This is a genomic window from Pseudomonas sp. B13(2017), assembly GCF_002113245.1.
Taxonomy (GTDB): Bacteria; Pseudomonadota; Gammaproteobacteria; order Pseudomonadales; family Pseudomonadaceae; genus Aquipseudomonas; species Aquipseudomonas putida_Z.
On the sequence record NZ_NEJX01000008.1, the window covers coordinates 171,117 to 228,076 of the forward strand.

Below are 56,960 nucleotides of genomic sequence, written 5' to 3' on the forward strand. Positions count from 1 at the left end.
TGGATGATCTGCGGGCCGGAATCGTCCTGCGGAGTAGGCCCAGGCACGCCGTCACCCTCGCATTGCTTGACGAACTGGCCAAAGATCTGCGAATCCCCACCTGAGTTGTCGGCAGGCTGCACCACATAGAAGCAACCGAAACCAAGGACCGGAATCGATGATGCCCCCGAGTTCTTGCCCGAGCAGTCGCCTACCACGATCTTCAGCATCCGTCGCTCGAAAACTCCACTCGACTGGCAACCCGTACCGCCTGCGACACATGCGGCGGTCTGCGCGGCATAGTCGTTGTAGTCGAACAGCGGCGTGCCGCCAGCAGACAGGTTGCCATTGCTCGAAGTGACGACTTGGCCCTGCTGCTCCACTTGGTTAGGCGTGATTGCGTCGTTGTACTTCATTACCGGATTGCTATAGGTCGTCACCAGGTCTGGCGGATAGTCCGAACTATTGAGCGACCCGGCATACTGGCCGAAGCGAGTATTCAGGCCTTTCACAGCAGGACCAACCGTGTTGCCAGGCTTGGTAGCGGCGTTGTCACCGACATTTCGGCAAACCGAGGCGCCGCCAGCCATGAGTTCGCCAACCTCCTTGCCGCCCGAGCCAAAATCGAGCAGCTGAAAATTGCCCGGGCCAATCGGGTCGCTGTCCTTGGAAGCTGATTTCAAGACCTCCAGGTCACCAAAGCGATACCCCCAGAACATGCCGGTGTCCGGGTTGTATTTGGTCGGGTCCCCACACACCAGCAGCGGCGCAAGATCACATGGACTGGTGGGGCTCGGCCCGGCGGTTGCAATCGCCGTCACACTTTTGGTCCCCACGGTTCCTGTACCGATTGACTGGGCGAAGCTCCAGAAAAAGCCCGCCAGTGAGTAGTTCGATACCGAGACCCGCACATAGGTGGCATTGGCCGGCCCGGGGAAGGAGAAAGGCCCATAGACATTGTCTGCCAACTCCACCACGGCAAATCCGCCAGGGTTGCCGCCGATTGCCGTCAACAGCTCCATGTTGCCAGCGGCCTTGGCATTTTCGTTGAGGGTGAAGAGCGCGGCTGCTCGCGTGGTACTGGCAGAATTGCCAGTGCCCATCACCTGGCTCAGGGTCTTGGCGCCACTGAGGGCGGCGGCGTCCACGGCATTCTGCAGTCGAGTCTTGTTCAACAACATGTGACCGCCATCGAGCACCAACGCTGCCATCATCAGTATCGCCAACAAGGCGATCACGATGATGACAGTCACTGCCCCCCGCTGTTGGCCTCGCGGCGCGGTGAACATCCGTTGAGCTCGAGGAGTCATGATTACGCCCTCAATCAGCGAGTTGAATCAGTGACTTGGATCTGGATCGGCTGACCGATCTGCTGCGCATCGCCAGTCGCCCCCCGATAACCATTCATCACCTTCTCCAGCAACGGCCCATCGGCGCCGACGGCAGGCAGTTCGGTGCCTGGATTGGCGGCCACCTGCTTGTCGGCAATCTGCTGGTAGGTTGTCTGGTAGACGCTGTAACCCAGCGGGCCGACGCGCCCCTCGTCGTACGACATGCAACCGGACACCCCCGACAGCAGCGCGCAACACACGATCATGGTTCTCATGCTGGTTCTCTCCGATCAGTTCAGATCATGGCCAAAGTTGCCACCGCTGACACCGAGGCTGACGGGCACCGCGCGCCCCGGCTCACTGCCCTTGGTCTTGCCGAGCAGGTAGAAGTCCAGGTCACTGGGCTCGACGAACTTCTCAGTGGGCAGGCGCACCGCCTTGGCATCCACGGGCTTGGCGAGGTGCGGCGTCACCAGGATCACCAGTTCGGTTTCACCGTTGATGAACGATTGGCTGCGGAACAGGTGCCCGAGTATCGGCAGGTCCCCCAGACCCGGGAAACGGCTGACGAAATCGCGAGTGTTTTCGCTGATCAAGCCGGCGATGGCAATGGTCTGGCCATTGCCCAGTTCGACCGTGGACTCTGCGCTGCGCTTGGTCAGCGACGGAATAACCTGGGAAACTCCATCGCCCAGGATGCTGCTGAGGCCCGTGTCGAGTACCAGCGAGTTGGCGTTGGAAAGCTCGCTCACCGAGACATTCAGGTTGAGGTTGATACGCCCGGAGTCGAGCACCACCGGCAGGAACTTCACGCCGACACCGAATTCCTTGTATTCGATGGTGATGCCATCATCCTCGGTGATCGGCACAGGGAACTCGCCACCGGAAATGAACTCCGCCTGCTGGCCGGTCAGTGTGGTGAGGGTGGGTTCTGCCAGCACCTTGGCCGAACCATTGTCCTTGGACGCTTCCAGCACCACATTGAAGAGGAAATCGTCGGACAGGAACTGGGCGAACAAGCCTTTGCCGCCACCAATCAGCGAACCTGGCGAAAGGATCGACCCGCCGCCTGGAGTCAGGCCCAGTCCTTGACCATTGTTGAACCCGCCACCGCTCCAGTTGCCGGATGATCCAAGGGCATTGAAGCGCACGTTAAGGTTCTTGATCAGGCTGCGCTGCATCTCTGCCACTTTGACTTCCAGCATTACCTGCTGGCTGCCACCGACGCTGAGCAGGTTGATCACCTCCAGCGACTGGGCCGGGGCCGCCTCGGCGGCTTCACCCTTGCCTTGCACCACACTCGAGGTTTGTGCGGCATAGGTCTTGGCCACTTTCATCGCTGTGTCCATGGCCGCGGCGCTGCGCACCTGACCACGCAGTACCAACGCGCCCTGGGCGCTGAACACCTCGATGTTCTCTTCGGGCAGCAGCTGGTGCAGTTTGGTCTTGAGCCCGGTGAGGTCATGCACGACCTCCACATCTAGGGTGTCGATCAAGCGGTTATTGCTGTCCCACAGCAGTACGTTGGTAGTGCCCAGGGAACGGCCGAGCAAGTAGAGCTGGGTCGGGCTGGTGATCAGGATATCGGCGATATCCGGGTTGCCGACCGAGATTTTCCTCACTGGCGTACGAGCACTGATCGTCCGCGACTTGTAGATGGGCACCTGGACCATGTTGGTGTTGGCCGCCGGCATGGCGCTGTATCCCGATCCTGGTTCTGCAGCCTGCGTCACACCGACGAACAGCAGCTGCGTACCCAGCCCGCACAACAGGTACATCCCTAGTCTCTGCAAAGTATTCATGCACAACTCCTTGCGAGGTATTCTTGTTCCTGCCGAAGGTTAACCATTCGGACGCCAGCTGCTTTAGAACCGTGCTTTCGCTACTTCAACTTCAGTCCCACGGATGATGGTGACCGCGCCACCGTCACTACTGCGATTTACCACCGGTCTTGTTTGGGGTTTGAATGCTGGCGTTGCAGCCTTCACCGGCTCGACAGCGGCAACGGCTGGCGCCTGCTTCTGAGCGTCCAGCGGGTTGCGCAGAGCCAGTTGCAACTTCCCTTCGGATTGCGCCCTGACCAGCACCTCGGCCTCTTTGGCCGACATTTCCAGGGTCACGGCACGTACCACCACCGGCTGGGTCTTGTCCGTCCCCGCTGTCTGGTCCACAGCCAATACCCGGAGGTCCTGGAGGATGGTTCTGGATTCGGCGTCATTACTACCGCCATTGCTTTGCTTGGTTGCCAGAACATCGACCCGGTTGCCCGGCAACAGGAACCCGCCCACCCCGACCACATCATCCACACGCACCGAAATGGCGCGCTTGTCTGGAGCAATCAACGAAGCCAGGGTACTGCCACCCAGGTGCTCGGCCAGGCGAGCGCTACGCAGCACATCGCCGCGCAACAATGCAAAAGTGGCAATCTTGCCAACCACCTTTTCATTGCTGTCAAAGGCATCGTCAGGTACCGCATCCTTGGGCATGCGCACGATGGCGACTTGCTGCGCCTCGATCATCTGCCCGAACGGGATCTCCACCGTGGCGACCACCACGTTCTTCATGTTGTCATCCGGGGCGGCGTTGAGCCGACCATTGAGCCAGTTGTTCGCCATCAAGGCGGCGCCAAGCCCCAGGGTCAGGGACACGGCAACCAAGGTCAGCGTACGGGCACTCATGTCTGCATCTCCTTATCCAAGGAAGTCGATCTGCACGAAGTAGCTTTGCCAGGCCCATTTCAGCTCCTGCTCCGACAACGGCCCCTCGCCCCCCATGTAACGCTGGCGGTCAAGTGCCATGTTCAGCAGATCGCGAGGGTGGCAGGGCACCAGCGGCACGCCTTCTGCCTCGTACAGGGCCTGTAGCGCGTAACGCAACAGCAGCGGGTCGTAAGCCAGGCCCAGGCGTTCGCATTCCTGACGCCAGATGCGTTCGTACTCATCGACTTTCAGGTAGCTGAACTGCAGCTTGTAGCCAATCCGCCGCAAGAAGGCTTCGTCAGCCAACTCCAGCGGGTTGAGGTTGGTGGAGAACACCAGCACCAGATCGAACGGCAGCTCGCAATGGCGCCCGCCACCCAGGTTGAGGAAGTCGCGCTTCTCTTCCATCGGCACGATCCAGCGGTTGAACAGTTCGGCCGGGGCCATGCGCTGGCGCCCCATGTCGTCGATGATGAACAGGCCGTTGCTGGCCTTGAGTTGCAAGGAGGCCTGGTACTGACGGGTACCGGGATCGAAGCGGACGTCCAGTTGCTCCATGCCCAACTCACCGCCAGTGATCACAACCGGGCGTTTGCAGCGCACCAGCCGACGATCGATTCCTTCGTTGAGCAACAGGCTGGTAGATTGACTTTCTTCCTCCAGGCGCTGATGCACCTGGGGGTCGTATACCTCGATGACCGACTCGTTGATCTCGATGGCATGGGGTACCCAGATGGCTTCGGCGAACAGGCGGATCAGGCGGCTGCTGACGTAGGTCTTGCCGGTGCCTGCGGGGCCATAAATCATGATGGCGCGTCCGGAGTTCAGCGCTACCCCTAGCTGGTCGAGCATGCTCTCCGACAGCACTACGCCCGCAAAGGCCTTGTGCATGTCCTGCGTACTGATGCGGCCATGGTGGATGGTCTGCAGCTTGAGCAGGTCACGATAGGCACTTACCGGGAAGGGCGCCGCGCCGATGTAGCCGCTGCGCGCCAGTGCATCACGGGCGGTACCGCGGCCGCGTTCGGTCAAGCCGTAACGCAGCACCTGCCCCCCCGTTTGCACACCGACCTGGCCCAGTACTTCAACGCGGCCATCCTTGCGTAGAAAAGCCAGTATCTCCTCCACCACCGCACCGGTCAGCGCCAGGCGCTCGACCAGGCGCGACAGATCCAGCGTACCGGCGTCGTACAGGTGCTTGCACAGCAAATCACCGAGAAAGCTTTCCGCCAGTCCAGTCTCACGGACTGTGCGAGGTTGTGGTGCCAGGCTCTGCACTGCGTCCTTGTCACAGGCACCGCTGTCTCTGAGTGCGTACATTTTCAGCCTCCTAGGCTAAAGGCCAGCGGTTGCCAGAAAAGGCTGACAAGGGTTCCGAGAAGAATTGCCACGGCGTATGGGAAGGGCTTTCCGGCCACCTCATCAGCCTCCGGCGCGAAATACGCCTGTGCTCTCAACATCAACCAGTAACGCGATAAGGTCATCGGTAATTGGCCACGCACTAGAATTAGAAGAAGACCACATAGACATCCGGCAATCAGACTCAGGAGTGCCGCGTTGAGCGCGCCGTTCAAAGGAAGAAAAGCGCCGACCATAGCCATCAGCTTGACATCGCCGGCAGCCATCCCACCCAAGGCGTACATTGGGAGAAAAATGGCGAAGGCAATCAGCCCCCCCAGCAACCCATAACCGAAACCACTGACTCCGATGGAGTAAGCCTGACCAGCCAAGCCCAACCCCAGCCCCACCAGAATCAGGAGGTTGGGAATGCGGTGGCGACGAATGTCGCTCGCCACCGCGATAGCCAGCAGCCCCATCAGCAAAACAGTCATAACCAACGGCTCTCTGGTCATCACCGCCTCTCCCTGCTGGATGATTATTTCTATTAGCACGCCGACCCTTTGATGGCAGTGCAAAGAGTCTGCATCTTTGTCTGCACTGCAGTTCCGAGACTAGTGAATATCCCAACAACAAGTGCCGTCACCAACCCACCAGCCACCGCATATTCCACAACGGTCAGGCCATCTTCATCTTTGACGAACTTCACGACCGAAGCCTTGATTGTTTGCAGAGTCATTTCGCTCACCTCGCTAAGGACATTGTTTTTCTTCGCGGGCAGTGGCGGTTGCACTACCTGTTGGGAATCCTAGTCAGGGGGAGGCGACAGTCGTTAGGAGATTTTTGCGAATCGCTAGGACTTTTTTGCGGCCATTGGCCAGCATCCAAAAATTCACAATGCCACCAGGAAAACAGGTAGCAAGTGTCAATATGAGAAGCACTTTCGTACGCATTTGCAGCCGGCTCAGGGAAAGGTTCTGGCACGTTTGTTCAAAGCCGACGAGCGGTCGCCATGATCAAAGACCAGCCTGGCTGCGGAACCTGTCTAACATCAGGGTTTTACAAAACGCATACAACCCCTTAAGCAAAAACGATCTAAGTTAATAACCAAATTGCTCGTCGAACTAATAGTGTTTTGACAATACTGCTGCTCGTAGGGAAACTCCCAGCACTAAGGTTAAGTCACGATGTCTAACCCGGGCACAAAGCCGCTGTTGTTGTGGTTCGATCTGACACGCGATCATTCCACCGAAGCGCTGATGGCACAGTTCAGTCATGTCTGCGATTGCAAACTGGCGAAGGCCGTCGCGCATTCCGAACGCCAGCAGGCAGACATGATCTGCATGCATTTCGATCGCCCCGACACCCTCAACCTCAACCTGCTGCTGGAAGTGAAACGCAACTCACCATCCATCCCGGTCACCATGTTCACCGTGCAGCACTCCGAAGAGTTGGCTGTCTGGGCCATGCGTTCGCGGGTCTGGGAGTATCTGGTATTGCCGCTGACAAGCGGTGAGAAAAGTCGCTACATCGATGTCCTCAAGCAGCTTTGCGACATACGCCGCGCCAGCAAGGCCTCAGGCAATGCGCAGCGCATCGATCACCTTCCCTCCCTGCCGGACAGCATTCGCCTGACCGGCGAACACCACAAGCACCAGGCGCTCAGCAAGGTCATGCCGTACATCGACCAGCACTTTCGCGAATGTGTCGATCAAAAGGACCTCGCGCAGCGTTGCGGCATGACCACGGCCCGCTTCAGCCGCCTGTTCAAGGAAGTCAACGGCGTTGGGTTTCTGGATTACATCCTGAGCAAGCGCATGAACCTGGCCATGGACCTGCTCGTCAACAGCCAGATGCCGATTACCAGCATCGGCTATGAGGCCGGCTTCAAGGACCCGTCCTACTTCGCCCGCACCTTCAAGCAGGTCAGCAACTGCACGCCCAGCGAATACCGCCAGGCCCGTCAGCTGGCAGCGACGGCCAGCGAAACCGAGCCCCTGAAAGATACGAATGCGCCACTTCTGGATAACGTGTTACCGAGTGCGGCGTTTCACAAGAGCCGCTGAAGGATCACACGCCAGGCAGCAACCCGTCCCCTCGCAACAACGTCTCCAGGCAATGCTCCTGCACCCCATAGAACGCCTTGAGCTGCCCGATCTTCTCCAGCAACGCGCCGTTGTCCCCTGCCTGGCGCCGCTTCACCGCAAGAATCATCTTGTTCTTGTTGGTGTGCTCCAGCGAGATGAACTCGAACACCTTGGTCTCGTACCCGCAGGCTTCCAGGTACAGCGCGCGCAGGCTGTCGGTCAGCATCTCGGCCTGCTGGCCCAGGTGCAGGCCGTACTGCAGCATCGGTTGCAACAACCCTGGGCTGTGCAGTTGCGGGCGGATCTGCTTGTGACAGCACGGCGAGCACATGATGATCGCGGCGTTGCAGCGGATGCCGGTGTGGATGGCGTAGTCGGTGGCGATGTCGCAGGCATGCAGGGCGATCATCACTTCGATGGCCTCGGGCACCACGCTACGCACGTCACCACACTGGAACTCCAGGCCCGGATGCTCCAGGCGCAAGGCGGCGGCGTTGCACAAGTCGACCATGTCCTGGCGCAGCTCGACGCCGGTTACCTGCGCTTTGCGGCCCAGGCTGTTGCGCAGGTAGTCGTGCATGGCAAAGGTCAGGTAGCCCTTGCCAGAGCCGAAGTCGGCCACCCGCAGCGCCTGCTGCGCTGGCACCGGGGCGCTGGCCAGGGCGTGGTCGAAGACTTCGATGAACTTGTTGATCTGCTTCCACTTGCGCGACATGGACGGGATCAGCGCGCCTTGTGCGTCAGTCACGCCGAGGTCACGCAGGAAGGGCCGCGACAGCTCCAGATAGCGCTTCTTCTCGCGGTCATGGCCGCTGCTGCTGGCAGCTTCGCGCGGTGCCTGTGCGCCGTGGCGCTGGAGCATGGGCTTGCCCTTCTTGCTGAAGGTCAACTGCACTTCACCGTCGGCGTCGAACAGGTGCGCATTGCGGAAGCTGTCCGGCAGCAACTCGGCGACCAGCGCCTGGGCCTGATCCAGCGCCAGGTTGCGGGTGATGTCGCGGGTCTGGTGGCGATAGACCAGCGACAGGCACGGCTGGCCCTTGACCTGCAGCGGCTTGGCAATGATCCGTTGCAAGGTCTGGTCGGCACCGACATGGCGCGCCAATACCAGTTTGACCAGGGTATTGCCATGCAGGGCGGCGTTCAGCAGGTCGAGAAACTGGGTGCGCGCATCCGGCGCGGATGGGGCAGAAGAACTGGCGGACATGGAAAAACGGTGCCTCGGATAGCGGGGAGCGCATGGCGCAATGCGCGCATTCTACAGGGTGCTCAACTTCCTGTGGGAGCGGGCTTGCCCTAATGCCAGTCAGTTAAGGTTTGCCTGTTTAGTTGGGGCTGCTTTGCAGCCCTTCGCGGGCTTGCCCGCTCCCACAGGGGTCGCGCAAATCATGGGCTCAGCGACACACCTGTGGGAGCGGGCAAGCCCGCGAAGGGCCGCAAAGCGGCCCCCATTTGCTTAACTGACTGGCATTAGGGCTCAATCGAGAATCACCAACCGGTTGGGCAACTCGTTACGTGCATGGGTAGGCGGCACATGCTCGCTGAGCAGTTCGCCGCACGCCTCGATGCACTCGACAAAACCCTGCAAGGTGCGGCCCTGGCGTACCTGTTCGGCAAAGCGGGCGACGATGGCCGCGCGGGCGGTGGCATCCAGGTGGTGCTCGATGCCGCGGTCAACCAGGATCTCCACATGCCGCTCCGCCTCGCTGACGAAGATCAGTACGCCCGTGGCACCAGCAGTGCGCTGCAGGTTCTGTTCGCGAAACTGCTGGCGGGCCAGGCGCGAGGCGCGCCAGCGGCGCAGGGCCCGGGGGATCAGCCAGCCGGCCAGGCGTGGGCTGCGCAGCAGCAGGCACAAGCCGACGAACAGCAGCACATTGGCCACCAGCAAGCCACGCACTCCGGGCCAACCCAGCAGCCAGTGCAACAGGGCCGGCACGGCCAGCGCCAGCACGGCGGCCCAGAACAACGGCCAGTAGGCGTAGTCATCGGCCCGGCGGGCCAGCACCGTAACCAGTTCGGCATCGGTGCGCCGTTCGGCACGGGCAATGGCTTCGGCGATCTGGCGCTGATGGTATTCGTCGAGGGGGGTCATGCCGTCGGTCTCTTGAGCGTTCTTATAGTTGTTGTCCCGGCATTCGGGGCTTCATCCGCAGGCGACATATTCAGGCATAATCCGCCGCTGGAAGAAATGCCTGCAAATCGTACAACAATAGCCGCCTGAAAACTTCGGCCGCGCGCGTATCACCGTGGATACAGCAGAGGCCCCACAACGGAATTGATGATGAAACTGTCTTTGCTGGGCCTGGCCATGGGCCTTGCCAGTCAGGCGGCCCTCGCCGCCCCCTCCGCCCCGCCCCTGCAGGACAAGCAGGCGTTCATCGACCATCTGATCAGCCAGATGACCGAAGCCGAGAAGATCGGCCAGCTGCGCCTGATCAGCATCGGCCCGGAAATGCCCCGCGACAAGATTCGCGAGGAGATCGCCGCCGGCCGCATCGGTGGCACCTTCAACTCGCGTACCGCGCCCGAGAACCGGCCGATGCAGGACGCGGCCATGCGCAGCCGCCTGAAGATCCCGATGTTCTTCGCCTACGATACCGTCCACGGCGAGCGCACCATTTTCCCGATCGGCCTGGGCATGGCCGCGACCTGGGACATGGACGCCGTCGCCAAGGTCGGCCGCACCGCCGCCATCGAAGCCGCGGCCGACGCCCTGGACATGACCTTCGCACCGATGGTCGACATTGCCCGCGACCCGCGCTGGGGCCGCACCAGTGAAGGCTTTGGCGAAGACACCTACCTGACCTCGAAAATCGGCCAGGTGATGGTCCGCTCGTTCCAGGGCAGCAGCCCGGCCAATCCCGACAGCATCATGGCCATCGTCAAGCACTTCGCCCTGTATGGCGCGGTGGAAGGCGGGCGCGACTACAACACGGTCGATATGAGCCTGCCGAAAATGTACAACGACTACCTGCCGCCCTACCGCGCCGCGCTTGACGCTGGTGCCGGCGGGGTGATGGTGGCGCTGAACTCGATCAACGGCGTGCCGGCCACCTCCAACACCTGGCTGATGAACGACCTGCTGCGCAAGGAGTGGGGCTTCAAGGGCGTGACCATCAGCGACCACGGTGCCATCCAGGAACTGATCCGCCATGGCGTCGCCCGCGACGGGCGCGAAGCCGCCAAGCTGGCGATCAAGGCCGGCATCGACATGAGCATGAACGACACCCTGTACGGCGAAGAGCTGCCAGGCCTGCTGAAGTCCGGCGAAGTGACCCAGGCCGAACTGGACCAGGCGGTGCGCGAAGTGCTGGGCGCCAAGTACGACATGGGCCTGTTCAAGGACCCGTACGTGCGCATCGGCAAGGCCGAAACCGACCTGAAGGACTACTACGGCAACGACCGCCTGCACCGCGATGCCGCGCGTGACGTGGCGCGCCGCAGCCTGGTGCTGCTGGAAAACCGCAACCAGACCCTGCCGCTGAAAAAGGCCGGCACCATCGCCCTGGTCGGCCCGCTGGCCGATGCCCCGATCGACATGATGGGCAGCTGGGCTGCCGACGGCAAACCAGTGCACTCGGTGACCGTGCGCGAAGGCTTGCGCCGCGCCGTGGAGGGCAAGGCCAAGCTGGTCTACGCCAAAGGTTCCAACGTCACCGGCGACAAGGCGATGTTCGATTACCTGAACTTCCTCAACTTCGATGCCCCGGAAATCGTCGACGACCCGCGCCCGCCCGCGGTACTGATCGACGAGGCGGTGAAAGCGGCGAAGCAGTCCGATGTGGTGGTGGCAGTGGTGGGTGAATCCCGCGGCATGTCCCACGAGTCGTCGAGCCGTACCACCCTGGAAATCCCGGCCAGCCAGCGGGAGCTGATCAAGGCCCTGAAGGCCACCGGCAAGCCACTGGTGCTGGTGCTGATGAACGGCCGCCCACTGTCGATTGCCTGGGAACGCGAGCAGGCCGACGCCATTCTGGAAACCTGGTTCGCCGGTACCGAAGGCGGCAACGCGATCGCCGACGTGCTGTTCGGCGATTACAACCCGTCCGGCAAGCTGGCCATCACCTTCCCGCGTTCGGTCGGGCAGATCCCGATGTACTACAACCACACCCGTATTGGCCGGCCTTTCACGCCGGGCAAACCGGGCAACTACACCTCGCAGTACTTCGAGGAGCCCAATGGTCCGCTGTACCCGTTCGGCTATGGCCTGAGCTACAGCAGCTTCGAACTGTCGGGGCTGAAGCTGTCGAACAAGGACCTCAAGCGTGGCGACACGCTGGAAGCCAAGGTGACGGTGAAGAACACCGGCAAGGTGGCAGGCGAGACCGTGGTGCAGCTGTACCTGCAGGATGTATCGGCATCGATGAGCCGCCCAGTGAAGGAACTGAAGAACTTCCAGAAGCTGATGCTCAAGCCTGGCGATTCGCGCACGTTGAGCTTCCGCATCAGCGAAGAAGACCTGAAGTTCTACAATGGCCAACTGCAGCGGGTTGCCGAGCCAGGGGAATTCAATGTCCAGGTCGGGCTGGATTCCCAGGCGGTGCAGCAGCAGAGCTTTGAACTGCTGTAACTGACAGGTTTTGCCTGTACCGGCCTCTTCGCGGGCTTGCCCGCTCCCACAGGTACTGCACAAGTCCATCGGGCTGTGAATCTCCTGTGGGAGCGGGCAAGCCCGCGAAGAGGCCGGCCCTGATATCCCATTCATCCGGATCCGCCCCATGCCCTTTTCCGTTCGCGCCCTGCGTCTGGGGCTGATCACCCTGCTGATCGTGCTGGGCACCGCCTTCAGCGCCGGCTGGGCCATGCACCAGGCCAAGCGCCAGGCCATGGAAGCCGACGCCCAGCGTGCCAGCCAGCAGTTGGGCTTGTATGCCAATGCCCTGCACACGCTGATCGACCGCTACCGCGCCCTGCCCGCCGTGCTGGCGCTGGACCCGGAACTGATCGCCGCCCTGCGCGGCCCGGTCAGCGAACCGGTGCAGGACGCCCTGAACCGCAAGCTCGAACGCATCAATGGCGCCGCCAACTCCTCCACCCTCGAACTGCTCGACCGCACCGGCCTGGCCATCGCCGCCAGCAACTGGCGGTTGCCCAGCAGCTACGTGGGCTCCAACTACGGTTTCCGCCCCTACTTCAAGCAGACCCGCAGCCAAGGCAGTGGCCGCTTCTACGCCGTGGGCGTGACCAGTGGCGTGCCGGGCTACTTCCTCGCCAGCGCGGTGAACGACGAGCATGGCCGCTTCCTCGGCGCCATGGTGGTGAAGCTGGAGTTTCCCGAGCTGGAACGCGAGTGGCGCCAGGGCAGCGACATCCTGCTGGTCAGCGATGCCCGCGGCATCACCTTCATCGCCAACCAGGACGGCTGGCGCTACCGCGAACTGCAGCCGCTCAGTGGTGCCGACCGTGCCGAACTGGCCGAAACCCGTCAGTACGACAAGCAACCGCTGGTGCCACTGCAGCACCAGGTGCTGACCCGCTTTGCCGACAACAGCACCCTCAGCCGCGTGCAAGGCCCGGAGGGCAGCGCCGAATACCTGTGGGAAAGCCTGCCGCTGGAAGGTGAAAACTGGACCTTGCACCTGCTGCGCAAGCCGCAGGTAGCCGCCGACGGTCGCAATGCCGCCCTCGGCGCCGCCGCCGTTTGGCTGAGCCTGGTGTTCGCTGCGCTGTTCGTCAGCCAGCGCCTGCGCCTGGCCCGCTTGCGCCAGCGCAGCCGGGAGGAGCTCAAGCGCCAGGTCGAGGAGCGCACCCGTGAGCTGCGCACCGCCCAGGAGGGGCTGGTGCAATCGGCCAAGCTGGCGGCGCTGGGGCAGATGTCGGCAGCCATGGCCCATGAAATCAACCAGCCGCTGACCACCCAGCGCATGCAGCTGGAAACCCTGCGCCTGCTGCTCGACCATGGCCGACATGACGAAGCACGCCAGGCACTGGAGCCGCTGGAGCAGATGCTCACACGCATGGCCGCGCTCACCAGCCACCTGAAAACCTTCGCCCGCAACAGCCCGGTCGGCCTGCGCGAGCGCCTCGACCTGGCCACGGTGGTCGACCAGGCCCTGCACCTGCTGGAAGCGCGCATTCGCAGCGAAGAAGTGGAAGTAGCCCTGTACCTGGCGCGCCCGGCCTGGGTGCGCGGCGATGCCATTCGCCTGGAGCAGGTGCTGATCAACCTGCTGCGCAATGCCCTCGACGCCATGGCCGACAAGCGCTACAAACGCCTGGAGATCCGCATCGAGCCCGACGGCGAGCTGTGGCGCCTGAGCGTGCTGGATTCGGGTGGCGGCATTGCCGAGGCCGACCTGGCCAAGGTCTTCGACCCGTTCTTTACCACCAAGCCGGTAGGCGAAGGCCTGGGGCTGGGCCTGGCCATTTCCTACGGCATCGTCCACGAGGCCGGCGGCCAGCTGCAGGCCGAAAACCTGCCTGGCGGCGCGCGCCTGAGCCTTACCCTGCCCCGTGACCTGGAGCCTGTATGTTGAATTCAGTGATCGTCGTCGATGATGAAGCCAGTATCCGCACCGCGGTCGAGCAATGGCTGAGCCTGTCCGGCTTCAGCGTGCAACTGTTCGCCCGCGCCGAAGAATGCGTGGCACACCTGCCACGGCACTTTCCCGGGGTGATCATCAGCGATGTACGCATGCCGGGCATGGATGGCCTGCAATTGCTCGAACGCCTGCAGACGGACGACCCCGACTTGCCGGTGATCCTGCTGACCGGCCACGGCGATGTGCCCATGGCAGTGGAAGCCATGCGCAGCGGGGCCTACGACTTCCTGGAAAAACCCTTTACCCCGCAGCACCTGCTGGGCAGCCTGCGCCGGGCCCTGGAAAAGCGCCAGCTGGTCCTGGAAAACCGCCGGCTGCACGAACAGGCCGACCTCAAGTCACGCCTGGAAGGCACGCTGCTTGGCATGTCCCAAGGCCTGCAACAGCTGCGCCGGCAAGTGCTGGACCTGGCCAGCCTGCCGGTCAATGTGCTGATCCGCGGCGAAACCGGCAGTGGCAAGGAGCGCGTGGCCCGCTGCCTGCACGATTTTGGCCCGCGCGCCGGCAAGCCGTTCGTCGCCCTCAACTGTGCAGCCATCCCCGAGTCGCTGTTCGAGGCCGAGCTGTTCGGCCATGAAAGCGGCGCTTTTACCGGTGCCCAAGGCAAGCGCATCGGCAAGCTGGAGTACGCCAACGGCGGAACGGTGTTCCTCGACGAAATCGAAAGCATGCCACTGGCCCAACAGGCCAAGCTGCTGCGGGTCATCCAGGAACAGAAGCTGGAGCGCCTGGGGGCCAACCAGAGCATCAGCGTCGACCTGCGCATCATTGCCGCGACCAAGCCCGACCTGCTCGAAGAAGCCCGCGCCGGGCGCTTCCGCGAAGACCTTGCCTATCGCCTGAACGTTGCCGAGCTGCGCCTGGCGCCATTGCGTGAACGGCGTGAGGACATTCCACTGCTGTTCGAGCACTTTGCCCGTGCCGCCGGCGAAAAGCTTGGCCGCGCAACCCCGCCACTGTCGGGTGCGCAACTGGCGCAGCTGCTGTCACACGACTGGCCGGGCAACGTGCGTGAACTGGCCAACGCGGCGGAACGCCATGCATTGGGGCTGGGCTCACCGAACATCGAGGTGGCGCCTGCCGGGCAGTCGCTGAGCGAGCAGATGGAAGCGTTCGAGGCGCAATGCCTGCGCGCGGCGCTGCGCCAGCATGGGGGCGCGATCAATGCAGTGATGGAAACGTTGCAGCTGCCGCGGCGCACACTGAACGAGAAAATGCAGCGGCATGGGTTGGTGCGCGAGGATTTTGTTGGGCGGGAATGAGCGGAAATCCGCCTATCGCGCTCGGCCGGCAAGCAAAAAACCGCTCATTAGCAGGATTTTTTTGGGGCTGCCTTGCAGCCCTTCGCGGGCACGCCCGCTCCCACAAGGAAACGCGAAGAGTCAGACGTCACGCGGTCCCTGTGGGAGCGGGCGTGCCCGCGAAGGGGTGCGCAGCGCCCCCATTTGAAGCCCAATGCACCCATTTGGCACACCTTCTGCAATTGCCTTGGCAAGCTGCGCCACGGCGCGCTCCACAAAAACAACGAGAAGGTATCCCTGATGGATAATGCCACCTCCCTGCCAGCCGGGGCGGCCACCGCGCCCGCCACAGAAAAAACCACCGCCAGCCGCCTGAAGTCGATCTTCAGCGGGTCCATCGGCAACATGGTCGAATGGTACGACTGGTACGTCTACGCCGCATTCTCGCTGTACTTCGCCAAGGCCTTCTTCCCGGCCGGCGATTCCACCGCACAATTGCTCAATACCGCCGCGATCTTCGCCGTGGGCTTCCTCATGCGCCCGATCGGTGGCTGGCTGATGGGCCTGTACGCCGACCGCAAAGGCCGCAAGGCCGCATTGATGGCCTCGGTGCTGCTGATGTGCGCCGGCTCGCTGGTCATCGCCCTGACCCCGGGCTACGAAACCATCGGCGTCGCCGCGCCAATCCTGCTGGTCATCGCACGCCTGCTGCAGGGCTTGTCGGTGGGCGGTGAATATGGCACCTCGGCCACCTACCTCAGCGAAATGGCCAGCAAGGACCGCCGTGGCTTCTTCTCCAGCTTCCAGTACGTGACCCTGATCTCCGGCCAGCTCATCGCCCTGGCGGTATTGATCGTCCTGCAACAGACCCTGACCACCGAGCAGCTGTATGCCTGGGGCTGGCGCGTACCGTTCGTGATCGGTGCGCTGTGCGCCGTGGTGGCCCTCTACCTGCGTCGCGGCATGGAAGAAACCGCCTCCTTCACCAAGAAGGAAAAGGCCAAGGAAAGCCTGATGCGCACCCTGCTGCGCCACCCCAAGGAGCTGATGACCGTGGTCGGCCTGACCATGGGCGGCACCCTGGCCTTCTACACCTACACCACCTACATGCAGAAATACCTGGTCAACACCGTGGGCATGAGCATCAGCGACTCGACCACCATCTCGGCCGCGACGCTGTTCCTGTTCATGTGCCTGCAGCCGGTGATCGGCGGCCTGTCCGACAAGATCGGTCGACGCCCGATCCTGATCGCCTTCGGCGTGCTCGGCACCCTGTTCACCGTACCGATCCTCAGCACCCTGCACACCATCCAGACCTGGTGGGGCGCGTTCTTCCTGATCATGGCGGCGCTGATCATCGTCAGCGGCTACACCTCGATCAACGCCGTGGTCAAAGCCGAGCTGTTCCCAACCGAAATCCGCGCCCTGGGCGTGGGCCTGCCGTACGCCCTGACCGTGTCGATCTTCGGCGGCACCGCCGAGTACGTGGCCCTGTGGTTCAAGAGCGCCGGCATGGAAAGTGGCTTCTACTGGTACGTCACCGCCTGCATCGCCTGCTCGCTGCTGGTTTACGCGACCATGAAGGACACCAAGCAGCACTCGCGGATTACCACTGAGTGATGCTGGCCTGGCAGTACTGAAAAGGGGCGCTCCAGTGCATGGGGCGCCCCTTTTTTGTGATACGCGGCAGCCTGTGAGCCGTTTGACGGCCTTATTCGGCTCACAGAATGAGCCGAATAGCGCTATTATTCGGCTCACAAGATGAGCCGAATAGCCGGCTTATTCGGCTCATGGGACGGATCATGAATAGCCCCTTATGGATCTGGCAGCAACCTGCCTGGCCACGCTTCACCTGGCAAAACGAAGCCATCGCGCCAACGCTACGCAATTGCATCGACATGCAAGGACGCCTGCTGGGCAAGATCGGCAGCGTAGATGCACTCAGCGAGTGCCAGAACATCCTCGATACGCTGCTGCAAAACATCGTCACCTCTTCGGCAATCGAAGGTGAGCAGTTGAACGTGGGTTCTGTCCGCTCTTCCCTCGCTCGCCGGCTGGGCATCGAGGAGCAAGGACCTACCAATGCCCGCAGTGAAGGGCTGGCGGAGCTGATGCTGGATGCAACGCAAGGGTATGACCGACCGCTGACCCTGCAGCGCCTGTACACCTGGCACCAGTGGCTGTTCCCACTGGCACAAGGCGCCTTGAGCAAAGCGATACTGGTCGGCCAGTTGCGTGATGAAATGCCCATGCAGGTGATCTCCGGCCGGCTCGACAAGCCTACTGTGCATTTCGAAGCGCCACCGCGCGATGGCCTGGAAGCCCGACTCAACGAGTTTCTCGACTGGTTTGCCAACAGTCGCGATTCCACCAGCCTGGACCCACTGCTACGTGCCGGCATCGCCCACTTCTGGTTCGTCACCCTGCATCCGTTCGACGATGGCAATGGCCGTCTGACTCGGGCAATCACCGACCTGGCGCTGGCGCAAGGTGAGCGACAGGCCATTCGTTTCTATGCCATGTCTGCCAGCATCCTCGAAGACAGGGCCGGCTATTACCAAGTGTTGGAGAACAGCCAGAAAGGCGACCTGGATATCACCCGCTGGCTATCTTGGTTTCTTTCTACCCTGCTGCGCAGCCTGGAACAGGCCCTGGCCAATATCGACCGGATACTGGCCAAGGCCAGGTTCTGGCAAGCACATCGCTCAGATGGTTTGCTGCCCGAACAGGTAAAGGTGCTCAACAGGTTGCTCGATGGCGGCCCCCGAGGATTCGAGGAAGGCATCAACGCAGCGCAATACCAGGCGGTGGCGAAGGTATCAAAGGCCACTGCGACCCGCCACCTGTCCGATCTGCTCGACAAGGCCTGCCTGGTTCGCCTGCCTGGCGGGGGCCGCAGTACCCGCTACCGCATCAACACTCAGGACATCTCCAACGCCTGACGCGGCTCACGGCGCTGGTACCAGGTGGCCATCAGCACCAGTACCAGCAACACCCCGCCCAGCACCGCCGAAGAGCCGACCGTGCCGAAGTCCAGGCCGCCCTTCTCGTGGGGCTTGGTGAGGAAGTCGCCCAAGGTGGCGCCGAACGGGCGGGTAAGCACGAACGCAACCCAGAACAACACCACGCCAGGAATGCGTGTCCAGTAGCGGGCCACCATTACCAAGGCGATGGCACTGCCGATCAAGAGTGCACCACCGGCAAAACCGAGCCCCGAGTCATCTGCCAGGTAATCGCCCAGCGCCGTGCCGAGGGTGTTGGAAAACAGGATCGCCACCCAGTAGAACAATTCGCCCGTGCGGTTCTTGATGCGGGTGACATCCAGCGGGTTGCCGCTCAGGCGCCATACCAGGAAGGTCAGCAGCAGGATGCCGATGAGGATGGCCGAACCCGCGGCGTAGCCCAGGCCCAAGGTGCGGTCCATGAAGTCGGACATGGTAGTGCCGGCGGTGCTGGTGGAGAGGATCACCAGCCAGTACAGCATCGGGTGGTAGCGGCGCGAGTACAGCTGGCCGAGCAAGGTCAGCAGGAACACGCTGATCAGCAGCAGCGAGCTGAGGGCATAGCCGATGTTCAGGGTCATCGACAGCAAATCACCCGCCGTTTCGCCAAGGGTGGTAGCGCAGATCTTCATGACCCAGAAGGCCAAGGTGATTTGCGGAAGTTTGTTCATTGTTGTGCCGCTCCGGTTTGAGGTGCGGCGATGGTGCTGAGCAGCATTTGAAAAATCGGTTGGTGATGTATGAAAAATGCGTTGAGAAGCCTTCAATGACAGATTTTTCATCCTTAACGCCCCATTAATTCCACCCCTTCAAGCTGCAATGGCTGGCAGAACGTCGGCGCATGGGCAGACATATCCTGAGCCAGAACCGCTGCCAGAGCCCAAGATGCGCGCCAATATATATCTAATTATTCGATTTTTAAGCGCTATTATTTGCGCTTTTTAATCAAGTTAATCGGCGTAGGATTAAACCCATAGAAACAAAACAACCTCAAGAACCCCTGGAGCAACGACCATGAAAAACAAACTGATCCTCACCCTGGCCCTCTCGGTTTTCGCTGCTGGCGCCTTCGCCGAAGATGGCTTCAACCGCACCAACGCCCACACCTTCGCAGCGACCCAGAGCCAATCCGCTGCCTACGCTGAAGATGGCTTCGACCGCACTGGCGGCCAGCGTTTCGCCGAAGACGGCTTCGACCGCACCGGTGGCCAGCGCTTCGCCGAAGACGGCTTCGACCGCACCGGTGGCCAGCGCTTCGCCGAAGACGGCTTCGACCGCACCGGTGGCCAGCGCTTCGCCGAAGACGGCTTCGACCGCACCGGTGGCCAGCGCTTCGCCGAAGACGGCTTCGACCGCACCGGTGGCCAGCGCTTCGCCGAAGACGGCTTCGACCGCACCGGTGGCCAGCGCTTCGCCGAAGACGGCTTCGACCGCACTGGCGGCCAACGTTTCGCCGAAGATGGCTTCGATCGCACCAACGCCCACCGCATCAGCTGATCCCTGATGCGAGCACCCAGCCCGGCTTCGGCCGGGCTTGATCATTTGCAGGCGGGCACAGGCTTGGCACACTAGGCACCTTGTCCACCAGGAGGTAGGGCCAGCAAGCCCAGCACAGATGTATTACTACGAACCCGCCAAAGGCCACGGCCTGCCCCACGACCCGTTCAACGCCATCGTCGGCCCCCGCCCTATCGGCTGGATCTCCTCACAGGACCGCGAAGGCCGCCTGAACCTGGCGCCCTACAGCTTCTTCAATGCCTTCAACTACATCCCGCCGATCATCGGTTTCTGCAGCGTCGGGCGCAAAGACAGCCTGAACAACATCGAGCAGACCGGCGAATTCGTCTGGAACCTCGCAACCCGCCCGTTGGCCGAGCAGATGAACCAGAGCTGCGCACCGGTTGCCGCCGAGATAAACGAATTTGAATTGAGCGGCCTCACCGCCAAGCCGTCGAGCATCGTCAACGTGCCGCGTGTCGGCGAAACCCCGGTGGCCTTCGAGTGCAAGGTCAGCCAGATCGTCCAGCTCAAGCGGGCCGACCAGGAACTGGTGCCCAGCTGGCTGATCCTGGGTGAAGTGGTGGCGGTGCACATTGCCGAGCACCTGTTGAAGAACGGTATCTACGATACCGCTGCCGCCGAGCCGATCCTGCGTGGCGGTGGCCCGGCAGACTATTTCGAGCTGGGCAACCTGTTCAAGATGGCCCGCCCGCCGGCCTGATCACCAGATCAGCTCACCCTCTTCGCTGACGCCCTGCAGGCGTTGCAGCTCGGCGGTGGCCGCTTCGTCAGCGGCCACGGCGCCCTTGAACACCTGGCCGTCGAGAATCTTGTGAAAGCGCGGCGCGCCGCCCATGCCCAGGGCCTTGACCGCGATGGCCGCGTTGTAGCCGCCACCTTCCACCGGGACCATCGCCGAAACCGCTTCGAAATGCGGGAATTCTCTACGTGCCATGTTGCTATCTACCTGGTTGATCAAGGGCAGCATCTTACCCTATTCACCTGTACCGGCCCTATCGCCGGCAAGCCAGCTCCCACAAGTACTGCACCGCCCTCAAGACCTGTGATGCCCCCTGTGGGAGCTGGCTTGCCGGCGATGAGGCCAGAACAGGCAATACCTCAATCAAAGGTATGCAGATCCAGGCTGCTGACCACCTGTTCCTGCACCAACTCACCAAACACTTCCAGCGTTGGCGAAGCAAAGTAGCCAGTCATCGCCTGCTGGTCTTGCCAGCTGCCACTGAGCAACCATAAATCGGCATCAGCCTGCGAACGCTGCACCGTGAAACTCAGGCAGCCCGGTGTCCGCAACGAGGGCTCAAGCAGGTCACGCAGGCGCGCGCCCAGCTCCGCCGAGCGCCCGCTGCTGGCACGGATGAAAGCAAGGTGGGTGACCGGTTGTGTCGGGGTCATTGCACAATCTCCTTGAAGCAGGCGGACGGAAAAGCCAGGCTGCCAAGGTTAGGGCCTCACCCGCGCGACGCGTTAGGCCATTACTGCTCGCCGATTGCCTGATCCTGCAGCGCGGCAGGATCAGGCAATCGGCGTGCAGCTTTTGACTAGCGCCCGCCATTGCCCAAACCTATGCTGCGTCGGTCAGCAGAGGAAAGCCATCATGACCATCGCCACGTCCATCGACCCGAGCCTGGAACTGCAACGCCAGGAGCTGGCCGAGCTGATCCGCCGCCACGCCGGGGAGCCCCACGGCCCGGCATCGGCCATCGATGACCTGTACCTGGTGCGCTACACCGAAAACGTGCGCTCGGTACCGACCCTGGCGCAACCCGCGCTGTGCATCCTCGCCCAGGGCAGCAAAAGCCTGTTCCTGGGTGACGAGCAGTACGCCTACGACCCGCTGCACTACATGGTGGTCTCGGTAACCTTGCCGCTTAGCGGCGTAAAGCTCGACGCCAGCCCCGAGCACCCGAGCCTTGGCCTGCGCATGGACCTGGACCCGGCCGAAATCAGCCAGCTGATCGCCGAAAGCGGGCCGATGCTGGTGCCCAACCGGCCTTCCGGTCGTGGCTTGTATGTGGAAAGAACCGATGCCGCGTTGCTCGACGCCTTGCTGCGGCTGATACGCCTGCTGGACACCCCTCGCGACATCGCGATGCTCGCGCCGCTGTTCCGTCGGGAGATTCTGTACCGCCTGCTGCGCGGGCCGCAGGGCTATCGGTTGTACGAAATCGCCTTGGCCAACAGCCAGACCCACCGGGTTTGCCAGGCCATCACCTGGCTCAACCAGAACTACCAGCTGCCTTTGCGCATCGAGGACCTGGCGCGGGAGGTCAACCTCAGCACCTCGACCTTGCACCACCGGTTCAAGGCCGTGACGTCGATGAGCCCGTTGCAGTATCAGAAGCAACTGCGCCTGCAGGAAGCGCGGCGCTTGATGCTGAATGACGGGCTCGAGGCAGCGGTGGCTGCCTACCGGGTGGGGTATGAAAGCCCGTCACAGTTCAGCCGTGAATACAGCCGGCTGTATGGCGCGCCGCCGATTCGTGATGTGGCGAGGTTGCGGGCGACTGCTGGCTGAAATTTTGGCTGGCAGTACCGGCCTCTTCGCGGGCTTGCCCGCTCCCACAGGTACAGCACAACGTTCAGAGCCTGTGCAAAATCCTGTGGGAGCGGGCAAGCCCGCGAAAGGGCCGGTACAGGCAATAGCTTCACTTCAACCCAACACAGCCCCCTGCCACTGATTCTGGTCAACCTGGATCAAGGTCGGCCCCTTGCGCTCCACTGCCTGACCCAACGCCACCTGCAGCTGCGCCACATCTGCCACCTGCTCCGCCGCCGCGCCCAGGGCCCGCGCCACACCGATGAAGTCTGGCGTATGGATATCCACCCCGACCGGCTCGATGGCCCGGTTGACCATGTACTTCTTGATTTCCTCGTACCCCTGGTTGTTCCACAGCAGCACGATCAGCGGCACCTGCGCTTCCACCGCGCTGGCCAGCTCCGGCAAGGTGAACTGCAAACCGCCATCACCAATCAGGCACACCGCAGGCGCACGCTCACCGACCTGCTCCGCGCTGCCCAGCCAGGCGCCCATGGCCGCCGGCAATGCATAACCCAAGGTGCCGTAGCCGGTCGAGGCATTGAACCAACGGCGTGGCTGGTCCATGTCCAGGGTCAGGTTGCCGGTGTACACCGGTTGGGTCGAATCGCCCACCAGAATGGCATTGGGCAGGCGCTCGAGAATTGCGTTCAGCAAGCGCGTCTGGCTCAGGGTCGGCTGGTCCCAACCCGCCGCCAGTGCCTGGCGCAGCTTGGCCACCCGGGCGGCCCCCCACGTGCTTTCACGCACGGGTTGCGGCAGCGCCTGCAAGGCACCGAGCAGCGCCTCGGCGGCCAGTTCGGCATCGGCCACCAGCGACAGTGTCGGCAGGTAATTGCGCACGGTCTGGTCCGGGTCGATGTCGATGCGCAACAGGCTGCCCGGGATCTCGAAACCACCTTTGAAGGTGACGTCATAGTCGGTTTCGGCCAGTTCGGTGCCGATCGCCAGCACCACATCGGCCTCGGCCACCAGCGCCCGCGTGGCTGGCAGTGACTGGGTCGAGCCAATCTGCAGCGGGTGGCTGGCCGGCAGCAGCCCCTTGGCATTGATGGTCAGCGCCACCGGCGCCTGCAGGTGTTCGGCCAGGCGCGCCAGCGCAGCGCCCGCGGCCAATGCGCCGCCCCCGGCCAGGATCAATGGTCGCCGTGCATTGGCCAGGCGCTCGGCCATCTGCGCCACTGCCTGCGGCGCTGCCCCCGCCCGGCTGCTGCGCACCACGCGCCCCGGCAGCAGGTGATCGGCCGGTTCGACCAGCACGTCGAGCGGGATCTCGATATGCACCGGGCGCGGCCGGGCGCCTTCGAACACGGCGAATGCCCGGGCCAGCACCTGCGGCAGGTCATCGGCACTCATCAGGGTGTGGGAAAACGCCGCCACACCCGACACCAGCGCTGCCTGGTTGGGCAACTCGTGCAGCTTGCCGCGGCCACCGCCCAGCTGGTCGCGGGCCTGCACGCTGGAAATCACCAGCATCGGGATCGAGTCGGCATAGGCCTGGCCCATGGCGGTGGTGATGTTGGTCATGCCCGGGCCGGTGATGATGAAGCACACCCCGGGCTTGCCGCGGGTCCGCGCATAGCCGTCGGCCATGAACCCGGCACCCTGCTCGTGGCGCGGGGTGACATGGCGGATGGACGAGCCCGCCAGGCCGCGGTAGAGCTCCACGGTATGTACGCCAGGAATGCCGAAGACATGGTCAACGCCATAGCCTTCAAGGAGTTTTACCAGTACTTCGCCGCAGGTTGCCATCGGGTTTCACCATGAATCTTGGTTGGGTTATGCCCTTATTGGACCCAGCCACGGCTATCGCCACAATGCAAAAAAACACATACTAGCCATGTCCTGCAATCATGGCTCAGCACAATGAAACGCCTCCCGCCCCTGCCCGCCCTGCATACCTTCCTGGTAACCGCCCAGCACTGCAATTTCACCCGTGCCGGGCAGCAGTTGCATATCACCCAGGGCGCCGTCAGCCGGCAGATCGCGGCCCTCGAGGAGCATCTGGGTTATGCCTTGTTCCAGCGCCAGGCCCGTGGGCTGAGCCTGACCCGTGAAGGCCAGGACTGGCTGCCAAGGGTGCAGCAGGTGTTCGCGCTGATCGAACAAGGGGTGCGCGAGGTGGGTGGGCGCAGCACTACCTTGCAGCTCAAGGCACCGACCTGCGTGATGCGCTGGCTGCTGCCACGCCTGATGGAATGGCAGGCGCTACGCCCGGATGTGCCTGTAGAGCTGACCACCACGGTGCAACATGGAGTGGACTTTCGCCGCGAGGGTTTCGATGCGGCGGTGGTCTATGGTGAGGCGCCGAACCATGGGCTGCGCGTGCGCAAGCTGTTCGATGAGCAGCTGACACCGGTGTGCGCGCCGTCATTGCGCCAAGGGCCGGTACCGTTGCAGCAGGTCGAGGACCTGGCGCTACACATGCTGCTGCACCCGTCGCGGGATGAGCATGACTGGCGGTTATGGCTGCAGGCAGCCGGGGTGACGCTGGGCACTCAAGGGCCGAAGCAGCATTTCGAGACGCTGGACATGGCGATGGCCATGGCCTCGCAGGGGACCGGCGTGGCCATCGGCGACTGGTCGCTGATCGGCGATGACTTGCGCGGGGGACGGCTGTGCATGCCGTTTGCGCTGAAGGTGATGACCGGCAAGGGGTATTACCTGGTGAGCCAGGCCAAGAGCTTGCCGGCGGGGCTTGTGGAGTTGCTGGATTGGCTGGAACACCAGGCCAGCCAGTGAGGGCCTCTTCGCGGGCACGCCCGCTCCCACAGGTACAGCACAGATTCCAAGACCTGTGCTTCACCTGTGGGAGCGGGCGTGCCCGCGAAGCAGGCGACTCAATACCCGACCGTGAACCGCTGCCGCGAATGTTGCGGCTTTTCCAGTTCCTCGAGCATGGCAATCGCGTAATCGGCAAAGGTGATCCAGCTCTTGCCATCCGCGCCGATCAACAGATGATCCTTGCCCAGCTTGTAATGCCCGCTGCGCTCACCTTCAACGAACTCCGCCGACGGCGACAGGAAGGTCCAGTCCAGGTTCGGCTCCCGTTGCAACGCTTCCAGAAAACGCACCCCGGCAGTGGCCTCGGCCTTGTATGCCTCGGGGAAGTCCGGGCTGTCGATCACCCGATGCCCAGACGGCAGCAACAGGCTGCCGGCCCCACCCACCACCAGCAGGCGCCTGACCCCGGCCCGCTTGACCGGTTCGATGATGGCGTGTGGCTCGATGGTCGAGAAATGCGCCGCACTCAGCACCGCATCCACACCCGCGACCGCCGCTTGCAGGGCCGCGCTGTCCTTGGCATCCAGCGCCTTGACCGTCACCCCGTCCCGCCCCTGCAACCGGGACGGGTCGCGGGCGATGGCCAGCACACTGTGGCCACGGCGCAGGGCCTCTTCCAGCAACTGGCTGCCAGCGCGGCCAGTGGCACCGATGATTGCAATCTTGCTCATGGGATACTCTCCATCAGTTGAACGGAATTACCACTTCATCTCGCCCTTGGCGACCTTGGCCCCCAGCTCCAGCGAGCTTTCATCGGCCAGCCCCAGGTAACGTTGCTTCATCGCCGCGATCAACGCACCGGCGTCTTTCGCCTTGGCGGTCTCGGCATCGAAATCACGAATGTAGTTCGCCGTGAAACGCACGGCCTCCAGCGATCGGCTGCTGTCCCCCAGGTAATGCCCGGGGATGACCGTGCGCGGCGCCAGCGCTTCGATGTGCGCCAGGGTGCCGAGCCAGTCGGCGTGGGACTTGGCCGTTTGCGTGTCGGCCATCCATACATGAATGTTCTCCGACACCACCACGCCACCGACCACCGCCTTGATCGACGGGATCCACACAAAACTGCGGTCAGGTTGCGGGCCGTCCAGGCCGACCACCTCGAGGGCCTGCCCTTCCAGCGTCAGGCGGTTGCCTTCGAGCACCTGCGGCAGCACCAGTCGCGCCGGCTTGTCCGTGCCCATCTGCGGGCCCCAGTAGGCCAGCTTGGCATCCATGGTCTGGCGGATATGGGCAACCGTGGCGGCCGACGCCAGGACCTTGGCCTCCGGGAAGGCCTGGGTCAGGGTATCCAGGCCGAAGTAGAAGTCCGGGTCGCCATGGCTGATGTAGATACTGGTCAGCCGCTTGCCGCCCGCCCGCAGGCGCTGCACCAGCTGCTCGGCCTGGGTCTTGCCGAACTGGGCATCGACGAGGATGGCGTCGTGCTCGCCACTGACGATCACCGAACTGACCGGGAAGATCGCCTCATGCCCGGGGTTGTAAACCTCCAACCGCAAGGGGTCGGCAGCCAGCGCCGGGCCGGCCAGGGTCACACAGGCCAACAGCAGGCCACGCAAGGGAGTGAAAAGAGACATCGCAAACGCCCGTCAGATGAACAATGCCCAACAGCTTAGTTGCCCAATCCGTGACAAAAAATGCGATGCTCGAACATAGTTTGTTTCTGAAACCGGGCAAATCATGGACCGTCTCAACGCCATGCGCGTATTCGTCACCGTCGTCGACCTGGGCAGCCAGTCGGCGGCGGCGGATCATCTGCAACTGTCGCGGCCGGTGGTGTCGCGCTACCTGGCAGAGCTGGAAGACTGGGTTGGCGCACGGCTGATGCAGCGCACCACACGCAAGCTCAGCCTCACCGCCGCCGGCCAGGAAACCCTGCCTCGCTGCCGGCAACTGCTGGAACTGGCCGGCGACCTGCAGGCCGCGGTGCAGCAGCCGGATGACGCGCCCAAGGGCGCATTGCGCATCAGCGTCAGCACCTCGTTCGGCCAGGCCCAGCTGGTGGATGCAGTGGCCGCCTACGTCCGGCGCTACCCCGGGGTGAAGGTGGAACTGCAGATGCTCGATCGCACGGTCAACCTGGTGGACGAGCGCATCGACCTGGCCATCCGCACCAGCAATGACCTGGACCCCAACCTGATCGCCCGGCGCCTGAGTGTGTGCCGCTCGGCAGTGTGTGCGGCACCGGCCTACCTGCGCGAGCACGGCACGCCGCAACGGGTCGAGGAGCTGAGCCGGCACAACTGCCTGACCCATGCCTACTTCGGCCACAGCCTGTGGCATTTCGAGGTGGCCGGCCAGCAAGTCGCCGTGCCGGTGGCGGGGAACATCAGTGCCAACGAGGCGATGACACTGCAGAAGGCGGCGCTGGCCGGCGCAGGTATCGCCATGCTGCCGACCTACCAGGCCGCGGAGGCCCTGCGCCGGGGTGAACTGGTGCGCCTGCTGCCCGAAGCCAGGCCACGCGAGCTGAACCTGAATGCGGTGTACACCTCACGCAAGCACATGCCGGCGACCTTGCGCAGCATGCTGGATTTTCTGGTGCAGCGGTTCAAGGACGAACCGGAGTGGGATCGGGACTTGTAAGGCCCATGTGGGAGCGGCCTTGCGTCGCGAAAGGACCGCGCAGCGGTCCCGGGATCTTGGCCACATCAAATATTGTCGGGGCTGCTACGCAGCCCTTTCGCGACACAAGGCCGCTCCTACAGGGGTGGCGTTGTCACTCCTCGACGCTCATGTATTCCTTGGCCCAGCGGATGTAGTCCTCGGGCTGGGTGTAGGTGTGCGAGAGTTCGGTGGCACTGAGGTTTTCCGACTTGTTCTGCTGGCCGCGCTGCAGCCGCAGGCAATCGTAGGTGGCCTTGATCGCGGCAAAGTAGGCGGCGTGACCATCGACCACGATGCGCACGCCCAGGCGTGCCAGGCGCTCGTCGTCGCGCAGGCTCGGGTTGCCGTAGGTCACCAGCATCAGCGGCACCGTCAGGTGCTCGGCAATCTGCTCGAGTTGCTCGAAGTCCTTCACCCCAACCATGCAGATACCGTCGGCTCCGGCCTTCTGGTAGCTCTGGGTACGTACGATGATTTCTTCGGTGGTGAGCACGCCAGCGTTGGTCCTGGCAATGATCGACAACGACGAATCGACCCGTGCCTCCAGCGCCGCACGGATCTTGCCGACGCCCTCTTCAACCGGGATCAGGTCGGTGGACTTGCGCCCGAACTGGGCAGGCAGCAGGGTGTCCTCGATGGTCAGCGCAGCCACGCCGGCGCGCTCCAGTTCGATGACCGTGCGCATGACATTCAGCGCGTTGCCATAGCCGTGGTCGGCGTCAGCCAGCACCGGCAGTTGCGCCACGCGACCAATACGGGTGGCCTGCTCGACGAACTCGCTGAGGGTGATCAGGGCGAAGTCCGGTGCAGCCAGTACCTGCAACGAAGCGACCGAACCACCGAGGATGCCGACCTCGAAGCCCAGGTCTGCGGCAATGCGTGCCGACATCGGGTCGAACACCGATGCGGTGTGATAACAGGAACCTGAAGCGAGCAGCTCGCGGAAGGCAAAACGCAGATCTTGATGGGAAGCCTTGGGCATGATCACTCCGCAAAATAAGTTGAAATTCGAACGGTAACTACCGACCCCTGTAATCGGGTCTACCTGGCCTGTTCCAACCGTCGCCATCTGGGCGGTCATGCTCGACATGCAGGCAGAGGAATAAAAGGTGTGGGAGACAGCGGCGCGAAAACCTGCGGCATAATGTTGCACCAAGCTGGTGCAAGCCCGCGGTTTTCAGCCTCTGTGGCATACCAACGATATCACGCAGCCATGCAGCACTGGATGAATGCGCCAATGCCGATCTTGCATAGGGGATGCAGATAGTACATAGGAAGCTACCTAACTCAGGTTACAATTTCGGGGCTCCTTCGCGGGCACGCCCGCTCCCACAGGTACATCACAGTCTTCAAGCCCTGAGTTGTACCTGTGGGAGCGGGCGTGCCCGCGAAGAGGTCTCAACCGATAAACAAGGTATCCCCGTGACCGCCGCCCTGCCCCCCACCACCCTGCGCAATGTGCTCACCGCCCTGATGCTGGCGATCTTCCTCGGCGCCCTGGACCAGACCATCGTTGCCGTCTCGCTGCCGGCAATCTCGGCGCAGTTCAACGATGTCGGCCTGCTGGCCTGGGTCATCTCCGGCTACATGGTGGCGATGACCGTGGCCGTGCCGATCTACGGCAAGCTGGGCGACCTGTACGGGCGGCGCAGGATGATCCTCACCGGCATCAGCCTATTCACCCTGGCCTCGATCGCCTGCGCCCTGGCCCAGGACATGCAGCAACTGGTGCTGGCCCGGGTACTGCAGGGCATTGGTGCCGGCGGCATGGTCTCGGTGAGCCAGGCGATCATCGGCGACTTCGTGCCCCCGCGAGAGCGCGGCCGCTACCAGGGCTATTTCAGCAGCATGTACGCGGTGGCCAGCGTCGCCGGGCCGGTGCTGGGCGGCTGGCTGACCGAATACCTGTCATGGCGCTGGGTGTTCTGGATCAACCTGCCGCTGGGGCTGGTTGCACTGTGGGCGATCCGCCGCGCCCTCGGCGGCATGCCGGCGCAGCGTCGCGAGGCGCAGGTGGACTACCTTGGCGCCGTGCTGCTGATCCTCGGCCTGGGTAGCCTGTTGCTGGGCATTACCCTGGTCGGCCAGGGCCACGCCTGGGCCGACCCGGCCGTGCTGGCCCTGTTCGCCTGCGCCGCACTGGGCCTGGTGCTGTTCATCGCCCATGAACGCCGCTGCCGGGAGCCACTGCTGCCACTCGGTCTGTTCGGCAACCGCGTGGCGGTGCTGTGCTGGGGCGTGATCTTCTTCGCCAGCTTCCAGTCGATCTCCCTGACCATGCTCATGCCGTTGCGCTACCAGGGCATCACCGGCGCCGGTGCCGACAGCGCGGCCTTGCACCTCCTGCCGCTGGTGATGGGGCTACCCATGGGTGCCTTCACCGGCGGGCGCATGACCAGCCTGACCGGGCGTTACAAGCCGCAGATCCTGGCCGGTGCACTACTGATGCCGCTGGCCATTTTCGCCATGGCGCTGACCCCGCCGCAGTCGGCCTTGCTCAGTGCACTGTTCATGCTGCTGACCGGCATAGCGTGCGGGCTGCAGTTCCCGACCTCGCTGGTAGGCACGCAAAGCGCGGTGGACAGCAAGGACATCGGCGTGGCCACCAGCACCACCAACCTGTTCCGCTCGCTGGGCGGGGCCATGGGGGTGGCGTGCATGTCCAGCCTGCTGCTGGCGCTGCTGCACCAGGGCGGGTTCGAGTCGCTGGGTAATCCGTTGCTGGGGAGCCTGAAGGCCGGAGAAGTGGACCTGGTGACACAGGGGCGGTTGCTCGAGACGTTCCGGCAACTGTTGATGGGGAGTGCCGGGGTAGCCGTGCTGGGAATGTTTGCAGCGTTTGCATTGCCCGACCGGCAACTGCGCGGACGCTAAAGCTACACGATCTCTGTGGGAGCGGCCTTGTGTCGCGAAAGGGCCGCGACGCGGCCCCAGGATTTCAGCAGTGATGCACAAATTGCCGGGGCTGCTGCGCAGCCCTATCGCGACACAAGGCCGCTCCCACAGGATCTGTGATTTGTTCAAGGTCACCCGAAAGCATTAATCCCCCCTTAACACAAAGGGGTAACACTCCCTCACAATCCTTAACAAAGTGTCATTTGCGCAGAGCCGGGCTCAAGCGCAGCATATCCAGCCCGGTGTCGACCCATTTTTCGACATCCTTCAACAGATCGACACTGTCAGGCAGCAACAGCCAGCGCCCGATCAGGCCATCGACATAGGCAAACATGGCCACCGCCGCGCGCTCGACATCCAGCTCGCCTGGCAACTGGCCCCGGCGCACGGCATTGGCCAACGCCAGGGTGATGCCCTTGTGGCAATCCAGCACCGCACCCTGGCGCTGCTGGCGAATTTCACACATGTCATCGGTGAACTCGCACTTGTGATGCAGGATTTCATTGATACGCCGGGTTCGGGCATCAAGCACCAGCTCGTTGAACACTTGCAGCAACAGCTTGCGCATGCAGCCAAGCGGGTCCACTTCGTCCTCGCTTTCGCTCGCCCGCGCCAGGTGGTCATGGGTTTCATGCAGGCTGTCGAGCAGCGCCTGCACCAACTCGGCCTTGTTGTTGAAGTGCCAGTAGATCGCCCCCCGCGTCACACCCGCCAGTTCGGCGATGTCGGCCAGGGTGGTTCGCGCAACCCCGCGCTTGTAGAAGGCCTTTTCCGCCGCCTCGATGATCTGGGCGCGGGTTTCCTGGGCTTCTTCTTTGGTTCGACGGACCATGGCAGTACAAACCTCATCTGCCCCGAACGCGCGGCGCGTGCGGGGAACACTCCGGGGGCACCTCTGCAGGGTGCCTCGCGGAGGAGCTAATCAAGGGCTGTGGCAGTACCCGAGTACAACCCAGCGGTATTTACAAACAACCATGAATGTAAGTATATTCCTTAGCAAGCTATTTATCCACCGGATAGCAATTTTTCCAGATCAAGACTCTTCCATTACTCTTGAGCGTCTCCCAGCTCCAGCGACCCGAGGATCCTCATGCAATTCAAGCCAGCCGTTACCGCTCTGGTTTCCGCCGTCGCCCTGGCAACCCTGCTCAGTGGCTGTAAGAAAGAAGAAGCAGCGCCAGCGGCGCAGGCTCCTCAGGTCGGCGTCGTGACCATCCAGCCCCAAGCCTTCACCCTGACCTCGGAATTGCCGGGGCGTACCAGTGCCTACCGCGTCGCCGAAGTGCGCCCGCAGGTCAACGGCATCATCCTCAAGCGCCTGTTCAAGGAAGGCAGTGAGGTCAAGGAAGGCCAGCAGCTGTACCAGATCGACCCTGCCGTGTACGAAGCCACCCTGGCCAATGCCCAGGCCAACCTGCAGGCAACCCGCTCGCTGGCCGAGCGCTACAAGCAGCTGATCGACGAACAGGCTGTCTCCAAGCAGGAATACGACGACGCCAATGCCAAACGATTGCAGGCCGAGGCTTCGCTCAAAAGCGCGCAGATCGACCTGCGCTACACCAAGGTCCTGGCACCGATCAGCGGCCGTATCGGCCGTTCTTCGTTCACCGAAGGTGCACTGGTGAGCAATGGCCAGGCCAACGCCATGGCCACCATCCAGCAACTCGACCCGATCTACGTCGACGTCACCCAGTCCACCGCCGAGCTGCTCAAGCTGCGCCGTGACCTGGAAAGCGGCCAGTTGCAAAAGGCCGGTGACAACGCCGCCTCGGTGCAGCTGGTGCTGGAAGACGGCAGCCTGTTCAAGCAGGAAGGCCGCCTGGAGTTCTCCGAAGTCGCGGTCGACGAGACCACCGGCTCGGTCACCCTGCGCGCCCTGTTCCCCAACCCCGATCACACCCTGCTGCCAGGCATGTTCGTGCATGCGCGGCTCAAGGCCGGGGTCAACGCCAACGCCATCCTGGCCCCGCAACAGGGCGTGACCCGCGACCTGAAAGGCGCGCCGACCGCGCTGGTGGTCAACCAGGAGAACAAGGTCGAACTGCGCCAGCTCAAGGCCAACCGTACCCTGGGCAGCGACTGGCTGATCGAGGAAGGCCTGAACCCGGGCGACCGCCTGATCACCGAAGGGCTGCAATACGTGCGCCCGGGCGTCGAGGTCAAGGTCAGCGAAGCCACCAACGTCAAGAAGCCGGCCAGCCCTGTTCAGGCCAACGCGGCGAAAGCAGACGCCAAAGCGGAGTAAACCATGTCGAAGTTCTTTATCGATCGCCCGATCTTCGCCTGGGTGATCGCCTTGGTGATCATGCTGGTCGGCGCCTTGTCGATCCTGAAGCTGCCGATCAACCAGTACCCCAGCATCGCGCCGCCGGCCATCGCCATCGCCGTGACATACCCGGGCGCCTCGGCGCAAACCGTGCAGGACACCGTGGTACAGGTGATCGAGCAGCAGCTCAACGGTATCGACAACCTGCGTTATGTGTCGTCGGAAAGTAACTCCGACGGCAGCATGACCATTACCGCCACCTTCGAGCAGGGCACCAACCCAGACACCGCACAGGTGCAGGTGCAGAACAAGCTGAACCTGGCCACCCCGCTGCTGCCGCAGGAAGTGCAGCAGCAAGGTATCCGCGTCACCAAGGCAGTGAAGAACTTCCTGCTGGTGATCGGCCTGGTGTCCGAAGACGGCAGCATGACCAAGGACGACCTGGCCAACTACATCGTCTCCAACATGCAGGACCCGATCTCGCGTACCGCGGGTGTGGGTGACTTCCAGGTGTTCGGTGCGCAGTACGCCATGCGTATCTGGCTCGATCCGGCCAAGCTGAACAAGTTCCAGCTGACCCCGGTCGACGTCAAGACCGCCGTGGCCGCGCAGAACGTGCAGGTGTCCTCCGGCCAGCTCGGCGGCCTGCCGGCCATGCCGGGTACCCAGCTGAACGCCACCATCATCGGCAAGACCCGCCTGCAGACTGCCGAGCAGTTCGAAAAGATCCTGCTCAAGGTCAACAGCGACGGTTCGCAGGTGCGTCTGGGTGATGTCGCCCAGGTTGGCCTGGGTGGTGAAAACTATGCCGTCAGCGCCCAGTTCAACGGCAAGCCGGCCTCCGGCCTGGCAGTTAAACTGGCTACCGGTGCCAACGCCCTGGACACCGCCAAGGCCCTGCGCCAGACCATCGCCGACCTGGAACCGTTCTTCCCGCCTGGGGTGAAAGCGGTATTCCCGTATGACACCACCCCGGTGGTCACCGAATCGATCAGTGGCGTTATCCACACCCTGATCGAAGCCGTGGTCCTGGTGTTCCTGGTGATGTACCTGTTCCTGCAGAACTTCCGCGCCACCATCATCACCACCATGACCGTACCGGTTGTGTTGCTGGGTACCTTCGGCATCCTTGCCGCTGCCGGCTTCAGCATCAACACCCTGACCATGTTCGCCATGGTCCTGGCCATCGGCTTGCTGGTGGACGACGCCATCGTCGTGGTGGAGAACGTCGAGCGGGTGATGTCCGAGGAAGGCTTGCCGCCCAAGGAAGCGACCAAGCGCTCGATGGAGCAGATCCAGGGTGCCCTGGTGGGTATCGCCCTGGTGCTGTCGGCGGTACTGCTGCCCATGGCGTTCTTCGGCGGCTCCACGGGTGTGATCTACCGGCAGTTCTCCATCACCATCGTCTCGGCCATGGGCCTGTCGGTGCTGGTGGCGCTCATCTTCACCCCGGCCCTGTGCGCCACCATGCTCAAGCCGCTGAAGAAGGGCGAGCACCATGTGGCCAAGCGTGGCTTCTTTGGCTGGTTCAACCGCAACTTCGACCGCAGCGTAACCGGCTACGAGCGCAGCGTGGGCACCATCCTGCGCAACAAGGTACCGTTCCTGCTGGCCTACGCGCTGATCGTGGTCGGCATGATCTGGCTGTTCGCCCGCATCCCTACCGCGTTCCTGCCGGAAGAAGACCAGGGCGTATTGTTCGCCCAGGTACAGACCCCGGCCGGCTCCAGTGCCGAGCGCACCCAGGTGGTGGTCGACCAGATGCGTGAGTACCTGCTCAGCGAAGAGGCCGACACCGTGGCTTCGGTGTTCACCGTCAACGGCTTCAACTTCGCCGGCCGTGGCCAGAGCTCGGGTATGGCGTTCATCATGCTCAAGCCGTGGGATGAGCGCTCCAAGGAAAACAGCGTGTTCGCCCTTGCCCAGCGCGCCCAGCAGCACTTCTTCACCTTCCGCGATGCGATGGTGTTCGCCTTTGCCCCGCCTGCGGTGCTCGAACTGGGTAACGCCACCGGCTTCGACGTGTTCCTGCAGGACCGCGGCGGTGTCGGCCATGCCAAGCTGATGGAAGCGCGCAACCAGTTCCTGGCCAAGGCCGCGCAGAGCAAGATCCTCAGCGCCGTGCGCCCGAACGGCCTGAACGACGAGCCGCAGTACCAGCTGACCATCGATGACGAGCGTGCCAGCGCCCTGGGCGTGACCATCGCCGACATCAACAACACCCTGTCGATTGCCCTGGGTGCCAGCTACGTCAACGACTTCATCGACCGTGGCCGGGTCAAGAAGGTGTACATCCAGGGCGAGCCGAACGCGCGGATGAGCCCGGAAGACCTGCAGAAGTGGTACGTGCGCAATGGCGCCGGCGAAATGGTGCCGTTCTCCTCCTTCGCCAAGGGCGAATGGACCTACGGTTCGCCGAAGCTGTCGCGTTACAACGGCGTCGAGGCAATGGAAATCCTCGGTGCTCCGGCCCCGGGCTACAGTACCGGTGAAGCCATGGCCGAGGTCGAGCGCATTGCTGGCGAACTGCCAAGCGGCATCGGCTTCTCCTGGACCGGCATGTCCTACGAGGAAAAACTCTCCGGTTCGCAGATGCCGGCACTGTTCGCCCTCTCGGTACTGTTCGTGTTCCTGTGCCTGGCAGCCCTGTACGAAAGCTGGTCGATCCCGATCGCCGTGGTACTGGTAGTACCGCTGGGTATCATCGGTGCCCTGATCGCCACCAGCCTGCGCGGGTTGTCCAACGACGTGTACTTCCTGGTCGGCCTGTTGACCACCATCGGCCTGGCGGCGAAAAACGCCATTCTGATCGTCGAATTCGCCAAGGAACTGCACGAGCAAGGCCGCAGCCTGTACGACGCGGCGATCGAGGCGTGCCGCATGCGTCTGCGCCCGATCATCATGACCTCGCTGGCGTTCATCCTCGGCGTGGTACCGTTGACTATCGCCAGCGGCGCCGGCGCCGGCAGCCAGCACGCCATCGGTACTGGCGTGATCGGCGGCATGATCAGTGCGACCGTGCTGGCTATCTTCTGGGTACCACTGTTCTTCGTCGCAGTGTCGTCACTGTTCGGCAGCAAAGAGCCGGAAAAAGACGTCACCCCTGAAACTCCACGTTATGAGGCTGGGCAATGACCAAGTCTTTGTTGTCCCTGGCAGTAACCGCTTTCATTCTTGGCGGCTGCTCGCTGATCCCTGACTACCAGACCCCGGAATCGCCGGTGGCTGCGCAGTGGCCGCAAGGCCCTGCGTACTCGCCGACGCAATCGGCGGAAGTTGCCGCCGCCGAGCAGGGCTGGCGCCAGTTCTTCCACGACCCGGCACTGCAGCAGCTGATCCAGACATCGCTGGTCAACAACCGCGACCTGCGCGTTGCCGCGTTGAACATCGACGCCTACCGTGCGCAGTACCGCATCCAGCGTGCCGACCTGTTCCCGGCGGTTTCGGCCACCGGCAGCGGCAGCCGCCAGCGCGTACCGGCGAACATGTCGCAGACCGGCGAAGCGGGCATCACCAGCCAGTACTCGGCCACCCTGGGCGTCAGCGCCTATGAGCTGGACCTGTTCGGCCGCGTGCGCAGCCTGACCGAGCAGGCCCTGGAAACCTACCTGTCCAGCGAGCAGGCGCGTCGCTCCACGCAGATCAGCCTGGTGGCCAGCGTGGCCAACGCCTACTACACCTGGCAGGCCGACCAGGCGCTGTTCAAGCTGACCGAAGAAACGCTGAAGACCTACGAGGAAAGCTACAACCTCACCCGTCGCAGCAACGAAGTCGGCGTAGCCTCGGCACTCGACGTCAGCCAGGCGCGCACCGCCGTGGAAGGCGCCCGGGTCAAGTACTCGCAGTACCAGCGCCTGGTCGCCCAGGACGTCAACAGCCTGACCGTGCTGCTGGGCACCGGCATTCCCGCCGACCTGGCCAAGCCTCTGGAGCTCAATGCCGACCAGCTGGCCGAAGTACCGGCCGGCCTGCCGTCGGACATCCTCCAGCGTCGCCCGGACATCCAGGAAGCCGAGCACCTGCTCAAGGCCGCCAATGCCAACATTGGCGCGGCCCGCGCAGCGTTCTTCCCGAGCATCAGCCTGACCGCCAATGCCGGCAGCCTGAGCCCCGACATGGGCCACCTGTTCTCGGGCGGCCAGGGCACCTGGCTGTTCCAGCCGCAGATCAACCTGCCGATTTTCAACGCCGGCAGCCTGAAGGCCAGCCTGGACTACTCGAAGATCCAGAAGGACATCAACGTCGCCAAGTACGAAAAGACCATCCAGACCGCCTTCCAGGAAGTCTCCGATGGCCTGGCGGCGCGCAAGACCTTCGAAGAGCAGCTGCAGGCGCAACGCGACCTGGTGCAGGCGAACCAGGACTACTACCGCCTGGCCGAACGCCGCTATCGCATCGGTATCGACAGCAACCTGACCTTCCTCGACGCCCAGCGCAACCTGTTCAGCGCCCAGCAGGCACTGATCGGCGACCGCTTGTCGCAGCTGACCAGCGAGGTCAACCTGTACAAGGCGCTTGGCGGTGGCTGGTACGAGCAGACCGGGCAGGCCAACAACCAGCAGGCAGCGGTGGAAGCACCGAAGAGCTGATTGCAGCTGTCAAAGCATCAAGCCCACCCTCGCGGTGGGCTTTTTGTTTTGTGTTGCCTGTGCTGGCCTCTTCGCGGGCTTGCCCGCTCCCACAGGGCCACCACAGTTTCCAAGGCTGTGGTGATCCTGTGGGAGCGGGCAAGCCCGCGAAGAGGCCAGCACAGGAAAAACAATTAACCAACCAGAACATTCCGTTCGATTATCGCCCGCTTCCGTTTGTGGCGAATTGCCTCACCCCAGCCCTACGCCGCACCATCCTCCCACGCAACGTTGCCCCGGTTCATCCCAAAAGACCCGCACCTGCAGGCCGCATCCTGCAGCGTACCGGCTCGCCCATAAAAACAAGAGATCCACGACAGATGAGCACTTTGCAACCCGCACGCCAGCTGCTGCCCGGCCTGTTGGCCATGTCCTGCGCACTCCCCGTGTTCGCCGCCGACCAAGGTGGTTTCCTGGAGGACGCCAAGGCTACCCTCAACCTGCGCAACTTCTACATCAACCGCAACTTCGTCGACCCGGCGCACCCGCAGGCCAAGGCCGAGGAGTGGACGCAGAGCTTCATCCTCGACGCCCGCTCCGGCTTCACCCAGGGCACCGTCGGTTTCGGCGTGGACGTACTGGGCCTGTACTCGGTCAAGCTCGACGGCGGCAAAGGCACCACCAACACCCACCTGCTGCCGGTGCACGACGATGGCCGCCCGGCCGATGACTTCGGCCGCCTGGGCGTGGCACTGAAAGCCAAGCTGTCCGAAACCGAGCTGAAAGTGGGTGAATGGATGCCGGTACTGCCGATCCTGCGCTCGGACGATGGCCGCTCGCTGCCGCAGACCTTCCGCGGTGGCCAGCTGACCTCGAAGGAAATCGCCGGCTTGACTCTGTACGCCGGCCAGTTCCGCGGCAACAGCCCGCGCAACGACGCCAGCATGGAAGACATGTCGCTGAATGGTAAGGCCGCATTCACCTCCGACCGTTTCAACTTTGGCGGCGGCGAGTACACCTTCAACGACAAGCGCACCATGATCGGCCTGTGGGATGCCCAGCTCAAGGACATCTACCGCCAGCAGTACCTCAACCTGGTGCACAGCCAACCCCTGGGCGACTGGACCCTGGGCGCCAACCTGGGCTACTTCATCGGCAAGGAAGACGGCGCCGAACGCGCTGGCGAACTGGACAACCGCACCGCCTCGGCCATGCTCTCGGCGCGCTATCAGGGCCACACCTTCTACGTCGGCCTGCAGAAAGTCAGCGGCGACGACGCCTGGATGCGGGTCAACGGCACCAGCGGCGGCACCCTGGCAAACGACAGCTACAACTCCAGCTTCGACAACGCCAAGGAGCGCTCCTGGCAGGTGCGCCATGACTTCAACTTCGCCACCGTCGGCGTGCCAGGCCTGACCCTGATGAACCGCTACATCAAGGGGGACAACGTCACCGCAGGCGGCGTGGACGATGGCAAGGAATGGGCGCGAGAAACCGAATTGGCCTATGTGGTGCAGTCGGGCAGCTTCAAGGACCTGTCGGTGAAGTGGCGCAACTCCACCATGCGCCGGGACTTCAGCACCAACTCGTTCGATGAGAACCGGTTGATCGTGAGTTACCCGCTGAATCTCCTCTGAGTTCTTCGCGGGACCGCACCAGCCTTGAAACCTGTGCGGTCCCTGTGGGAGCGGGCATGCCCGCGAAGAGGCCAGAAGCCACAACAAATAACCATAAGCTATAAATAAATCAATAAACCTTCTTTGACGACATATGCAGCAACCGCTTGAATAGGCCCCTGATCCCCGCCCCAGAGCCGTGACATGGACCTCCGTCAGCTGCGCTACTTCATCGCCCTCACCGAATACCGCAGCTTCGTCCGTGCCGCCGAGGCCATGGGCATCACTCAACCCGCCTTCAGCCGTGCCATCCAGAGCCTGGAACACAGCTTCGGCTGCCCACTGGTCGACCGCGCCAGCAAAGCCCTGCCGCCCACCCCCGAAGGCTTGGTAGTGCTGCAACATGCCCGGCGCCTGGTACAAGGTGCCGCGCAGCTGAGCAACGAAGTGCTGCAAATGACCAAGCTCGACGCCGGCGAGCTGCATTTCGGCAGCGGCCCGGCGCTGGCCGTGCGCCTGGTGCCCGACGCCCTGCGCCACTTTCTCGAACGCCACCCGGGCATCCGCACCTCGCTGCTGGTGGACAACGCCGAACGCCTCGGCCAGGCCCTGCGCCGCGAGCAGATCGAGTTTTTCGTCGACGATATCCGCCCGTTCGAAGCCGACCCCAACTTCCACACCGAGCCCCTTTCACCGCGCCCCGGCCTGTTCTTCTGCCGCCCGGGGCACCCATTGCTGGCCAAGGACAGCCTGTCGACCAACGACCTGTTCAGCTACCCGCTGGCCAGCGCCCTGCTCGCCCCCGGCGTGCGCAAGCGCCTGGCCAACCTGAGCGGGCGCAGCGATTTCACCCCGCACCTGCAAACCGAGCACCTGGCCGTGCTGCGCAGCGTGGTGCAGGCCAGCGATGCCATCGGCACCGCCAGCGAAGAAGCCGTGGCCGAAGACCTGGCCAGCGGCCGCCTGGTGCGCCTGCACTGGCGCAACCTGCCACCGGCGCTGGAAGTGCTGAGCGTGCGCTGTGGCGTGGTCAGCCGCAGCGGTTACCGGCTGTCGCCGGCGGCGCGAGCGATGATCGAGACGCTGGTGGGGCTGGATATGCCAGTGCGGGCTGCTGCCATTCGCTGAGCTGATGATGGTGGTGGCTGCGGGCTATCCTGATCACTATCCGGTCACAGGTTGCCTGTACTGGCCTCTTCGCGGGCTCGCCCGCTCCCACAGGTAATCCACCTGGCTTGAAACTGTGGTGATCCTGTGGGAGCGGGCAAGCCCGCGAAGAGGCCGGTTCAGGCAAAACAAAGCTGAACAGGGAGGCACAACAATGAAAACCCTCGTCGACCACCTGAGCCAATACGCCAGCTACCACCGCGACCCACGCAACATCGCCACCCACTTCGTCGGCATCCCGATGATCGTGCTGGCGGTCACCATCCTGCTGTCGCGCCCTGGCTGGGAGGTGGCGGGCATGTGGCTGTCCCCTGCCCTGCCGGCGGCGGCAGCCTCGGTCTGGTTCTATCTGCGCCTGGACCTGCGCTTCGGCCTGGTGATGGGGTTGTTGCTTGGGCTATGCCTGTGGGTCGGCCAGGTGCTGGCGATGCAGACGACAGCGCTGTGGCTCGGTGCCGGGCTGGGGGCGTTCGTGGTGGGCTGGATCATCCAGTTCGTCGGCCATTACTACGAAGGCCGCAAGCCGGCGTTTGTCGACGATGTCAGCGGATTGATCATCGGACCGTTGTTCGTGGTGGCAGAAGCGGCATTCATGCTCGGCCTGTGCCCGGCCCTGAAGCAGGCTGTGGAAAGCAACGCCGGCCCGGTGGCCATGCGGTAGAAGAATGCGGCCATGTAAACATTCCATGGCCCTATCGCCGGCAAGCCAGCTCCCACAGGGACTGCACTGCCCTCAAGCCTGATGCAATCCCTGTGGGAGCTGGCTTGCCGGCGATAGGGCCGGTACAGGCATTACTGCTGTCGCGACTCCACGCCCAGCTCGTCCCACACCGACTCAGCCATGTGGAAGGTGGCATTGGCCGCCGGAATGCCGCAATAGATCGCGCTCTGCATCAGCACTTCCTTGATCTCGTCGCGGGTCACGCCGTTGTTGGCCGCCGCGCGCAGGTGCAGTTTCAGCTCGTCGTTGCGGTTCATGCCAATCAGCATGGCGATGGTGATCAGGCTACGGGTATGGCGCGGCAGGCCAGGGCGAGTCCAGATGTCCCCCCAGGCGTGGCGGGTGATCATCTCCTGGAACTCGCCGTTGAAGTCGTTGAGCTTCTCCAGGCTGCGGTCCACGTGGGCATCGCCAAGCACTGCGCGGCGTACCTGCATGCCTGCGTCGTAACGTTGTTTCTCGTCCATGGCGGTATCCTCAGTGAGCCAGCAGGAAGTCGAGCACGCGGCGGCTGAACGCCTCGCCGATCTCGACGTTGGAGAGGTGCGCCGCCGGGAAGTCGACGTACTCGGCACCCGCGATACCGGCCTGCATGAAGCGGCCGTGCTCCGGAGTGGTCACCACGTCCTCGGTACCGGCAACGATCAGCGCCGGCACCTGGATACGGCCCAGTTGCTCGCGGTAATCGGCATCACGCACCGCCGCGCAGTTGCCGGCATAACCTTGCGGACTGGTTTGCGCCAGCATCTGGCAGATGCGCTGGGCCTGCGCTGGCTGGGCCTGGGCGAAGCCCGGGGTGAACCAGCGGGCGATGGAGGCATCGCGCAGGTCGACCATGGCCTGCTGGCCGCCCTTGAGCACGGTGTCGATACGGGTGTTCCACACCTCGTCGTTGGCGATCTTGGCGGCGGTATTGCACAGGGTCAGACTGTGCAGGCGCTCGCCGGCATTGATGCCCAGCCACTGGCCGATCAGGCCACCCATCGACAGGCCGACGAAGTGCGCCTTGGCAATATCCAGCCCATCGAGCAGGGCCAGCACGTCACGACCCAGCTGTTCGATGCTGTAAGGGCCTTCAGTGACCAGCGACCCACCGTGGCCACGGGTGTCGTAGCGCAACACGCGCAAGTGCTGGCTCCACAGTGGAATCTGCGTGTCCCACATGCCCAGGTCTGTACCGAGCGAGTTGGACAGGACCAGCACCGGGGCGTTTTCCGGGCCATCGATCTGGTAATTCAAAACGCCATCGGCCAGTTGCAAGTGCGCCACAGCGGTCTCCTTCAGGCAGTGAAACGTTGATGTTCGGACACGGCGCGCGCCACCCAGACGCGGGCCTGGCCCAGGTAATGGGCAGGGTCGAGCAAGCGATCGAGTTCTTCGGCGGACAGCTCGGCGCTGACTTGCGGCTCTTCACCCAGCACAGTGCGCAGGTGGCGCTGTTCGGCCACCGCGCGCTGGCAGCACTGCTCCAGCAGGTGGTGGGCGTGGTCGCGGCCCAGGCGCTGGGCAAGGACGATGCTCACCGCTTCGGCCAGCACCAGGCCCTGGGTCAGGTCGAGGTTACGGCGCATGCGCGCGGCATCCACTTCCATGCCCTCGGCAATCACCTGGGCCTGGCGCAGCGCACCAGATACCAGGCAGCAGATGTCCGGCAGGGTTTCCCATTCGGCATGCCACAGGCCAAGGCTGCGCTCATGCTCCTGGGGCATGGCGGCGAACAGCGTCGAAACCAGCCCCGGCACGCGGGTCGCGGCACCGATCAGCACTGCGGCGCCCACCGGGTTGCGCTTGTGCGGCATGGTCGAAGACCCACCCTTGCCCGGCGCGGAAGGCTCGAACAGCTCCCCCGCCTCGGTCTGCATCAGCAGGCTGACATCACGGCCGAACTTGCCCAGGCTACCGGCGACCAGCCCCACCACCGAGGCAAACTCCACCAGGCGGTCGCGCTGGGTGTGCCAGGGCTGCTCGGGCAGGGTCAGCTTGAGCTGCTCGGCCAGGGCTTCGGCCACCGGCATCGCCTTGCTGCCCAAAGCCGCCAGGCTGCCCGAGGCACCGCCGAACTGCAGCACCAGCAAGCGTGGGCGCAGCTCCTGCAGGCGCTGGCGGTGACGGGTCAAGGCGCCCAGCACACCGGCCAGTTTCATGCCCAGGGTCACCGGGGTGGCATGCTGCAGCCAGGTGCGCCCCACCAGCGGCGTGTCGGCGTGCTGCAAGGCCTGGCGCGACAAGGTATCGGCCAGCTTGCCGAGGTCGGCTTCGATCAGGTCGAGGGCAGCGCGCAGCTGCAGGACCAGCCCGGTGTCCATCGCGTCCTGGCTGGTGGCGCCCAGGTGCACATAGCGCTCGGCCTCGGGCACGCCACTGGCAATCACCTTGCCCAACGCCTTCACCAGCGGGATCGCCGAGTTGCCAGCAGTGGCGATGGCATTGGCCAGCGCGCCAACGTCATAGCGCTCGGCGTGGCACGCCGCCTCGATGGCCGCTACTGCGCTATGCGGGACCAGCCCGGCAGCCGCCTCGGCCCGCGCCAGCGCCGCTTCGAAATCGAGCATGCCCTGCAGGCGGCCACGGTCGGAGAAGATCTCGCGCATGGCCGGTGCGGTGAAGTAGGCGTCGAACAGTTGGTTGGTCATGCCACGTCCTTAATCATCGTGGTGCAGGTACGCGGCCTGCTTCGGCAAGCGCAGGCTGAACAGGAAGGCAATCGCCATCATCGCTGTCACGTACCAGTAGAAAGTGTTTTCCATGCCCAGGGTCTTCAGGCCCAGGGCAACGTATTCGGCCGAACCGCCGAACGCCGCGTTGGCCACTGCATAGGCCAGGCCCACACCCAGCGCACGCACCTGCGGCGGGAACATCTCGGCCTTCACCAGGCCGCTGATCGAGGTGTAGAAACTGACGATACACAACGCCAGGGTAATCAGCACGAAGGCCATGAACGGGCTGCTCACGGTTTTCAGCGCCATCAGCAGCGGCACGGTGAACAGCGTACCCAGGGCGCCGAACAGCATCATCGAATTACGCCGGCCGATGCGGTCGGAGAGCATGCCGAAGAACGGCTGCAGCACCATGAACAGGAATAGCGCGCCAGTCATCACGTAGCTGGCGTTTTTTGCGGTCATGCCGGCGGTGTTGACCAGGTACTTCTGCATGTAGGTGGTGAAGGTATAGAAGATCAGCGAACCGCCCGCGGTATAGCCGAGCACGGTGATGAAGGCCGCCGCGTGGTCGCGGAACAGGCCCTTGATGGTGCCGGCGTCCTTGTCCTGGCGGGTTTCGGCGCTGCTGGTCTCATGCAGCGAGCGGCGCAGCATCAGCGAGATCAGCGCGGCAATGGCGCCGACCACGAACGGAATGCGCCAGCCCCAGGCGCGCAGTTCTTCTTCAGTGAGCAGCTGCTGCAGGATCACCACCACCAGCACCGCCAGCAACTGGCCGCCGATCAGGGTCACGTACTGGAACGAGGCGAAGAAGCCGCGCTGGCCGCGCAGGGCCACTTCACTCATGTAGGTGGCAGTAGTGCCATATTCGCCGCCTACCGAAAGGCCCTGGATCAGCCGGGCCAGCAACAGCAGCGCCGGGGCCCAGGTGCCGATGCTGGCATAGGTGGGCAGGCAGGCGATCATCAGGGAGCCGAAGCACATCATCAGCACCGAGATCATCAGGGAATTCTTGCGACCATGGCGGTCAGCGAGGCGGCCGAAGATCCAGCCACCGATGGGGCGCATCAGAAAGCCCGCGGCGAACACGCCTGCCGTGTTCAACAACTGCACGGTGGGGTCGTCGGAGGGGAAGAAAGCCGGGGCAAAGTAGATCGCGCAGAAGGCATAGACGTAGAAGTCGAACCATTCCACCAGGTTGCCTGAAGAGGCACCAACGATAGCGAAGATGCGTTTGCTGCGTTCTTCGCCGGTGTAATAGGCTGAGGTCATGGTGAGTTTACTCCTGGAGGGTCGCAGGTAATTCTAGACACACCTGGTAACACACTCGTTCCGCTATTTGCCTGGCAATTGGCCTTGAGTCTGGCAGGACCGGCCTCTTCGCGGGCACGCCCGCTCCCACAGTGGGAGGCGTGGTTCCCCTGTGGGAGCGGGCGTGCCCGCGAAGAGGCCGGTACAGGTCAAACCCGCTCGATGGCCAGCGCCAAACCTTGGCCTACGCCCACACACATGGTCGCCAGGCCTTTGCGCCCACCGCTCTTCTCCAGCTGGTGAAGCGCAGTCAGCACCAGGCGCGCACCGCTCATGCCCAGCGGGTGGCCCAGGGCGATGGCACCGCCGTTGGGGTTCACCTGCGGTGCATCGTCGGCCACACCCAGCTCACGCAGCACCGCCAGACCTTGGCTGGCAAAGGCTTCGTTGAGCTCGATCACATCGAAATCATTCACCGCCACACCCAGGCGCTCGGTCAGCTTGCGCACTGCCGGCACCGGGCCAATGCCCATCACCCGCGGTGCAACACCGGCACTGGCCATGCCCAGTACCCGGGCACGTGGGGTCAGGCCGTGTTTCTTCACCGCCTCGGCCGAAGCCAGGATCAACGCCGCGGCACCGTCGTTCACGCCCGAGGCGTTGCCGGCGGTGACGGTCTTGTCCGGGCCGTTGACCGGCTTGAGCTTGGTCAGGGCTTCCAGCGTGGTTTCCGGGCGCAGGTGCTCGTCATGCTCGACGATGGTCTCGCCCTTCCTGTGCGCGATACGCACCGGCACGATCTCTTCGGCGAAGAAACCGGCGGCCTGGGCGGCAGCTGCCTTCTGCTGGCTGCGCAGGGCGAAGGCGTCCTGGTCAGCACGCGAAACCTGGTAATCGTCGGCCACGTTGTCGGCGGTTTCCGGCATGGAATCCACACCGTACTGGCCCTTCATCAGTGGGTTGATGAAACGCCAGCCGATGGTCGTGTCTTCGAGCTTCATGTTGCGCGAATAGCCGCTTTCGGCCTTGCCCATGACGAACGGGGCACGCGACATCGACTCAACGCCGCCGGCAATCGCCAGCTCCATTTCGCCGCTGGCAATGGCGCGGAAGGCAGTGCCGATGGCATCCATGCCCGACGCGCACAGGCGGTTCAGGGTAACGCCCGGGATGCTCTGCGGCAGGCCGGCCAGCAGCAGCGCCATGCGCGCCACGTTGCGGTTGTCTTCACCGGCCTGGTTGGCGCAGCCGAAGAACACTTCGTCAACCTGATCCCACTGCACGCTCGGGTTGCGCTCGATCAGCGCCTTCAGCGGCACGGCGGCCAGGTCGTCGGCCCGCACGCCGGCCAGGGCGCCGCCGAAGCGGCCGATCGGGGTACGGATGGCGTCACAGATGAATACGTCGCGCATCAGGCTTCTCCTGCCACCTGGCCATGGGCCGCGGCGGTACGGGCTTCGAGGTCACGCAGGGCGGACAGCTCGACTTCGGTAGGTTCGGCAGTGGTCTGCACATCGTCGGCAAAGCGGATCGCCCAGCCAGTGGCGGCGATGATCTGCTCGCGGGTCACACCCGGGTGGATCGCGGTGACGACGAATTCGTGGGTGCCGGCTTCCGGCTCCATGATGCACAGGTCGGTGATGATGCCGACCGGGCCGTCGCCTGGCAGGCCAAGGCGTTTGCGCGAGTCGCCGCCTTCACCGTGGCCAACCGAGGTGATGAAGTCCAGCTTGTCGACGAAGGCACGCGGCGACTGCTTGAGGATGATCAGCACCTGCTTGGCGGAACCGGCGATTTCCGGTGCGCCACCGGCACCCGGCAGGCGGGTTTTCGGGGCGTGATAGTCACCAACCACAGTCGTGTTGATGTTGCCGAAGCGGTCGACCTGGGCGGCGCCAAGGAAGCCGACGTCGATGCGCCCACCTTGCAGCCAGTAGCGGAAGATCTCGCCGGTCGGCACCACGGTGTCAGCGGTTTCGGCCAACTCGCCGTCGCCGATCGACAGCGGCAGCACGCTTGGCTTGGCGCCGATCGGGCCGGATTCGTAGATCAGCACCACGTCTGGCGACGAGGTCAGGCGCGCCAGGTTGGCAGCCTTGGATGGCAGGCCGATGCCGACGAAGCACACAGCACCGTTGCGCAGGCGACGGGCTGCGGCGACGGTCATCATTTCGGAAGTGGAGTAGCTCATTGTGCGGCCTCCGCAGTGCTGGCCAGCTTGGCCTTGAATTCGTTGAAATCGGCAGTGCCACGGATGTAGGTGTCGATCCAGGCGGTGAACGATTCGCGGCTACGCGCGATCGGGTCCCAGGCCTGGTAGAAGCGGTTGTCACGCTCGTAGTAGCCGTGGGCATAGGACGGGTGCGCACCACCAGGTACCAGGCATACCGCGCTCAGCGCCCAGGTCGGCAACACGCAGGCGTTCATCGGGGCCTGCAGGTCGTCGACGATTTCCTCGACGGTGACGATGCAGCGCTTGGCGGCCAGGGCGGCTTCCTTCTGCACACCGAGGATGCCCCACAGCAGCACGTTGCCTTTACGGTCGGCCTTTTGCGCGTGGATCACGGTCACGTCCGGGCGCACCGACGGCACGGCTGCCAGCACTTCACCGGTGAACGGGCAGGTGACACTCTTGATCAGCGGGTTGACCTTCGGCAGGTCGGAGCCGGCGTAGGCACGCAGCACGGCGAACGGCAGGCCAGAAGCACCGGCGACATAGGCGTTGGCCAGGTCGGCGTGGCTGTGTTCTTCGATTTCGATGGCGTGTGGCCACTGCTTCTCGACGGCATCACGCAGGCGGTGCAGCGAACCGACACCCGGGTTACCACCCCAGGAGAAGATCAGCTTGCTGGCGCAACCGGCGCCGATCAGCTGGTCGTAGATCAGGTCCGGAGTCATGCGCACCAGGGTCAGGTCGCGCTTGCCCTGACGGATGATCTCGTGGCCGGCAGCAGTCGGGATCAGGTGGGTGAAACCTTCGAGGGCGACGGTATCGCCATCCTGGATGAACTGCTTCACGGCTTCGTGAAGCGGGAGAATTGCAGCCATTTGGAGACTCCTGGTCAGGGTGCTTCGGTGAGCTCAGATTAAGGAGACTGGTGGGTGGCTTACAATCCGATAATCGACTATTTGTGCGATTATCGAACCATTTGTTGCATCCCTACCTATCTCCCCTCACTGCCTGTACTGGCCTCATCGCCGGCAAGCCAGCTCCCACAGGTACCGCACCGGCTCGGGGCCTGATGCATTCCTGTGGGAGCTGGCTTGCCGGCGATGAGGCCACTGCGTCAGGTCGCGTCAGCGTGGCTCACCAGCCCTTTCACGATCACACCCACGGTCGCCAGCCCCGCCGGCACCAGCAACGCCGTCAGCACCTGTTCGAAGTTCCAGCCCAGCCCCAGCAGCGTCGCGCCACTCCAGGCCCCGAGAATCGCCCCGAAGCGGCCGATACCCAGCATCCACGATACCCCTGTGGCGCGGCCCTGTGTCGGATAGAAGCGCGCCGCCAGCGAAGGCATCGCCGACTGGGCGCCGTTCACGCACATGCCGGCAACCAGCACCAGGGTGGCCAATACGGTGATGTTGCCCAGGCTCTGCCCCACGGCGTAGGCGAACACCCCGGCCAGCAGGTAGAAAATGCCGATCACCTTGTGCGGATTGAAGCGGTCCATGGCCCAGCCCACGCCGACGGCACTCAGCACGCCACCGAACTGGAACAGCGCGCCGATGAAGGCAGCCTGTTCCATGCTCGCGCCGCTGTCGCGCATCAAGGTTGGCAGCCAGCTGGTCAGCAGATAGACGATCACCAGGCCCATGAAGTAGGTCAGCCACAACAGCATGGTGCCCATGCCGTAGGTACCGGAGAAGATCAGCGCGAACACGTTGCGCGCGGCCACCGCCTTCTGTTCCGGCACGCTGAAGCTGCCCGCCTCGGCCACCACCTGCGGCGCGATGGGCGACAAGGTCTGGCGCACTTTGTCGGTGCCCCGATTGCGCACCACCAGGAACCGCGCCGACTCCGGCAGCCATACCATCAGCACCAGCGCCAGCAGCAACGGCAGCACGCCACCGATCACCAGCAGGCTGTGCCAGCCGTAAGCCGGGATCATCTTGGCGGAAATGAAACCACCACCGGCCATGCCCAGGTTGAAGCCGCAGAACATGCTGGTCACCAGCAGCGACTTGAGGCGCTCGGGGGTGTATTCAGACAACAGCGTGGTGGCGTTGGGCATGCCTGCGCCAAGGCCCAGGCCGGTCAGGAAGCGCAACACCAGCAACTGGTCGACGTTGGTGGCATAGGCCGAGGCCAGGCTGAAGCCGCCAAATACCAGCACCGCCCCCACCAGCACGCCCTTGCGGCCAAACCGGTCCGCCAGCGGGCCGGAGCCGAGGGCACCGAAAACCATGCCGATCAATGCAGCACTCATGACTGGGCCGAGGCTGGCGCGGTCAATCCCCCACTCCTGCGACAGGGCCGGGGCGATGAAGCCCATGGCGGCGGTGTCCAGGCCATCGAGGAAGACGATCAGGAAGCACAGCAACACCACCCGCCATTGGTAGCGGGACAGCGGCTGCTGATTGATGAACGACTGGACGTCGAGGCTTTTGCCGACGTTGGTTTGCGCTTGGTTCATTGTTGTTATCCAGAATGAGGGGCACAGCCAGGCCACTGCACGCGATAAACCGGTACAGAGGACGATAGTTTGAGGGAATGCGGCCGGCGTCAGCCTGGATATAACGGTACCGCGCGCGGGTGCGGCCGCGGCAGCGAGGGGACAGTATTCATGTAAGTGCCTCTTATTATGTTTTTCTTGTTCGGTCGGCACAGCCGACCGTTGCGAGAGACATTAATCAGCGGGCGGTGGTGGCGCAATTGACCGCGAACGACACTGTGCGTTTATCGCACAGGAAACGGTTTTGCCTGTTCTAAATTTGAAAGGGGGCGCTATGCGCCCCCGGGGCACTTCAGCCAAACAACTGATGGCAAAGGTCCCGGCTGGCCGCCAGCAGGATCGGCAAGAACCGCTGCTCCAGCTCACTGCGCGTCACCCGCCCGACATGGGTACTCACATTCAACGCCGCCAACACCTGCCCCGAGGCGTCATACACCGGCACCGCAATCGAGCGCAGCCCCTGCTCCAGCTCCTGGTCTACCACGCACCAGCCCTGGGCGCGCACCTGCTGGATACAGGCGAACAGCGACTCGGGGTCATGCAAGGTACGGCTGGTTCGCGCCTTCAGGTCGGCACGTTCCAGGTATTCCCGCAGGCTGGTGTCGTCCATGGCCGCCAACAGAATGCGCCCCATCGATGTGCAATAGGCCGGCAGGCGCCCGCCCACCGACAGGTCGACCGAAATCAGCCGCTCCACGGTGGCCGAACGGGCTATATAAAGAATGTCGTCACCTTCGAGCGTGGCCATGTTGGCCGCCTCGTGCAGCTGGTCGCTGATGCGGTCCAGGTAAGGCTGGGCGGAAATCGCCAGCGGCGTCGACGACAGGTACGCATGCCCCAGCGTCAGCACTTTGGGCAACAGTGAATAGGTGCGCCCGTCGGTGGTGGCGTAACCCAGCTTGATCAACGTGTGCAGGCAACGGCGTACCGCCGCACGGGGGATTTCGGTGCGGTGGCTGATCTGGGCGATGGTCAGGTGACGCTTGCGTTCCTGGAAAGCCTGGATCACAGCCAGGCCTCGCGCCAGGGAGGTCATGAAGTCCGGGTCGCCGGTAAAGGCCTGGATGCGCTTTGCCGGGGAAGCCACGATCGGCGGTGCCAGGGCTGCCGAGGCAGATCGCCCGTGCTCCGGGTTGCCCGACTCTGGATTGACGGAATCGTTGGCCAGGGTTTCGTCACTCATCGCACACCTCAAAAAAAACGCCCACTCGTGCGATTATCGAACAAACGGCCGATAATCGCAATTGACCGCTGACACTTTTACTTATACCTTTCTCATGCCACTTGTGGCTTCTTTGGAGAGACTGGTCAGGTACCCACCGTAGAAGTCCCCAGGCAACGGCCTCGCCTTTTGGCGAGGCCGTTTTTCATTACCCTCCCGCTCGACGGTCCCGCTGCTGCATTGCAACGAACTTTTGTCCGTCTTGCCTTTCAAACTTGTACGAAAGGCCCAAACTGTTGTCGGATGCATTGCGTTACTTGCGTCTGGTGATGTCAGGGTTGGGTAAATAACGATGTTCGGCGAAATATCGGTTGCTATAATCGATTGCGCAGGCCTCGACGATGCCGTGGCAATGGAACCTTCCGCTGTATCAAGCCGTTGCGGCCAGCAAGGCATGTGCACGCTGCACAGCGCATAACAACACTCATCAAACTTAATTCAGGTACTACTGTGACGAAAGATGAACTGCGCGCGGAACTCGAGCGCCAGGCTGAACGTTACAAGGATGTTTACGGTGGCGAAGTCACCACTTACGCCGCACAACCGGATCCGGAACGCAAACCTTGGCGCAAGCGCGCGAGCGTGCGCGACCAGGCCTTCAGCCAGGAACTGGAACGTATGGAAAAGGAACTGCGCAGCGACACTCCCTGACCCCGGGACCACGCCAGCGCGTCGTCGCCCGGCCAGCCCGGGCGCGGTCGATCTTTACTGTCCGGCCGAAGGTGAAATGGAATTACACAAATTTCATACGGCCGTTTGAACAGAAGCGAAGCGGCTTTTTCTCCAGCTTTTTGCCGGTTTTCGCCAGGTTTTGCGCGTTTTAGCGGACATTTCACTGCCTACACGCCCCGCCGTGCACATCACGCTCCCGACAGGAAGATTGCCGTCGGTCTGTCGCGGATGCATCGATTGCCAAGGTTTTCTGGCATAATCCCGCCCCCCTAAGACCGCCAGACAACCTTCATGATCGAATTATTCAGCGGACTGGATGCCTGGGTGTTGGTGAGCCTGCTGCTCGCCTTGACCTTCGTGCTCGCCTTCGAGTTCATCAATGGCTTTCATGACACCGCCAACGCGGTAGCTACCGTCATCTATACCAAAGCCATGCCGCCGCACCTCGCCGTGTTCTTCTCCGGCGTGTTCAACTTCCTTGGCGTTCTGCTCGGCGGTGTCGGGGTGGCCTATGCCATCGTGCACCTGCTGCCGGTAGAGCTGCTGATCAATGTGAACACCGGACACGGCCTGGCCATGGTCTTCTCGCTGCTGGCTGCGGCCATCACCTGGAACCTGGGCACCTGGTACTTCGGTATCCCCGCCTCCAGCTCGCACACGCTGATCGGCTCCATCCTCGGCGTCGGCCTGGCCAACGCCCTGATCAACGACATCCCGCTGGGCGACGGCGTCAACTGGCAGAAGGCGATCGACATCGCCATGTCGCTGGTGGTCTCGCCGATGGCCGGCTTCGCCGTTGCCGCCCTGGTACTGATCGGCCTGAAGTGGTGGCGCCCGCTGTCGAAGATGCACAAGACCCCCGAGCAGCGCCGCAAGCTCGACGACAAGAAGCACCCGCCGTTCTGGAACCGCCTGGTACTGGTGGTTTCGGCCATGGGCGTGAGCTTCGTGCACGGCTCCAACGACGGCCAGAAAGGCATCGGCCTGATCATGCTGGTGCTGATCGGTATCGTCCCGGCCAAGTTCGTTCTCGACCTGAACAGCACCACCTACCAGATCGAGCGTACCCGCGACGCCACCCTGCACATGAGCCAGTTCTACCAGCGCAACGCCGCCACCCTGGGCGAGTTCCTGGCACTGGGCAAAGCCAAGTCCAGCGACCTGCCGGAGCAGTTCAGCTGCAACCCGCAGCAGACCGAGCCGACCATTGCCGCGCTGCAGTCCTCGCTGCAGGGCGTGACCGACTACCACAGCCTGAGTGCCGACAAGCGTGTCGAAGTGCGCCGCTACCTGCTGTGCCTGGACGACACGGCGAAGAAGGTCGGCAAGCTGCCAGGCCTGGAAGCCCGTGAAAAGGCCGACCTGGAAAAACTGCGCAAAGACCTGACCGCCACCACCGAGTACGCCCCGTTCTGGGTGATCGTGGCCGTCGCCCTGGCCCTGGGCCTGGGCACCATGGTCGGCTGGAAGCGCGTGGTACTGACCGTTGGCGAGAAGATCGGCAAGCAGGGCATGACCTATGCCCAGGGCATGTCGGCGCAGATCACCGCGGCTTGCGCCATCGGCATGGCCAACATCTTCGCCCTGCCGGTATCGACCACCCACGTGTTGTCGTCCGGCGTGGCCGGCACCATGGTCGCCAACAAGAGCGGCCTGCAAGGCGGCACCGTGAAGACCATCCTGCTGGCCTGGGTACTGACCCTGCCTGCGTCGATGGGCCTGGCGGCCGGCCTGTTCTGGCTGGCGTCCAAAGCCATTGGCTGAGTGATACCGCAATAAGAAGAAGGCGCCTGAAGGGCGCCTTTTTCATAGGTGTCATTCCTGTACCGGCCCTATCGCCGGCAAGCCAGCTCCCACAGGTACTGCACCGCCCGCAAGGCCTGTGCAGTACCTGTGGGAGCTGGCTTGCCGGCGATAGGGCCGGTACAGGCAAACTACCTTTTCTTGCCCCCCAGCAACGACCCCATCAACCCTCGCACCAACTGCCGCCCCAACTGGTTGGCCGCCTGGCGCACCGCCGACTTGATGGCCTGCCCTGCCGCACTCTGCAAGAACTCACCAGCCTTGTCGGCAAAGCTCTCTTCATCCGCCTTGGGTTGCGGCACGGGCTCCACCGGCTCGCCCTTACGCTGGGTCAGCATCTCATACGCCGACTCACGGTCCACCGGCTTGTCGTAACGCCCCGCCAGCGGCGAATCGGCAATCAGCGCACTGCGCTCAGCCGCACTCAACGGCCCGATACGCGACTGCGGCGGTGCAATCAGTACCCGCTGCACCATCGCAGGCGTGCCCTTCTCTTCCAGCGTCCCCACCAGCGCCTCGCCAATGCCCAGTTCGGTCAGCACCGCCAGGGTGTCGAACGCCGGGTTGGGGCGGAAGCCATCAGCCACCGCCCGCAGCGACTTCTGCTCCTTGGCAGTGAACGCCCGCAAGCCATGTTGAATGCGCAAGCCCAACTGGGCCAGCACCGCATCTGGCAAGTCCCCCGGCGACTGGGTAACGAAGTACACCCCCACACCCTTGGAACGAATCAGCCGCACCACCTGCTCCAGGCGATCCTGCAATGCCTTGGGCGTATCGTTGAACAACAAGTGCGCTTCATCGAAGAACAACGCCAGCACCGGCTTGTCGGCATCACCGCGCTCGGGCAGTTGCTCGAACAACTCGGCCAGCAGCCACAACAGGAAGGTCGCGTACACCTTGGGGGCATCGTGAACCAACCGGCTGGCGTCCAGCAGGTGGATACGCCCACGGCCATCCGGGTCTGGCCGCAGGAGGTCCTCAAGCTGCAGCCCCGGTTCACCGAACAACGCCTCGGCGCCCTGCTGTTCCAGGGTCGCCAATCGACGCAACAGCGCCTGGGTGGAGGCCGTGGTCATCAGCGCACTGTCTTCGCCCAGCAATTGCGGGTTGTCCTTCAGGTGCGCGAGCAGCGCCTTGAGGTCCTTGAGGTCGAGCAGCAGCAGGCCTTCACGGTCGGCCACCTTGAACGCCGCGTACAGCGCCGCCTGTTGGCTGTCTGTCAGTTCCAGCAGGTTGCCCAGCAGCAGCGGCCCCATTTCACTGAGGGTGGTGCGCAGCGGGTGGCCGGACTGCCCGGCAATGTCCCACAGGCTCACCGGGTAAGCCTGGGGCCTGTGCCCCAGCCAGGGCATGCCGGCGATGCGCTCAGCCACCTTGCCCTGCGGCGCACCAGCAGCGCCCAGGCCGCACAGGTCACCTTTGACATCGGCGGCGAACACCGCAACCCCCGCGTCACTGAACGCTTCCGCCAGATGCTGCAGGGTGACGGTCTTGCCAGTACCCGTCGCGCCCGCCACCAGGCCATGGCGGTTAGCCAGCCTCATCGCTTGCCCAACTGGCTGGCCATCCGGGCCAGCACCTACAACGATGGTCGAAATTTCCGACATCTCTTTAATCCTCTGCTCAAGCTTTACCGTAATTCGGCCGATACCTGTGGGTGATATTCGCCTTAATAGAGAGGAACAACCGAAAAGGGACTTTTTCGGGATGTTGCACTGCTTTGCGACTCCACGCGTGCAAACGCCTGATATGAAACCTTAGCGGAACCGATTACGCCATGAACAAAAGCCTTCGTTTCAGCCACAAGATTCTTTTGGCAGCGTCACTGATCGTGATACTCGCCTTCAGCCTTTTCACGCTCTACAACGATTACCTCCAGCGTAATGCGATCCGCGAGGACCTCGAAAACTATCTGGCTGAAATGGGCGCTTCCACTTCGACCAATATCCGCAACCTGTTCGAAGGCCGTATCAAGCTGGTGGAAAACCTGGCACAGAACATAGCCCAGGACCCGACCAACGCCGAAACCCTGATGGGCCAGAATGCGCTGGTTTCCAGCTTCCTCACCGTCTACCTGGGCAAGGTCGACGGCGGCTTCAGCGTGCGCCCTGATTCGAAAATGCCCGACGGCTACGACCCGCGCACCCGCCCCTGGTACAAGGACGGCATGAATGCCGCCGGCGCGACCCTGACCGAGCCGTACATCGACATGACCACCAACAAGATGGTCATCGGCATCCTCAGCAAGGTTTCCGCCAGTGTCGGCGTGGTCGGTGGCGACCTGGCCCTGGACGGCCTGGTGCAGATCATCAACTCGCTGAACTTCGGCGGCATGGGCTACGCCTTCCTGGTCAACGACCAGGGCAAGATCCTGGTGCACCCGGACAAAGACCTGGTGATGAAGTCGCTGTCGGACCTGTTCCCGCAGCACACGCCGAAACTGACCGGTGAGCTGACCGAAGTGCAGAGCGAAGGCCAGGCCCGCCTGCTGACCTTCACCCCGATCACCGGCCTGCCTTCGGCCAACTGGTACATCGGCCTGTCGGTGGACAAGGACAAGGCCTTCTCGATGCTCAGCACCTTCCGCACCTCGGCGGTGATCGCCACGCTGGTGGCGGTGGTGATCATCATCGGCCTGCTCGGCCTGCTGATCCGTGTGCTGATGCAGCCGCTGCACACCATGACCCGCGCCATGGAGGACATCGCCGAAGGTGAAGGCGACCTGACCAAGCGCCTGCGTATCCACAACCATGACGAATTCGGCATCCTGGGCAGCGCCTTCAACCGTTTCGTCGAGCGTATTCACAGCTCGATCCGCGAAGTGTCCTCGGCCACCGAGCAGGTCAACGAAGTAGCCCTGCGGGTCATCAGTGCCTCGAACTCGTCGATGACCAACTCCGACGAACAGTCCAACCGCACCAACAGCGTGGCCGCCGCCATCAACGAACTGGGCGCCGCCGCCCAGGAAATTGCCGGCAACGCCGCCCAGGCTTCGCAGCACGCCAGTTCGGCGCGGTTGCTGGCCGAAGAAGGGCAGCAGGTGGTGGAACGCAACATTGCGGCAATGAACCGCCTGTCCGACCTGATCGTCACTTCCAGCGCGCACATCGAGACGCTGAACAGCAAGACCGTCAACATCGGCCAGATCCTCGAGGTGATCACCAGCATTTCCCAGCAGACCAACCTGCTGGCGCTCAACGCGGCCATCGAAGCGGCCCGCGCCGGTGAAGCCGGGCGTGGTTTTGCGGTTGTCGCCGATGAAGTACGCAACCTGGCGCACCGCACCCAGGAGTCGGCGCAACAGGTGCAGACCATGATCGAAGAACTGCAGGTCGGCGCGCGCGAATCGGTCGAGACCATGGACCAGAGCCAGCGCCACAGCCAGGACAGCATGCAGATCGCCAACCAGGCCGGTGAGCGGCTGGACAGCGTTACCGTGCGCATCGGCGAGATCGACGGCATGAACCAGTCGGTGGCCACCGCCACCGAAGAGCAGACCGCCGTGGTCGAGGCGATCAACATGGACATCAACGAGATCAACATGCTCAACCAGGAAGGCGTGGAAAACCTGCAGGCCACCCTGCGTGCCTGCTCCGACCTGGAGCAGCAGGCCGGCCGCCTGAAGCACCTGGTGGGCAGCTTCCGCATCTGATCTCGATCCGCGTCGCCTGCTTCGCGGGCTCGCCCGCTCCCACAGGAACTGCACACCCCCTGAGGCCTGTGTAACTCCTGTGGGAGCGGGCAAGCCCGCGAAGCAGGCGACGCGGATCGAGATCAGA

46 protein-coding genes and 3 pseudogenes (1 of these 49 only partly in view) are annotated in these 56,960 nt (G+C 63.3%); 22 read left to right on the forward strand and 27 right to left on the reverse strand.

From position 1 onward, the window contains the following. The 7 genes from CAG44_RS13300 to CAG44_RS13330 all read right to left on the reverse strand — a co-directional run. Positions 1–1,292: the 5' portion of a TadE/TadG family type IV pilus assembly protein gene (locus tag CAG44_RS13300; RefSeq protein WP_085590323.1), read on the reverse strand. 52 nt of this gene lie to the left of the window's left edge; the window shows 1,292 of its 1,344 coding nt (coding positions 1–1,292); the start codon lies at positions 1,290–1,292; the stop codon falls past the left edge of the window. 11 nt (positions 1,293–1,303) lie between these two features. Continuing rightward, entirely contained in the window at positions 1,304–1,585 is a 282-nt protein-coding gene (locus CAG44_RS13305) for a hypothetical protein (protein WP_085590325.1), read from the reverse strand. A 15-nt stretch (positions 1,586–1,600) separates the two neighbouring features. Next, entirely contained in the window at positions 1,601–3,088 is a 1,488-nt protein-coding gene (locus CAG44_RS13310; RefSeq protein ID WP_085590327.1) for a type II and III secretion system protein family protein, read from the reverse strand. An 87-nt stretch (positions 3,089–3,175) separates the two neighbouring features. After that, entirely contained in the window at positions 3,176–3,988 is an 813-nt protein-coding gene (gene cpaB / locus CAG44_RS13315) for a Flp pilus assembly protein CpaB (RefSeq protein ID WP_085590329.1), read from the reverse strand. A gap of 12 nt (positions 3,989–4,000) precedes the next feature. Next, positions 4,001–5,329 carry an AAA family ATPase gene (locus CAG44_RS13320; RefSeq protein ID WP_085590331.1) on the reverse strand — a complete coding sequence of 443 codons (1,329 nt, stop codon included), beginning with the start codon at positions 5,327–5,329 and terminating at the stop codon, positions 4,001–4,003. Between the two features lie 2 nt (positions 5,330–5,331). Further along, positions 5,332–5,862: a prepilin peptidase gene (locus tag CAG44_RS13325; protein WP_085692312.1), complete on the reverse strand. Its 531-nt coding sequence runs from the start codon at positions 5,860–5,862 to the stop codon at positions 5,332–5,334. A 32-nt stretch (positions 5,863–5,894) separates the two neighbouring features. Next, positions 5,895–6,086: a Flp family type IVb pilin gene (locus CAG44_RS13330; protein ID WP_054571983.1), complete on the reverse strand. Its 192-nt coding sequence runs from the start codon at positions 6,084–6,086 to the stop codon at positions 5,895–5,897. A gap of 448 nt (positions 6,087–6,534) precedes the next feature. On the opposite strand from CAG44_RS13330, the gene CAG44_RS13335 reads away from it, so the two are divergent. Further along, positions 6,535–7,413, forward strand: a complete 879-nt coding sequence (locus CAG44_RS13335) for a DNA-binding response regulator (RefSeq protein ID WP_085692293.1) — start codon at positions 6,535–6,537, stop codon at positions 7,411–7,413. 4 nt (positions 7,414–7,417) lie between these two features. Here the strand turns inward: CAG44_RS13335 and CAG44_RS13340 are convergent, their stop codons facing one another. Continuing rightward, positions 7,418–8,641, reverse strand: coding sequence for an SAM-dependent methyltransferase (locus tag CAG44_RS13340; protein WP_085692294.1), 1,224 nt, complete (start codon positions 8,639–8,641; stop codon positions 7,418–7,420). A 270-nt stretch (positions 8,642–8,911) separates the two neighbouring features. After that, on the reverse strand, positions 8,912–9,529 hold the full coding sequence (locus CAG44_RS13350; RefSeq protein WP_075046203.1) for a TPM domain-containing protein: 618 nt from the start codon (positions 9,527–9,529) through the stop codon (positions 8,912–8,914). 186 nt (positions 9,530–9,715) lie between these two features. Here CAG44_RS13350 and bglX point away from each other — a divergent pair, with 186 nt between their 5' ends. The 5 genes from bglX to CAG44_RS13380 all read left to right on the forward strand — a co-directional run bounded on the left by bglX (position 9,716) and on the right by CAG44_RS13380 (position 18,162). Continuing rightward, positions 9,716–12,007, forward strand: coding sequence for a beta-glucosidase BglX (gene bglX, locus CAG44_RS13355; RefSeq protein WP_085692295.1), 2,292 nt, complete (start codon positions 9,716–9,718; stop codon positions 12,005–12,007). Positions 12,008–12,155: 148 nt separating this feature from the next. Next, positions 12,156–13,913: an ATP-binding protein gene (locus CAG44_RS13365; protein ID WP_085664372.1), complete on the forward strand. Its 1,758-nt coding sequence runs from the start codon at positions 12,156–12,158 to the stop codon at positions 13,911–13,913. Beyond that, positions 13,907–15,241 carry a sigma-54 dependent transcriptional regulator gene (locus CAG44_RS13370; protein ID WP_085692296.1) on the forward strand — a complete coding sequence of 445 codons (1,335 nt, stop codon included), beginning with the start codon at positions 13,907–13,909 and terminating at the stop codon, positions 15,239–15,241. Before CAG44_RS13365 ends, CAG44_RS13370 begins: the two co-directional genes overlap by 7 nt. 279 nt (positions 15,242–15,520) lie before the next feature. Then, the gene (locus tag CAG44_RS13375; RefSeq protein ID WP_075046206.1) at positions 15,521–16,840 is read left to right on the forward strand and encodes an MFS transporter; all 1,320 of its coding nucleotides are present in this window, start codon (positions 15,521–15,523) and stop codon (positions 16,838–16,840) included. A gap of 182 nt (positions 16,841–17,022) precedes the next feature. Continuing rightward, positions 17,023–18,162, forward strand: coding sequence for a Fic family protein (locus CAG44_RS13380; protein WP_085692297.1), 1,140 nt, complete (start codon positions 17,023–17,025; stop codon positions 18,160–18,162). Here the strand turns inward: CAG44_RS13380 and CAG44_RS13385 are convergent. After that, on the reverse strand, positions 18,141–18,893 hold the full coding sequence (locus tag CAG44_RS13385) for a hypothetical protein (RefSeq protein WP_085590343.1): 753 nt from the start codon (positions 18,891–18,893) through the stop codon (positions 18,141–18,143). The two genes, CAG44_RS13380 and CAG44_RS13385, sit on opposite strands and share 22 nt — an antisense overlap. A gap of 343 nt (positions 18,894–19,236) precedes the next feature. Here CAG44_RS13385 and CAG44_RS13390 point away from each other — a divergent pair. Together CAG44_RS13390 and CAG44_RS13395 are read left to right on the forward strand one after the other, a co-directional pair. Next, a pseudogene (locus CAG44_RS13390) lies at positions 19,237–19,599 on the forward strand (heme utilization protein); the annotation flags it as partial. A gap of 238 nt (positions 19,600–19,837) precedes the next feature. Beyond that, a complete protein-coding gene (locus tag CAG44_RS13395; RefSeq protein ID WP_085614260.1) occupies positions 19,838–20,443 on the forward strand; it encodes a flavin reductase family protein in 606 nt (201 codons plus the stop codon). On the opposite strand, the gene CAG44_RS13400 is transcribed toward CAG44_RS13395, so the two are convergent. Both CAG44_RS13400 and CAG44_RS13405 read right to left on the reverse strand, forming a co-directional pair. Then, complete coding sequence (locus tag CAG44_RS13400; protein ID WP_015271637.1) at positions 20,444–20,710, reverse strand: hypothetical protein; 267 nt, start codon at positions 20,708–20,710, stop codon at positions 20,444–20,446. It lies immediately after the preceding gene. Between the two features lie 131 nt (positions 20,711–20,841). Then, positions 20,842–21,135 (reverse strand): putative quinol monooxygenase, encoded by a 294-nt coding sequence (locus tag CAG44_RS13405; RefSeq protein ID WP_085692298.1) that lies wholly within the window; start codon positions 21,133–21,135, stop codon positions 20,842–20,844. Positions 21,136–21,337: 202 nt separating this feature from the next. Between CAG44_RS13405 and CAG44_RS13410 the strand changes: the two genes are divergently transcribed. Next, positions 21,338–22,258, forward strand: coding sequence for an AraC family transcriptional regulator (locus tag CAG44_RS13410; RefSeq protein WP_085692299.1), 921 nt, complete (start codon positions 21,338–21,340; stop codon positions 22,256–22,258). A 135-nt stretch (positions 22,259–22,393) separates the two neighbouring features. Here CAG44_RS13410 and CAG44_RS13415 read toward each other — a convergent pair whose 3' ends face one another. Further along, positions 22,394–24,031 carry a 5-guanidino-2-oxopentanoate decarboxylase gene (locus CAG44_RS13415; RefSeq protein WP_085692300.1) on the reverse strand — a complete coding sequence of 546 codons (1,638 nt, stop codon included), beginning with the start codon at positions 24,029–24,031 and terminating at the stop codon, positions 22,394–22,396. 114 nt (positions 24,032–24,145) lie between these two features. Here CAG44_RS13415 and CAG44_RS13420 point away from each other — a divergent pair, with 114 nt between their 5' ends. Next, positions 24,146–25,021 carry a LysR substrate-binding domain-containing protein gene (locus CAG44_RS13420; protein ID WP_085692301.1) on the forward strand — a complete coding sequence of 292 codons (876 nt, stop codon included), beginning with the start codon at positions 24,146–24,148 and terminating at the stop codon, positions 25,019–25,021. 98 nt (positions 25,022–25,119) lie between these two features. Here CAG44_RS13420 and CAG44_RS13425 read toward each other — a convergent pair whose 3' ends face one another. Together CAG44_RS13425 and CAG44_RS13430 are read right to left on the reverse strand one after the other, a co-directional pair. Next, on the reverse strand, positions 25,120–25,734 hold the full coding sequence (locus CAG44_RS13425; protein ID WP_085692302.1) for an NAD(P)-dependent oxidoreductase: 615 nt from the start codon (positions 25,732–25,734) through the stop codon (positions 25,120–25,122). Between the two features lie 27 nt (positions 25,735–25,761). Continuing rightward, entirely contained in the window at positions 25,762–26,637 is an 876-nt protein-coding gene (locus CAG44_RS13430; RefSeq protein WP_085692303.1) for an MBL fold metallo-hydrolase, read from the reverse strand. 103 nt (positions 26,638–26,740) lie between these two features. Here CAG44_RS13430 and CAG44_RS13435 point away from each other — a divergent pair, with 103 nt between their 5' ends. Next, on the forward strand, positions 26,741–27,646 hold the full coding sequence (locus tag CAG44_RS13435; protein ID WP_085692304.1) for a LysR family transcriptional regulator: 906 nt from the start codon (positions 26,741–26,743) through the stop codon (positions 27,644–27,646). A 133-nt stretch (positions 27,647–27,779) separates the two neighbouring features. Here CAG44_RS13435 and CAG44_RS13440 read toward each other — a convergent pair whose 3' ends face one another. Continuing rightward, the gene (locus tag CAG44_RS13440; protein WP_025340480.1) at positions 27,780–28,649 is read right to left on the reverse strand and encodes an oxaloacetate decarboxylase; all 870 of its coding nucleotides are present in this window, start codon (positions 28,647–28,649) and stop codon (positions 27,780–27,782) included. Positions 28,650–29,089: 440 nt separating this feature from the next. Between CAG44_RS13440 and CAG44_RS13445 the strand changes: the two genes are divergently transcribed. Beyond that, positions 29,090–30,541, forward strand: coding sequence for an MDR family MFS transporter (locus CAG44_RS13445; protein ID WP_085692305.1), 1,452 nt, complete (start codon positions 29,090–29,092; stop codon positions 30,539–30,541). A 220-nt stretch (positions 30,542–30,761) separates the two neighbouring features. Here the strand turns inward: CAG44_RS13445 and ttgR are convergent, their stop codons facing one another. Continuing rightward, entirely contained in the window at positions 30,762–31,394 is a 633-nt protein-coding gene (ttgR, locus tag CAG44_RS13450; RefSeq protein WP_025340482.1) for an efflux transport transcriptional regulator TtgR, read from the reverse strand. Positions 31,395–31,652: 258 nt separating this feature from the next. On the opposite strand from ttgR, the gene ttgA reads away from it, so the two are divergent. The 6 genes from ttgA to CAG44_RS13480 all read left to right on the forward strand — a co-directional run bounded on the left by ttgA (position 31,653) and on the right by CAG44_RS13480 (position 40,840). Then, complete coding sequence (gene ttgA / locus CAG44_RS13455) at positions 31,653–32,807, forward strand: toluene efflux RND transporter periplasmic adaptor subunit TtgA (protein WP_025340483.1); 1,155 nt, start codon at positions 31,653–31,655, stop codon at positions 32,805–32,807. Between the two features lie 3 nt (positions 32,808–32,810). After that, positions 32,811–35,963, forward strand: a complete 3,153-nt coding sequence (ttgB, locus tag CAG44_RS13460; RefSeq protein ID WP_075046219.1) for a multidrug efflux RND transporter permease subunit TtgB — start codon at positions 32,811–32,813, stop codon at positions 35,961–35,963. Continuing rightward, positions 35,960–37,417, forward strand: coding sequence for an AdeC/AdeK/OprM family multidrug efflux complex outer membrane factor (locus CAG44_RS13465; protein ID WP_025340485.1), 1,458 nt, complete (start codon positions 35,960–35,962; stop codon positions 37,415–37,417). Before ttgB ends, CAG44_RS13465 begins: the two co-directional genes overlap by 4 nt. 359 nt (positions 37,418–37,776) lie before the next feature. After that, the gene (locus CAG44_RS13470) at positions 37,777–39,033 is read left to right on the forward strand and encodes an OprD family porin (RefSeq protein ID WP_075046220.1); all 1,257 of its coding nucleotides are present in this window, start codon (positions 37,777–37,779) and stop codon (positions 39,031–39,033) included. A 183-nt stretch (positions 39,034–39,216) separates the two neighbouring features. Next, a complete protein-coding gene (locus CAG44_RS13475) occupies positions 39,217–40,140 on the forward strand; it encodes a LysR family transcriptional regulator (RefSeq protein ID WP_085692306.1) in 924 nt (307 codons plus the stop codon). A gap of 193 nt (positions 40,141–40,333) precedes the next feature. Next, positions 40,334–40,840 (forward strand): DUF962 domain-containing protein, encoded by a 507-nt coding sequence (locus CAG44_RS13480; RefSeq protein WP_085692307.1) that lies wholly within the window; start codon positions 40,334–40,336, stop codon positions 40,838–40,840. 131 nt (positions 40,841–40,971) lie between these two features. Here the strand turns inward: CAG44_RS13480 and pcaC are convergent, their stop codons facing one another. The 9 genes from pcaC to pcaR form a co-directional block, all read right to left on the reverse strand. Continuing rightward, positions 40,972–41,367, reverse strand: coding sequence for a 4-carboxymuconolactone decarboxylase (gene pcaC / locus CAG44_RS13485; RefSeq protein WP_003259581.1), 396 nt, complete (start codon positions 41,365–41,367; stop codon positions 40,972–40,974). A gap of 10 nt (positions 41,368–41,377) precedes the next feature. Continuing rightward, the gene (pcaD, locus tag CAG44_RS13490; RefSeq protein WP_015271650.1) at positions 41,378–42,169 is read right to left on the reverse strand and encodes a 3-oxoadipate enol-lactonase; all 792 of its coding nucleotides are present in this window, start codon (positions 42,167–42,169) and stop codon (positions 41,378–41,380) included. Between the two features lie 11 nt (positions 42,170–42,180). Next, positions 42,181–43,533 carry a 3-carboxy-cis,cis-muconate cycloisomerase gene (locus CAG44_RS13495; protein WP_085692308.1) on the reverse strand — a complete coding sequence of 451 codons (1,353 nt, stop codon included), beginning with the start codon at positions 43,531–43,533 and terminating at the stop codon, positions 42,181–42,183. 9 nt (positions 43,534–43,542) lie between these two features. Next, positions 43,543–44,832, reverse strand: coding sequence for an MFS family transporter (locus CAG44_RS13500; RefSeq protein WP_085692309.1), 1,290 nt, complete (start codon positions 44,830–44,832; stop codon positions 43,543–43,545). Between the two features lie 188 nt (positions 44,833–45,020). After that, a complete protein-coding gene (pcaF, locus tag CAG44_RS13505; RefSeq protein WP_178076925.1) occupies positions 45,021–46,226 on the reverse strand; it encodes a 3-oxoadipyl-CoA thiolase in 1,206 nt (401 codons plus the stop codon). Next, positions 46,223–47,002, reverse strand: coding sequence for a CoA-transferase subunit beta (locus tag CAG44_RS13510; protein ID WP_015271653.1), 780 nt, complete (start codon positions 47,000–47,002; stop codon positions 46,223–46,225). Before CAG44_RS13510 ends, pcaF begins: the two co-directional genes overlap by 4 nt. Beyond that, positions 46,999–47,859: a CoA transferase subunit A gene (locus CAG44_RS13515; protein ID WP_015271654.1), complete on the reverse strand. Its 861-nt coding sequence runs from the start codon at positions 47,857–47,859 to the stop codon at positions 46,999–47,001. The genes CAG44_RS13510 and CAG44_RS13515 overlap by 4 nt, the downstream gene beginning before the upstream one ends. A gap of 239 nt (positions 47,860–48,098) precedes the next feature. Further along, complete coding sequence (locus CAG44_RS13520; RefSeq protein ID WP_025340493.1) at positions 48,099–49,445, reverse strand: MFS transporter; 1,347 nt, start codon at positions 49,443–49,445, stop codon at positions 48,099–48,101. A 331-nt stretch (positions 49,446–49,776) separates the two neighbouring features. Beyond that, complete coding sequence (pcaR, locus tag CAG44_RS13525) at positions 49,777–50,667, reverse strand: pca regulon transcriptional regulator PcaR (protein ID WP_256575059.1); 891 nt, start codon at positions 50,665–50,667, stop codon at positions 49,777–49,779. A gap of 489 nt (positions 50,668–51,156) precedes the next feature. Between pcaR and CAG44_RS28935 the strand changes: the two genes are divergently transcribed. Further along, positions 51,157–51,357, forward strand: coding sequence for a hypothetical protein (locus tag CAG44_RS28935; protein ID WP_003259583.1), 201 nt, complete (start codon positions 51,157–51,159; stop codon positions 51,355–51,357). A gap of 312 nt (positions 51,358–51,669) precedes the next feature. Further along, positions 51,670–53,142: an inorganic phosphate transporter gene (locus CAG44_RS13535; RefSeq protein WP_085590382.1), complete on the forward strand. Its 1,473-nt coding sequence runs from the start codon at positions 51,670–51,672 to the stop codon at positions 53,140–53,142. 170 nt (positions 53,143–53,312) lie between these two features. On the opposite strand, the gene CAG44_RS13540 is transcribed toward CAG44_RS13535, so the two are convergent. Next, a complete protein-coding gene (locus CAG44_RS13540; protein WP_085590384.1) occupies positions 53,313–54,788 on the reverse strand; it encodes a helicase HerA-like domain-containing protein in 1,476 nt (491 codons plus the stop codon). Between the two features lie 170 nt (positions 54,789–54,958). Here CAG44_RS13540 and CAG44_RS29290 point away from each other — a divergent pair. Beyond that, positions 54,959–55,975: pseudogene (locus CAG44_RS29290) on the forward strand (cache domain-containing protein); the annotation flags it as partial. A 261-nt stretch (positions 55,976–56,236) separates the two neighbouring features. Further along, positions 56,237–56,833, forward strand: a pseudogene (locus tag CAG44_RS29295) (methyl-accepting chemotaxis protein); the annotation flags it as partial. Between the last annotated feature and the right edge of the window lie 127 nt (positions 56,834–56,960).

Coding starts and splice junctions, on each gene's coding strand:
- CAG44_RS13320 (WP_085590331.1), bottom strand. CDS start 5,329: ATGTACGCACTCAGAGACAGCGGTGCCTGTGACAAGGACGCAGTGCAG.
- CAG44_RS13510 (WP_015271653.1), bottom strand. CDS start 47,002: ATGAGCTACTCCACTTCCGAAATGATGACCGTCGCCGCAGCCCGTCGC.
- CAG44_RS13515 (WP_015271654.1), bottom strand. CDS start 47,859: ATGGCTGCAATTCTCCCGCTTCACGAAGCCGTGAAGCAGTTCATCCAG.
- CAG44_RS13465 (WP_025340485.1), top strand. CDS start 35,960: ATGACCAAGTCTTTGTTGTCCCTGGCAGTAACCGCTTTCATTCTTGGC.
- pcaC (WP_003259581.1), bottom strand. CDS start 41,367: ATGGACGAGAAACAACGTTACGACGCAGGCATGCAGGTACGCCGCGCA.
- CAG44_RS13375 (WP_075046206.1), top strand. CDS start 15,521: ATGGATAATGCCACCTCCCTGCCAGCCGGGGCGGCCACCGCGCCCGCC.
- CAG44_RS13495 (WP_085692308.1), bottom strand. CDS start 43,533: ATGACCAACCAACTGTTCGACGCCTACTTCACCGCACCGGCCATGCGC.
- CAG44_RS13395 (WP_085614260.1), top strand. CDS start 19,838: ATGTATTACTACGAACCCGCCAAAGGCCACGGCCTGCCCCACGACCCG.
- CAG44_RS13425 (WP_085692302.1), bottom strand. CDS start 25,734: ATGAGCAAGATTGCAATCATCGGTGCCACTGGCCGCGCTGGCAGCCAG.
- pcaR (WP_256575059.1), bottom strand. CDS start 50,667: ATGAGTGACGAAACCCTGGCCAACGATTCCGTCAATCCAGAGTCGGGC.
- CAG44_RS13385 (WP_085590343.1), bottom strand. CDS start 18,893: ATGAACAAACTTCCGCAAATCACCTTGGCCTTCTGGGTCATGAAGATC.
- CAG44_RS13475 (WP_085692306.1), top strand. CDS start 39,217: ATGGACCTCCGTCAGCTGCGCTACTTCATCGCCCTCACCGAATACCGC.
- CAG44_RS13470 (WP_075046220.1), top strand. CDS start 37,777: ATGAGCACTTTGCAACCCGCACGCCAGCTGCTGCCCGGCCTGTTGGCC.
- CAG44_RS13335 (WP_085692293.1), top strand. CDS start 6,535: ATGTCTAACCCGGGCACAAAGCCGCTGTTGTTGTGGTTCGATCTGACA.
- CAG44_RS13305 (WP_085590325.1), bottom strand. CDS start 1,585: ATGAGAACCATGATCGTGTGTTGCGCGCTGCTGTCGGGGGTGTCCGGT.
- CAG44_RS13365 (WP_085664372.1), top strand. CDS start 12,156: ATGCCCTTTTCCGTTCGCGCCCTGCGTCTGGGGCTGATCACCCTGCTG.
- ttgB (WP_075046219.1), top strand. CDS start 32,811: ATGTCGAAGTTCTTTATCGATCGCCCGATCTTCGCCTGGGTGATCGCC.
- CAG44_RS13330 (WP_054571983.1), bottom strand. CDS start 6,086: ATGACTCTGCAAACAATCAAGGCTTCGGTCGTGAAGTTCGTCAAAGAT.
- CAG44_RS13420 (WP_085692301.1), top strand. CDS start 24,146: ATGAAACGCCTCCCGCCCCTGCCCGCCCTGCATACCTTCCTGGTAACC.
- CAG44_RS13520 (WP_025340493.1), bottom strand. CDS start 49,445: ATGAACCAAGCGCAAACCAACGTCGGCAAAAGCCTCGACGTCCAGTCG.
- CAG44_RS13440 (WP_025340480.1), bottom strand. CDS start 28,649: ATGCCCAAGGCTTCCCATCAAGATCTGCGTTTTGCCTTCCGCGAGCTG.
- CAG44_RS13310 (WP_085590327.1), bottom strand. CDS start 3,088: ATGTACCTGTTGTGCGGGCTGGGTACGCAGCTGCTGTTCGTCGGTGTG.
- CAG44_RS13380 (WP_085692297.1), top strand. CDS start 17,023: ATGAATAGCCCCTTATGGATCTGGCAGCAACCTGCCTGGCCACGCTTC.
- CAG44_RS13325 (WP_085692312.1), bottom strand. CDS start 5,862: ATGACCAGAGAGCCGTTGGTTATGACTGTTTTGCTGATGGGGCTGCTG.
- CAG44_RS13535 (WP_085590382.1), top strand. CDS start 51,670: ATGATCGAATTATTCAGCGGACTGGATGCCTGGGTGTTGGTGAGCCTG.
- CAG44_RS13405 (WP_085692298.1), bottom strand. CDS start 21,135: ATGACCCCGACACAACCGGTCACCCACCTTGCTTTCATCCGTGCCAGC.
- ttgR (WP_025340482.1), bottom strand. CDS start 31,394: ATGGTCCGTCGAACCAAAGAAGAAGCCCAGGAAACCCGCGCCCAGATC.
- CAG44_RS13370 (WP_085692296.1), top strand. CDS start 13,907: ATGTTGAATTCAGTGATCGTCGTCGATGATGAAGCCAGTATCCGCACC.
- bglX (WP_085692295.1), top strand. CDS start 9,716: ATGATGAAACTGTCTTTGCTGGGCCTGGCCATGGGCCTTGCCAGTCAG.
- CAG44_RS13430 (WP_085692303.1), bottom strand. CDS start 26,637: ATGTCTCTTTTCACTCCCTTGCGTGGCCTGCTGTTGGCCTGTGTGACC.
- CAG44_RS13415 (WP_085692300.1), bottom strand. CDS start 24,031: ATGGCAACCTGCGGCGAAGTACTGGTAAAACTCCTTGAAGGCTATGGC.
- CAG44_RS13540 (WP_085590384.1), bottom strand. CDS start 54,788: ATGTCGGAAATTTCGACCATCGTTGTAGGTGCTGGCCCGGATGGCCAG.
- CAG44_RS13400 (WP_015271637.1), bottom strand. CDS start 20,710: ATGCTGCCCTTGATCAACCAGGTAGATAGCAACATGGCACGTAGAGAA.
- CAG44_RS13410 (WP_085692299.1), top strand. CDS start 21,338: ATGACCATCGCCACGTCCATCGACCCGAGCCTGGAACTGCAACGCCAG.
- ttgA (WP_025340483.1), top strand. CDS start 31,653: ATGCAATTCAAGCCAGCCGTTACCGCTCTGGTTTCCGCCGTCGCCCTG.
- CAG44_RS13480 (WP_085692307.1), top strand. CDS start 40,334: ATGAAAACCCTCGTCGACCACCTGAGCCAATACGCCAGCTACCACCGC.
- CAG44_RS13500 (WP_085692309.1), bottom strand. CDS start 44,832: ATGACCTCAGCCTATTACACCGGCGAAGAACGCAGCAAACGCATCTTC.
- CAG44_RS13350 (WP_075046203.1), bottom strand. CDS start 9,529: ATGACCCCCCTCGACGAATACCATCAGCGCCAGATCGCCGAAGCCATT.
- CAG44_RS13340 (WP_085692294.1), bottom strand. CDS start 8,641: ATGTCCGCCAGTTCTTCTGCCCCATCCGCGCCGGATGCGCGCACCCAG.
- cpaB (WP_085590329.1), bottom strand. CDS start 3,988: ATGAGTGCCCGTACGCTGACCTTGGTTGCCGTGTCCCTGACCCTGGGG.
- CAG44_RS13435 (WP_085692304.1), top strand. CDS start 26,741: ATGGACCGTCTCAACGCCATGCGCGTATTCGTCACCGTCGTCGACCTG.